The following is a 57017-nucleotide window of genomic DNA, read 5'->3' on the forward strand; positions in this document are numbered from 1 at the left end:
AGCTTCTTCAGGTTCTTCGGGACCTCGTCGAACTCGTCCTGGAACGCCTTCGCCGTCTTCCCCGCCCACCGCAGCAGCGCGTCCTCACCGGCCATGCCCTTGATCTGCCGCAACGCATCCGCCACATCATCGGCGAAGTCATGCAGCTCACGCGCCAACTGCTTCACCCGCTCCGGATCACCCGGCGTCGGGTCATCGTCCAGGTCGAGTACATGCCAGTCCGTCGGACGTGTCCCCACGGCGCCCTCCGCAGATCGTTCCCGGCCGTCCCGGCCACGGCCCCGCCGACCTGCGGCGGCACCGTGCGGCCTGCAGAGAGAGACGACGAAACGCCGCCCGCGGTTCTCCCCCGCCAGGGGAAGACCCGCCCCCGGTCAGCCCGGTGGCTGGAAGAGCGTCGAGCGAGGGCCTGTCAGTCGGCCGTAGAGCGCCGCCACCCGGGCCGGGCCCGCGGGGGCCACGTCGTCGACGAGTTCCGTCAGCCGTCGTTCGGCGGCGGCGAGAAACGCGAGCCAGTCGCCGCCCGCCGCGGTGCGGAGGGCGGCGAGGTCGACGCCGTACAGCCGCACCCTCCTGAGGCCGAACAGCTCGCGTAGCGTGTTCCGCGCCGAGGCGCGTGACCGCCCGAGGCTTCAACCGGCCGTTGATGCAATCGGCATATGCGGGAAACACGCCGGGGAGAGGCTCCTCTCGCACGCCGGTTCCCACCCCCCAGAGCCGGACCGATCCACGAACACGTGGCCGCCGGTTCTCTGGGCGGCCGCGGGCAAGGAGGAGACTTTGGCAGGTTCAGGTTCAGCGACCCGCCGGGACTTCCTGCGCTCCGTCGGTGCCGCCGGCGGCGCCGGAGTGCTGTACTCCACGATGAGCGCGCTCGGCCTGGCCCCCGTCGTCGAGGCGGCCGCGACCGAGTTCCGCCCGCCGCAGCGCGGCGACTTCACCCTCTCCGGCCGGGCCGCGGGCTCGGTCATCGTGCTCGGCGCCGGCATCGCGGGGCTGGTCACCGCGTACGAGCTGGGCAAGGCGGGCTACGACGTGCGGATCCTGGAGGCCGCGAACCGGCCGGGCGGCCGCAACTGGACGGTGCGCGGCGGCACCACCCAGACCGACCTCGACGGACGAACCCAGCACGCGACGTTCTCGAAAGACCAGTACATGAACGCCGGCCCGGCCCGGCTGCCGCAGTCCCACGTCACGCTGGAGTACTGCCGCGAACTGGGCGTGGAGCTCGAGGTCTTCACCAACCAGAACGCGAACGCCTACATCTACCACGAGAACACCGCGGGCTCGCTCGCCGGCAAGCCGGTGCGCTGGCGCACCGCCAAGGCCGACGTCTACGGCTACGTCTCCGAGTTGCTGGCCACCGCCACCGACCAGGGCGCCCTGGACAAGGAGCTGACCGCCGACGACAAGGAGCGGCTCCTGGCGTTCCTGGAGGAGTTCGGCGGGATAGGAGGGCGCGCGGACGGCTGGGCGTACTCCGGCAGCGAACGCCGCGGCTACTCCGTCGAGCCCGGCGCCGGCCTGGAGGCGGGCACCGTTCTCGACCCCGTCCCCTCTCTCTCGGACGTCTTCGCCAGCCGTATCGGCCACCGCTTCACCTTCGAGTTCGGCTACGACCAGGCCATGCTGATGTTCCAGCCCAAGGGCGGCATGGACCGGATACCGTACGCGCTGGCGCGGGCCATCGGCCGCCAGCGGATCGTCTACGGGGCCGAGGCCACCGCCGTCACCGACCGCCCCGACGGCGCGGAGGTCACCTGGCGGGACGCCCGCGGCCGCAACCACACCGAGCGCGCCGACTTCGTCGTCTCCGCAATCCCGCCGATGATCGCCGCCCGGCTCGACCACAACCTGGGCGCCGACGTCACCGCCGCGCTCAGAACTCCCTCTCCCCTCCCCGTGGGCAAGATCGGCCTGGAGTACCGCCGCCGCTGGTGGGAGACAGACGAACACCTCTACGGCGGCATCACCCCGACCGACACCGACCTGGCCACCATCTGGTACCCCTCGTACGGCTACCACGGCCGGCGGGGCACCCTCATCGGCTACTACAACTTCGGAGCGGACGCCGTCGCCTACGGCCGGCTCACGCACGCCGAGCGGGAGGCGCGGGCAGTGAGTCAGGGCGTGCGCATCCACGGCGACAAGTACCGCACCGAACTCGCCGCCTCCTTCAGCGTCGCCTGGCACCGCACCCCCTTCATCGAGGGCGGATGGGTCGGCTGGGAGTCGCAGACCGGCCCCGAGTACCGGCGGCTGCTCGAGCCCGCGGGCCACGTGTACTTCACCGGCGACTGGCTCAGCCACGCGATCGCCTGGCAGCACGGAGCCATCACCTCGGCCCGCAAGGTCGTCACCGAACTGCACGAGAGAGTGATGCTGGGATGAACGCACCGAAGCGACGCGCCGTGATGCTGACCGCCGCCGGCGCCGGGGGCGCACTGCTCACCTCCGCCACCGCCTTCGCGGCCGCACGCGGCTGGCGGCCCGGGCCGCGCCAGGTCAAGGTCATGCTGCCGAGCGGGCAGAGCAACCCGGCCATCGCCACCGGGGTGGCGACCGGTGAGTCCGTCGCTCTCTACGCCAGCAGTGGCCTCGGCCCCGACGCGCTCAACCCGGCCGCTCCCGCGGGTACGCCGGAGCACTGGACGGACCCGTCGATGACCGAGGGCGCCGAGGGCGTCACGGTGACCGAGGCGCAGGCACTGGTGGTGCTGCGCAAGATCTCCGACAACCTCGCCGTGGCCGGACTGGCTCCGGCCGACGTCATCACGATGAAGTGCTATCTGATGAAGCCGCCGCGCGCCGAACTCGCCGACTACGCCGGCTGGAACCGCGCGTACCGGCAGTTCTACGCCAACGTCGACCTGGCCTCGGGCGAAACGGTCCCGGCGCCGATGGGCACCTCGGCGCCGAAGCCGCCGATCCTCGTCAACAGGGCCCGCCCGGCCCGGGCGACCATGGAAGTCGCCTCTCTCGCAGTGCCGGGCTGGCTGGTCGAGGTCGAGGTGACGGCGGCCTACCGCATGAAGTGAGGGCGGCACGGAAGAGGGGCGCGGGGTGGAACCGGCCGCGACCGGCTCCACCCCGTCGTCGGCGGCCTCGGTCAGCCGCTCGGAGGCCGCAGCGCCTTGTCGAGGAGGCCCGCGCCAGGGCCCCAGCCAGCGGTCGAAGCGCAGCAGGAAGGACAGGTGTCCCCGGTCGAGGCCCATGCCGGGGGTCACCAGGAGTTCCATGAACGTGGCCGGCCGAATGACGGGGCTGGCGGGTGTCCCGGTTCCGGACATGGGCCTCGATACGGCTCTCGGTGTCGGGATGGTCCACGCCCCTTGCCGAACCCGCGGTGACCGCCGAACTGTAGACGAGGTGGGCGACGCCGCAGCGCCCGGCGATCTCGGCCACCGCCGCGCCGAAGCGGACCTCGTCCTCGTTGGTCCCGTCGGCCCCGGCCTGGCCGGAGTTCGGCTGGACGCTGAAGACGCCGTGGGCGCCGGAGAAAGCGGCGCGGAGCGACTCCGGATCGCGGAGGTCACCGCGTACGGTTTCCACGCCGGCGGCGGAGAGGGACCGCGCCCGGTCGCCGGACGGATCCCTCACGACCGTGCGCAGAGTTCTTCGACCTGGCGGAGGTGGCCGCGGCGCCGTACCCGGCGGAGATCGCGGCGGAACTGCTGCTGCCTGACCCCTGCGGGCACAAAGGCGCGAGACCGGGCACTCGCGGCTCCGGCGGCGGAGCAGCCGGCTCATGATCTCTACGGCGGCCACATACCCGGCCCGGTCGACGGCTCCACCAACGAAAGCGGCGTCATCACCTGGACCAAAGCAGAGATCTGGAGGTTCCTCGCACAGTTCCAGTGACACGCCGCACCACGGAGTGGAGCCAGGACGACCCTGGCTCCACTCCGTCCGTCCATCACGGGCAGATGCGCGGTACTCAGATGTGTGGAGTCCCGGGCGGGCCCCCGAGTTCCGTGGACGGGCGGTCCCGTCCGCGGGGTTCCGGGCGTCCACCCGGCGGGAGGGCCACCGCAGCCCCGTCGGTGACGCATAGGGCGTCGCCGGTGAGGAGCGCGTGCGGGTCACGGCCGAATTCTCGGGCTTGCACACGGAGGCGGGGATCGCGCACGAACTTACAAGCGCGGGAGGAGTGGCGGGCGGGAGCATGGCTGACTGCGGTTTGCGTGTGGCTGCCGGCCGGAGAAGGAACAGGGATAAGGCAGATGTCCACCGTGGGCGCGGAGTCGTCCGGGCGGGTGCCGCGCGCGGACGCCTTCCCCGGTCTCTTCATCCTCCGGAACGGATGTGGCATGACTAGTTCTGTCGCGTATCAGGTGCTCGGTGTCGTCGAGGTCAGGGCCGGCGCGGGCTGGCTCCGGCTGAACGGCAAACAGCGGTCCCTGGCCGCACTTCTGCTCCTCCGCGCCAACCAGTCGGTCTCCGTGCCCCGGATCATGGACGCGCTCTGGGGGAAAGCCCTGCCGGCGTCACCCGACATGCGCGTACGCACCCTCATATCGGAACTGCGCAAGAAACTCGGCGACACCCCACCCCACACCCTCCTCACCCGCCCCTCCGGCTACACCCTTCGCGTGACACCCGGCGAACTGGATCTCGACCGCTTCACCACACGCGTCGACCAGGCACACCGATTCACGACGGAGCAACAGACCCAACGCGCGATCAGCGAATACGACGCCGCACTGCGCCTGTGGCACGGAACCGCACTCGGCGGAACCAGCGGCGCCCTGCTCGAAGCCGAGACGGCCCGACTCGAAGAACTCCGCCTACGCACTCACGAAGAGTGCAGCGAATTACTGATCGCCGCCGGCCGCCACTCCGAAGCCATCTCCCGGCTCGGCACCCTCGCCGCCGACCACCCCGTGCGCGAACAAACCCACGCCCTGCTCATGCGCGCCTATTACCAAGCCGGACACCGGAGCGAAGCCCTCCACGTCTACCACACCCTCCGCAAGAACCTCATCACCGAACTCGGCCTGGAACCCATGCACTCCCTCAGCATCCTCCAACAACAGATCCTCACCGGCACCCTCGACCAGGTTTGGCCGCACGAGTGACTGACGACATCGAGGTCCCCTCGTCCGCACGCCGTCTCATGGACCGCTTGGGACTCGGTGAACCGGATGGGCGTGATGGTGTGTCTCTCCCGGGGCGGAACGCGAATTTCGCGGTCCTGACCAGCTCGGGTCGCCGTGTCTTCCTCAAGCAGTTGCACGGCAGCCGCCGCGACGCCGTGCGGCGTTTCCGCCGCATGTGCGACTTCGAGCAGATCGCCGTGGCCGGAGGGTGGCCCGATGGCTTGTCCACCCCTGTCTGCCTCGGCTGGGACGAGGATGAGTTGACCATCGCGTTCGAGTGGCTGGAAGGCGCTCGTTCGGGGCATGAACTTGCGGCGACGGAGGAGTTCGGCAACGAACTCGCGAACCAGGCCGGACGGTTGGTGGGCATGGTGCACTCCCTGGACCCGGAGCAGCAGCCGGCGCTGGAGACCGACCCGCCGCGGTTGCCGCCCCTCGACTTCTTCGACTGCCTGCCGCTGGATTACTTCGCCAGGGCCAGCGGAGGCTGTCTGGAGGGATGGCGCATGCTGCAGCCGGACACGGCCCTCGCGGCCGCGCTGTGCGCGCTCCGGGCCGAGGAGGCGCACGCGGAGAGGACGGCGGCGCACTGCGATCTGCGTCTCGACCAGTTCTTCCGGCACGACGGCACCCTCTACCTCTGTGACTGGGAGGAGTTCCGGATGGCCGATCCGGCTCGTGACGTGGGGAGTTTCGCCGGCGAGTGGCTCTATCGGGCCGTGCTGGAAATTCCGTCCAGGGAACTGGATCCCGGTATCGCCGAACCCGGTCACCTGTCGCATCAGGAAGTGGTCGAGCGCGGTGTGCGGGAGCTTGACCGGCTGCGGACTCGGACCGTGGCCTTCTGTGCCGGCTACCGGGAGAGCAGAACCGCCACTGACTCCGGACTCGCCGCCCGTGCGGCCGGATTCGCCGGATGGCACCTGATCGACCGTATGTTCGCCGGAGCGGAGGGCCGTCCCAGGCTGACCGCGGTGGAACGCGCCGCCGCCGGTATCGGACGGTCTGCCGTTCTGGCGCCCGGGAAGTTCGCCTCCGCACTGGGTCTGGAGGTGTGAGGTCCGCGGCGAGCCGGCCTTCCACGCTCCGGGCACATCCGTACGTCGGCAACTCCACAGAAGCGCTGGGGACAGAGGCGGCCGCGATCCGTACATACGCGAGGCATACGTTCTCGCGCGCACCCCTGGTCTCCCATCTCCCGACCGTGGTTCACTGCGAACGTCCGCAAGTGCCTTCCTTTCATGGAACGGTCGCCATGTTTCTCGACGCATTCAGGGAGTGCCATGAACGCCGCAGAGCTGATTGAGGGATACGCTGCCTACGCCACCCCCGAGGATCTGTCCGCCGCGGAGATCACAGATTCAGGAAACGCCGTCCCGATCACCACCATGAACATGGCGCACACCACCCAGATCACCACGTTCGTGGCGGACTGAGAGGGATACCCGCCGCGTCACACCGTCGTTCCCCGGGTTCTGCCGAGTGCGCCTGCGGGCCGGCACGGAATCGGCCCGGCGCTGCTTACCGGCAGCGCCGGGCCTCTCAGTTCCCGGGGCGTTTCAGGGCCCCCGCTGCGGCGGGAAAGGGAGCGCGTCACCGTGGCGCATCAGCAGGGTTCTGAATGCGGCGGCACAGCCATCCGTTGATAGCGAAGCGGCTATCGGCGTGGCTCTTGGACGGGCACAACACGGGTCGCACTTCGTGCAGGGCCGTGGGCCGGAAGAAGACAATGCTGTCGTGTTCCGGGGGCCAGTCCCGGTAGCTGCAGTCCTGCGGCGTCAACGCGCCCCCCGCGTGGACGGGCGCTGCGGCGTCGTAGACGCGCAGCGCTCCTCCGGTGAAGGGCGCCGGCGTGCGGTGCAGGTAGTAGACGAAGGTCAGGATCTTCTCCACGTCGCCGGTCGGCGCCCCGGGGCCGGCGTCCTGGTGAGGACGGTAGAAGTCACCGTCGTTGTGGACATTGAGGCTGTAGCGGGGCTCGGCGTCCCGGCATGAGACGCCCAGAGTCCCCTCCAGACGTTCACACACGGACCCGATGACTCTCATCAGCTCCGGGGCCCCGAAGCGGTGGCGTGTCCGGGAGCGGCGGATCGAGGGTTCGAGTTCGTCGTTGCGAATCCGGGCGGGAGCCAGTTCCTCCCCGGGGACGGCGATGGCACGTTCCAGCAGCGTTTCCGCCAGGTCCTCGCCGAGGAAACGGGTGATGCGACAGACCTGGGGCGGAAGCTGCCAGACGGCCCCGGTGGACGACTCACGCGACATCCTCGACTGCTCCGGCATTGCATCTGCTGCCTGCGTCATGTCGTGCCTCCCTTGCGGCAATACGTTGTTTGCGGCGGGCGCCCCTGAACCCGGTGGCGAAGCCAGGTTAAAGCAAGGGACGGGCGCTGGGCAGTGAACGTGTGCACCGTATGTCCTTCGTATGTCCTTCGTATCCCGCTGGCTACAGTCGTTGCGAGAGCAGGTGTGGGAATGAGTGAATTCTCGGAGGTCCTCGCGATGCGCCTTGGGCGCCTTGTCTCCCCTTACGGTGTGATATCCGAGGTGACCTCGGCGGCACAACTGCGGGGTTTCGGACGGCTGTCACTGGCCGCTGCCCAAGTCGGTGCGGCTCCCGGTATCGACAGGGCGGACGAGTTCAGCGGTTCCGGCCGAGCCGTGGACAGGCCGGAGTTGGCTCGGCTGACCGCCATCGCCGAGGCGGCCGAGCGCTACGCGGGCGCCGACTTTCCCGACGGGCCGGACGTGCTGGCCCGTGCCGCCGAACTCGACGGTCCCGTCATCGACCTGGCCGCGTTACCGGCATGCTCGACTCGTGAGTACGAAAGCGGCCGATGCCCGTTGACCCGGTACCGACCGGAGGCGCTTATCAGATGGCTGCGGGGATTCGAGCTGACCTCCCGTGAGGACAGGTGGGTTCCGGCGGTGATGGCCCGCTACGGAGGTCCCGTACGCGACTCCGAGAACTTCTGGTACCGCATCTCCACCGGGTATGCAGTGCATACGAATCCGGTGGAGGCCGTCTTCCGTGGCTTGTGCGAAGTGGCCGAGCGGGACGCGGCCGCACTCATCTGGCTCCAGCAGCTTCCGCTCCACCCGATACGGTTTCCGGCCCCGGCTGGTGAGTTGGCAGCGGTTCTGGAGATGTGCGACCGGCAGTTCATCGAGACGCACTTCTTCGACGCCACCACCGATGTCGGAGTTCCCACGGTCTGCTGCCTGCAGTTGGCCGAGTACGACGAGCGGTGCGCCCAGAGCATGACGGTGGCCACCGGTCGCAGCCTGGCCGAGGCCGCCGCCAAGTCGCTTCTGGAGGCGGTTACCGGACGGGCCCTGCACCACCGGCCGAACCGGGAGGACCACAGGACGGTCATGGCGGGTGCGGACGAGATGGGGATGCGGGAGCGACGTGCCGCCTTCGGCTTCCTGCTACCGGAGCGGAACGGCGGCCCGGCGCGCCGGCCCCGCCTCCCGGACGCCCGGCCTGCCCTGGCCCCGGACGCGCGGGAAGCCCTGGGGGATCTGGTCGAGGGGTTCACGGCGCGCGGACAGCAGGTCGTCGCGGTGGACCGGACCACCAGCGAGTTGCAGGAGGCGGGGCTCACCGCCGTCTGCGTGATCGTCCCGGCACTGCAGCCGCTGACGTTCCACCGGTACGCCCAGTACCGCGCACACCCGCGGCTGTACGCCGCACCGGAGCCGATGGGGTTCCCGAGCCGTCCGGAGGAGGAGCTGAACGCGTGGCCAGTGCCGTACGTGTGACAGGAGCCGGCGGATTCGGCGAGCGCACCGCCCGCCTGCTCGCCGCAGACCTGCCGGACGCGGAGACCTTCCCCGTCACGGACCTGCCCCGCGGGTTCGAGGGCTCGCCGGATGCGGTGGTCGTGGTGGCGTGGCGCCCGGCGCCGAGCCTGGCCGAACGGGCCGACGAACTGGCCCACCGGAGCGCGACCCCCTGGCTGCCGGTCATCATGGACGGCATCGTGGTGCGGGTCGGCCCTCTCGTCCGCCCGCCGCAGCGGCCGTGCTTCCTGTGCTACCGGGAGCGGCAGCGGCAGCACGACCGGCAGAGGGCGGTGACGGCAGCCCTGCACACGGTCTACGACCAGGACCCCGGCTGCGGCCCCGTCGGCCACCTCCCGCACCACGCCCGGCTGGCCGCCGCGGTCGCGGGCGGTGCACTCGTATCCGGGCGTACGGGGGAGGTCACCACCATCCGGCTCGACGCATGGGGCCTGCGGACGGACCGTGTCGTTCCGACGCACGGATGCCCCCGCTGCGGCGGGTCCGGTGCCCAGGAACGCCAGGAGCGCCTGCGGGCGGCGCTGACCCGCAGCCCCGCATCCGCATCCGTCGCCGGGAAGGCGGAGCAGCCGTGAGCGGCTCCGAGCGGCTTCCGGCGCTGTGCCGCGGCTTGGCGACGGTCGTCGTCCCGGCGGGAGTCGTGATCGAAGGGGGGCCTCATCGCATCCTGCTGAACGGGGAGACGGCCAAGGAGTTCGTACCCCGGTTGCTGCCTCTGCTGGACGGAGTGCGCCGCGTGGACGAGGCGTCCGTGCAGCTTTCCGTCGCGCCGGCGCGTATCCGGCAGGCGGTACGGCTGCTGACCGACTGGGGAGTCGTCGAGGACGCACGCACGGACGGCGACCTGCCCCACGAGAGCGCGGTCTTCTACTCCCGTCTCCTCGCCACCGCGGGCGCGTACCGCGGGACCGGGGAGCTGCTGGACGAACTCGCCGGCGCGCGCGTGCTCCTCACGGCCGGCAGCGACGCGGAGCTGGTACGCCGGTTGCGTGCGGATCTCACCGCGAGCGGCGTGGGGACGGTCGAGACCGCCGGCGATCCGGCCGGCAACTCCCTGGCGGTGGTCCTCGACCCGCCGGGGCGGCCGGAGGCCGTCGGTTCCCTGGTGCGGGCCGCAGCCGCCGAGGGCGTCCCGGTGCTGCGGATCGCCTACGCCCGCGACGCGGTGGAGGCAGGACCGCTGTTCCACCCCGGCGACCCCTCGTGCGCCGCCTGCTTCAGGAAGGATTACGACGCCCTCGGCACGGTCCTCGTGGACGGCGGCCCGGCGGCACGGGGCGTGCTGGCCGGGCTGGTGGCCACGGAGGTGCTGGCGGTGCTGGCGCGTACGACGGCGGTGTGCTCGCTGCGCACCCTGCTGCGGACCTCCCTCTCCGACTATGCCACCGAGCGCTATCTCTTCGCCCCCGACGGTGACTGCGATGAGGAGGCGGGCGGGCCCGCGGTGGTCAAGGCGGGCCCGGCGCACGCGGAGTCCGGCGAGCCGGCACGGCTCGTCGACGGCTACGAGTGGTACCAGGCCCTGCCGCCGCCCGGGCTGAGCGCCGAGTCGCGGTTGCTCGCCCCCGAGCAGGAGCAGCTTCAGGCGCTGCTGCACAAGCGCCCCCGGCGGATGTCGGTTCCGGCCCGTGAGCTGCCGCCCGAACCGGATCTCCCCCCGATGCGCGGCGGCCTGCCGCAGAGCGAGGCGGTGCCCGTGCCGCCCGCGCGGCTCGCCGGGCTGATCACGCGGACCGCCGGACTCGTCGGCGCGGGCACCGGCCGGGCCGGCCCTCGCCGCTGGGCGCCCAGCAGCGGCGGGCGCGGCTCTGTGGAGCTTTACGTGGTAACGGAAGCGGATCCGTTCGGGCTGCCGGGCACGGTCTTCTCCTACGACGACGTCGGCCACCGCATGCTGTCGGTCCGCTCCGACGCGGTGCCGCTGAAGGATGTGCTCGCGGCCACCGGGCTCGACGCGGGCGATGTCACCGCGGCGGTCGTCCTCGTGGCGACCGTCGGGCGGCTGTATCCGAGGTACGGGTACTTCTCGTGGCGGCTGGCGCACCTGGACGCCGGCTTCGCGGCGACGCAACTGGCCGTCGCCGCGCAGGGGGACGGGGTCGCCGTGTCCTTCGCGGCGACGTGGCCGGAGGAACTGCCGCACCTGCTGCAACTGGATCAGGAGTCCGAGTGCGTGGCGGCGGTGGCGGGCCTGGCAGGCGCGACGGGCGCGGCGGGCGCGGCACCGGAGGAGGACTCATGACGCTGCTGCCGATCGCCGACGTGGTGGAGTACGTGGAGGACACCCGCCACCGTGCGCCGACCGCCGGCGCGCGTGCCCAATGGCCCGCTCCGCGCGGCGCCGACCGGCCCGCGCCGCTTTTGCCGGCGCGGATGCTCGACCGGCGCCGTACGATCCGCGACTTCACCACGCAGCCGGTCGCCGAGGACCGGGTGCGGGCACTCCTGGCGACGGCGTTCGCGACACACCGGCGGGCGAGGCCCGCGTCGGCGGACGAGCAGGAGTACGCCGTCATCGTCGTACGCCGGTCGCCGGGGGAACCCCCGCAGGGTGTCTATGCCACGCCGGCGGGGACACGGCCGCTGACCGACGACGCCTGGCTGCCGCTGCTCGCCGACTACTACACCGACGCCGCCGTCCTCTTCCTCGTCTGCGGCACGGCCCGCCGCGCCCGGGCCGACTACCCCCGGCACCTGGTGGGGGCGGGCGCGCTCACCCACGCCCTGTGGTTGGCGGCGCTCTCCGCGGGGCTGGGCGGCTGGGTGTTCGGCCGGAGCTGCCACCGGGCGACCGTCGCGGCGGGACGGCAGCCGGCCGGGACGCGCCATCTGCTGACCCTCGCCGTCGGCCACCCGAAGGAGACACTCACGTGACCCGGCCACCGCGGGTGCGGGAGGCGGGCGCCGGGCGGCGGGCACACCCGGAGCCGGTCTTCGTGCTGGCGCCGCCCCGCTCCTTCTCCACGATCACGCTGGCGCTCCTCTCCGGCCACCCGCAGATCTACGGATTCCCCGAGCTGCTGGTGTTCGCCGGGGCGACCGTGCGTGACCTGATACGCGGCGGCACGGCGAAGGGATACCCGCCGGAGCTGCACCGGGGACGGCTGAGCGGGCTGTACCGGGCCATCGCCGACGTCCACGAGGGCGAACAGACACCGGAGGCGGTCAACCGCGCCGGCGAGTGGCTGGCGCGGCGGGCCGACTGGCCGGCCCCGCGAGTCCTCGCCCACCTCCTCAAGGAGGTCGCGCCGCTCGTCGGCGCGGAGAAGTCGCCGGACACCGTGGCCACGGACGAGATGCTCGCACGCTGCCTGGACCACTACCCGAACGCCAGATATCTCCACCTGACCCGGCACCCGGTGACGACGCAGCGCTCGATGCACGCCCAGGAACCGAAGCTCTACACCCACCGTGCGGTCCGCCTGGTGGGTGCGGCCTCCTCCTGGTACCTGGCGCACAGCCGCATCCGGGACCGGCTCGCCGCCCTGCCCGCGCACCAGTGGATACGAGTGCGCGGCGAGGACCTGTTGCGCAGGCCCGGGACGACGCTGCCGGCCGTTCTCGACTGGCTCGGCCTGGACTCGGGCGACGCCGTGATCGCGCGGATGCTGCAGACGGAGCGGTGGCGGTTCGCCGGCTTCGGCCCGTCGGGCGACCTGTACGGAGGCGACCGCACCTTCCTGACGCACGCACGGCTCAGACCGGTTCCGGACCCGGGTCCGGTGCGCTTCGACCCCGCGTGGGGCTTGCCGGAGGAGATGGTGCGCCGGATGAGCCGTCTCGCCGCCGAGTTGGGCTACGACGTCGCAGAAGCGCGGCGTCGGCAGGTTGTCGATCAGCGGCTCACCCCCGGTGGGAGCTGATCGATTCATGTAGGTGACCGAGAGAGGAGAAGGGATGCCCCCCGAGACGGCAACCGCCGAGTTGACCACCGAGAGTGCCCCGGAAGCCAGTTGGGAGGAGCTGGTCGCCACCGCGCTGAGTGGTGTCGAGGAGAGCCCGGGCTGGACCGACTGCTGGCCCACGAACCCGAGCTGCTGTTCCACCTGCTCGCTGTCCGCGCCGGACGGCACCGAGTGACCTGAGGTCACGAGGTTCCGTATGAGCGGAGCGAGGCGCCGCCTCTCCCGGTGGCGTCTCGCTCCCGTCCGCAGACGAGGGAGGAGGAGTGTTCCGTGATAGTCCTCGGGTACAACGGCTTCACCCGGGCGGCCGGGCTGTTCCGCCGCCACTACGGTGCCACGGGCGTGGACCGGCACCTGCTGATCGGTCACGACGCGGCGGCGGCGCTGGTCGTGGACGGCGAACTGATTGCCGCGGTCGAGGAGGAGCGGCTCAGCCGGACGAAGAAGACCGCCGACTTCCCGGCCCGGGCCATCGCATGGTGCCTCCGGAAAGCGGGGATCTCCCTTGAGCAGGTCGACGTCTTCGCCTTTCCGTGGAGCTTCTCCCGCCCCGTGATGGAGGGGATGATCGAGGAGGTGCTGCGGGCGAGGATGCCGCTGAGCGGGACCTTCGACCACCTGCACCGGCTCGGGGAGCTGTACACCGGCATGCTGAGCGCAGAGGCGATCCACGCGGATTTCGTGGCGCGCACCGGGTATGACGTCGACCCGAACAGGCTGGTCCCGGTGTCACACCACCTCGCCCACGCCATGTGCGGCTACCACGTCTCCGGTGTCAGGCACGCCGCGTTCCTCGTGAGCGACGGGCGTGCCGAGCACGCGTCCGCGATCACGGGCGAGATCCACGACGGCGTGATCCGGCAACGGGACCTGGGCACCGTCGCCATGCGGGACTCCCTGGCCCTGTTCTACGGGAAGGTCACCCGCTACCTGGGGTTCGTGCCCAACTGCGACGAGTACAAGGTGATGGGGCTCGCCGGGTACGGGAGGCCACCGGCTCGGAACGTGCTCCTCGACCGCCTCGTCGAGCTGCACGAGGGCGGGGGCTACTCGATCTCCGCACCGGCGGACACACAGGCTTGCGGAGCCCTGTTCGACATGCTCTTCGACGGCAGCCCGCACGCGCGGGAGGGCTTCGACTACCGGGTGAAGGTGGCATCGACGGTCCAGCACCTGGTGGAGACCGTCACGGCGCATCAGGTGCGCGCGCTGGCGGCGGCAACGGGCCTCGACACGCTCATCGTCGAAGGCGGGCTGGCGCTCAACTGTGTGGCCAACACCAAGATGCTCAACCAGTCGCCGTTCAGGGACATGCACGTCAGCTTCGGCGCGAGCGACCCCGGCGTGGCCATCGGCGCCGCGCTCTGCGTGGCGGGAGCGCGCAGAGGAGGCGAAGCGGTCGCCGAGCACTCCCCGTATCTGGGGCCTTCGTACGACGAGGACGACGTGCTGGCCGCGCTCACCGCCCGTCGTGACGAGGTCTCCTGGCGCGTCGTCCCCGGTGGCGCGGTCGCGGACGAGGCAGCGAAGCTGCTGGTGGAGAAGAACGTCGTCGGGTGGTTCCAGGGCCCGGTCGAGTACGGGCCGCGTGCCCTCGGGAACCGCAGCATCCTGGCCAACCCGCAGCACGCGGATATCAAGGACATCATCAACCTGCGGGTGAAACGACGGGAGCCGTTCCGCCCCTTCGCCCCGGTCGTCCTGGAGGAGGACGCCCCGTCCGTGTTCGAGATGGGGAAGAAGACCCGGTCCCCGTACATGACGTTCGTCTTCCCGGTACGGGAGGAGTGGCGCGAACGGATCCCCGGCGCCTGCCACGTCGACGGCACGGCGCGGATCCAGACGGTGAGTCCGCGGCAGAACGCCGAACTGGCCGGCCTGCTGCGGTCGTTCACTGCACTCACCGGGGTCCCCTGCCTCCTCAACACCTCCTTCAACGTGGCTGGTGAACCGATCGTCGCCTCGCCGGAGGACGCGCTGTCCTGCTTCCTGCGTACGGAGATCGACTACCTGGTCCTCGGCGACGTCATCGTGGAGAAGTCCAGCAGGAGCTGAGGGCCGCCGCCCCGCGCGGCGATGCCGTCACGGCACCGCCGGGCCCGCGGCGGTGCCGTCCTGTGCGCTCTTGCGCAGCACGGCCGTGTATGAGAGCGGGGCGTGCCGTGGGGAGTCGTGCGGGTAGCGGAAGGCGGTGACCTCCGCCATCGTCCAATGGGCGGCCGAGGCGATGGCGGCGAGTTCCGACGGGGTGCAGAACAGGTACGGGAACCAGTCCGTAGCGGTGGTCCGGTAGCGGATACGCATCCGCAGTTCGCCCGGGAGTCTGCCGAGCATCCGGTTGCGTTCCACGTACGCGGCGTTCTCCACGGTGCCGTCGACAGGGCGCCTGCCTTCGGCGAGTATGACCGCGTCGTCGGCCGTGATCGCGTGCAACTGGCGGAGAATCCCGGCCCCCATCGCCTCTGAGCCCAGCAGCCCCACGTTGTTGCCCAGCAAGAGCACGGTCGCGAACGGCGGTGTGCCGCGGAAGAGGGCGGCGACGGACGCGAGTTCGCCGAGCACGATGCGTGCGACGCCTCGCCGCTCGCACAGTCCGAGCGCCAGAGGCGAGTTGTCGAGCGCTGTGACGTCATGGTTCTTTCGGGCCAGATGCACGGCGTGCCTGCCCGCTCCCGCGCCCGCGTCGAGCACGCGGCCGCGGGCCCGGCCCAGCAATGCGCAGACCTCCGGCGGCCAGTCGCCCTCCTCGTCCAGCCACTGCGCCGACCCGGACGGGATGATCAGCCCGTCGGAACGCTCCACGAACGCCGTCACCGGGCGCGCGTGCCGCACGGAATCGGCCAGTTGCATGCCGAAGGCATCCCCGTGGACGGGTCCGTCCGCGGTCTCATCGGTCCTCGCATGCATGGGGACCCTTTCCGTTGCGGTGCGGAGTGCGGGCCGGGGCGACGGAATACCGGATGGGGAGGTACTTGAGCCCGCCGGAGAAGGTGGTCCTGATGAGCTCCGGTTTCCCCGCGAGTTCCACGGACAGGAGCCTGGGAACGAGTTCGGCGAAGAAGGCGCGTATCTCCATGCGTGCCAGCGCGGCGCCCAGGCAGTGGTGAACGCCGTATCCGAAGGACAGGTGTCTGTTGGGCCGCCGCCGGACGTCGAACTCGTCCGGGCGCTCGAAGACCTCCGCGTCGCGGTTGGCCGAGGGGTACGACAGCAGCAGCGATTCACCTCTTCGTATGTGCACGCCCCGCAGTGCGTCGTCCTCAACGGCCGTCCGCATGAACGCCTTGACGGGAGTTACCCAGCGGATGATCTCCTCCACCGCGGTGTCCAGCAGTCCCGGATCGTCACGGAGCAGGCGGAGCTGGCTGGGATTCCCGATGAGTGCGTGCAGGCCGCCCGCGATCGTGGCGCTGGTGGTGTCGTGGCCGGCGGCGATGATGATGACGTACTGGGCGAGGGTCTGGCGTGGGGTGAGCCGCCGACCGGCGACGCCGGCGTTGGCGATGACCGAGGCCAGGTCGTCCGCGGAGTGGCCACGGCGACGTGCCGCCAACTCCGAGAAGTACGTGTGGAAGTCGTCCATCGCCGCCTGCCTGGCCCGGCGGGGCAGCGAACGGCGGGCGGCAGGGGTGAAACGGAAAATCGTCTCGTACTCGCTCTCGGGAATTCCGAGCAGGGAAAGCAGGACGTGGAGGGCGTAGACGTCCGCGACCTGGCCGACGAACTCGCAGGAATTCCCTATCCGCGCCATGTGGTCGACGGTGCGCCGCGCAAGGGTGCGAACGGTGCGGTCGAGGCGCCTGAGCCTTGGGGGCCGGAACCAGTCGGCGGTGACCGACCGCATCGTGCTGTGCTCCGGGCCGTCGAGGTGCACGAGCGGGCGCAGCACCGCATCGTCCTGTTCCCGCCGGCGGTTTATCTCATCCATCGCGCGGCTGACGAGCATGGGCCGGGGTCCGTTGCGGAAGACGGCGCTGCGGCGCTCGACGTCCTGGATGTCGGCGTGCCGCGTCACCCCCCAGAACGGGTTGTATCCGGGCGCTTCGACCCAGTGCACCGGAGATTCCCGACGCAGGAGCGAAAGCGCCGAATACAGCCTGACTTCCTCGGCATAGGCATGGGGGTCGGCGAGAGTGCGTCCCGCCTCTGCGATATCAGTCGGCACGTATACACCCTAGAGCAGACCGCCGCGGCGTTTGCGGCAGTTCTCCGCGGAACGTAGGCAGCGCGTATATCCCGTGTATGTCACGGCAGCAGAATGCACTGCATGATCCGGCCGTGGAATGCGCCCGTACTCGATCTCGGCATCGTCGACGCCTGTCTGGCGAAACTCGGCATGAGCGCGCTCGTGCCGGAATCGGTGGCGGCGCATCCGGGACGTCACGACAAGTGCTCCGGCATGACGTCCGAGGGCCGCGGTGTCTTCGTCAAGCGCGAGACCGTACCGGGCCTGGCGCGGGTACGGGCTCTGGAAAACCTGCACCTTCCGGGTGTACACCGGCCGGCGCTCCTCGGTGTCGACGAAGAGGAACGCCTCGTGGTCCACGAACTGCTGGCACCCGCGGTCTCCGCGGACGAGCTGGTGAGGAAGGGCCGCTTCGGGCCCGCATCCGCCCGGGAGGTGGGCGAGGCCATCGGCGCACTCCACCGGGCCCAGCCGCCCGAGCCGAAGGAGGACGCGTCACTCGACCCCGAGACCTTGGTGCTCCCGCCGACAGAGCAGTTGGAGGCCATCCCGCTGTCCTGGTACACGGGTGCGAGCGGGGCCGAGATCCAGTTGTGGCGGCTGCTGCAGCGGGATGCCGGGCTCTGCGACGCCGTGCGGGCGTTGCGCCGCCGGGAGCGCGAGGTCCGCTGCGTCCCGGCCCACTGCGATGTCCGGTTGGATCAGTTCTTGTTCGTCGACGGCGCGGCATACCTCGTGGACTGGGAGGAGTTCCGCGTCGCAGACGCCGCACGTGACATCGGCGCGCTGCTGGGCGAGTGGCTGTTCGAGGCCATGGCGACCGCGTACCGGCCGGCCCGCGCCGGGGAGCGGCCCGCCGGCGGCCCAGCGCAGGTGGCCGCCGAACTGGGGAGCGTGCAGCCGGTGATGACGGCGTTCTGGCTCGGCTACTGCTCGGTCCGGGCACCGGACGATCCCGGCCTGCCGCAGCGGGCCGCGTCCTTCGCGGGATGGCACCTTCTCGACCGGCTGCTCACCCACGGTGCCGGCATGGTGCGGCTCGGGGCGTTCCACCACGCCGTGTTCGGGCTTGCCCGGACCGCTCTCCTGGCCCCCGCGGACCTCGCCAGGCTCACAAGGACGGAGCGGTTCGATGACGCACGCGGATAATCCGCTGCCCGGAGGTATCAAGGACGCGCTGTGCCGGGTGACCGTCCGCCGTGGCGGACGCTCGGCCCTGGCCTGGGGGGAGGAACTCGTCGCCGAGGGACCGATCCACCTCCGGACGCTGCTGCAACTCGCCGTCTATGAGCGGCTGCACGCGGGGCTCGCACTCGGACCGGAGACCTGGATGTCCGGCGCCCGGCGGGACGCGGCCGTCGAGTCCCGACTGCTGGCCGCCATGCCGCACCGGGACACGGTCGTACGCGCGCGGCCGGCGGAATGGCGGGCAGGAGAACTGCTCGCCGACATCGGGGGCGTGCGTGTCCGGGTGCCGGCCGAACGTGTGCGGGGAGAGGCGGACGAGGGCCGGGTGAGCGTCGCGCTGCCCGCCGCCAGGCCCGCCCTGTCCCCGGGCTACTTCCTGGCCGACGGCAGCCGGGGCGGCCCGCGCGGGACACCCTTGCTGCGGGTGTACGTGCACCTGGACGCCGCCGAAGCCGTGCCCGCCGTGTGGTCGGCGGTGCTTCGCTGTCTGGAGGACCGGGAGGTCCCGTACCGAGCCAAGGTCAGCTCGTCGTCGGCGTTCCTTCCCCGCCGCGACGGCCTGGTGGTCTATCTGGGCCCCGCGGACTGGAGCGCGGCGGTGGACGTGGCGTCGTCGTCCGCGGGCCTGCCGGGCCAGGGTGCGGATGTGTCCGCCTTCGCCGCACAGCTCGCACCCGGCGCTGCCGTCGCCTGGGAACCGCCTGCTGCGGAAGGGGCCGGTCGGCGGCTGAGCTTCGGGGAGCACCGTGCCATGGCCGTCGCCACCGGGCTGATGGAGCACGCACTCGGCGGAGGCGAGGCACCGAAGGCCGACGCGGTTGCGGCGGCCCTGCGCGGAGCCGGCATCGACCCCCGCGCTCCGTACCGGAACCTCGACTCGCCACCGCTGGATTTCCTTGCGGTGGACACCCCGCCCGCACACTGACCGCCTTGCGGCCCGCATACCGGGAGCGAAGCTCACGCTGCGGCAGCGGCAGGTCCAGGCGGTCCCGCGGCTCATCGCAACCGAGCTGAAAGTCGCGCCCCTGCGGATGGCACGGCCGAACCCGTGCTCACGCGGCTGTCGGGCCAGCAAACGATCTCTGCGGCCGTCCGGGACGCGGACGCCGACGGGGATTCAGCAAGTAACCCCTGGTCGAAACGATCCTTCGGGGGAGGATCTGGGTGGGGCGGGTGGGACTCGAACCCACGGCCGACGGATTATGAGTCCGTTGCTCTAACCGGCTGAGCTACCGCCCCGTCCGGCGCGTCACGTACAGATGTGCGCGCCGTCTGCCGCAGCATAGCCGCTCATACGATCTGTCGCCCGGAGACCCCGTCGCCAAGGCGGGGCCGGGCCGCTGCGCATGTCCGGAAGGACGCGGGTGGACCGCTTCCGGTTCCGGGGGGCGGCGGTGGGCCGACAGGGTCGTACGGGCAGAAAGGAGCGAAGGCCCCGTTCGGGGCCTTCGCTTTCCTGCTCCCCCGACTGGACTCGAACCAGTAACCTGCCGGTTAACAGCCGGCTGCTCTGCCGATTGAGCTACGGAGGACTGCTCCGCACGGAGGCCCTTCCGGCTCCCGGGGGGCGCTCCTGTGCTGCTCGCCATACATTAGCGCATGGCTGGGTCCGCTCCGAAATCGGTATTCACCCCTCCCCTCCTCCGGGTACCCGTACCGGTGACAGCAGGGTGGGAACAGCCCAGTGGAGGAAGTCCGAGGGAAGGTGGAGACCATGCGGTACCGGGTGAGCTTCGTTGCGGGGATCGCCGTCGGGTACGTCCTGGGCAGTCGGGCCGGGCGCGAGCGCTACGAGCAGTTGCGGAAGGCGGCGCAGCAGTTCAGCGAGTCCCCCGCGGTGCGCAACGCCGCCGAGGCCGCCGCGCTGACCAGCCGGGACGCCGTGACCAAGGCGGCGAGCACGCTCTCCACGAAGTTCGCGGACGTGGTGCCGGAGAACGTCGCCTCGCGCGTGCACTTCCTCGGGAGCGGGCACGCGAACGGCACGCGCGGCCGGCGCGAGGAGTCCGACGACTGGGGTACGACGAACACCTGATCCCGGGCCCGCCCGCCGGGCGCGCGCCGGTTCGAGCCGGCGCCGCGCCCGGCGGGCCGGATCCCGTCCGTCCCGCCGGTTGAATCCCCGCCGGTGCCCGAGCGGCTCCCCGGATAGGGCATCATCTGCGGCATGGGGATAGTCGCCGGTCTGGACAGCTCGCCTGAAGGCACCAACATCGTCGTCTGCGACGCCGACACCGGCGCGGTACTCAAGCAGGGCTACGCGCCGCACCCGGTGTCCGAGTCCGCGGACGAGACGACGCCGGCGTACGAGGCCGATCCGCAGACGTGGCTCCTCTCGCTCGGCGAGGCCGCCGACGGCGGCGTGCTGGAGGGCGTACAGGCCATCGGGGTCGCCGCCCAGCAGCACGCGGTCATACCGCTGGACGCTGCGGGCGCGCCCGTACGCCACGCGCTCACCGGCAACGACAAGCGGGCCCAGGGCGCCGCCGCCGACCTCGCCGGCGAGCTGGGCGGCCGGGCGGCGTGGGCGGAGGCCGTCGGTGCCGTGCCGGACGCGAAGCTGCCCGTCACCAAGCTGCGCCGGTTCGCCGCCACCGAGCCCGACCACGCCAAGCGCACCGCGCAGCTCATGACCCCGCACGACTGGCTGGTCTGGCAGTTGCTCGGCAGGCCCGCCCGCCGCACCACCGACCGCGGCTCCGCCTCCACCACCGGCTACTGGTCCGCGCACGCCGGCGAGTGGCGCCGCGACCTCGTCGAGCTGGCCCTGGGCCACGAGGCCGGGCTGCCGGAGGTGCTCGGCCCCGCCGAGGCGGCCGGGCGCACCCCCGAGGGGCTGCTGATCTCCGCAGGTACCGGGGAGACCATGGCCGCCGTCTTCGGTCTCGGCCTCGGCACCGGCGACGCGGTCGTCACCCTCGGCGCCTCCGGCGCGGTCTACGCCGTCCACGACGCGGCGCTGCCCGACGCCGGCGGCACCATCACCGCGCTCGCCGACGCCACCGGCATGCACCTGCCGGTCGTCCACACCCTCAACGCCGTCCGGGCCCTGCGCGGCGCCGCCGAGCTGCTGGGCCTGGCGCCGACCGACCTGGAGCGGCTCTCCGAGCTGGCGCTCACCTCCACGCCCGGCGCCCACGGGCTCGTGCTCCTGCCGTACCTCGACGGCGAGCGGACCCCGAGCCTGCCCCAGACCGCGGGCTCCCTGCACGGCCTGCGCCGCGAGAGCATGCGCCCCGAGCACCTGGCGCGCGCGGCCTTCGAGGGCATGCTGTGCGGCCTCGCGGACGCGCTGGAGGTGCTGCGCACCCGGGGCGTGCGCGTGCGCCGCGTCTTCCTCCTCGGCGCCGCGGCGGGCCTCCCGGCGGTGCAGGCGCTGGCGCCGGCGATCTTCCAGGCGCAGGTCGTGGTCCCGGCGTCCGCGGACTACGCGGCCCTCGGCGCGGCCCGGCAGGCGGCCTGGGCGCTGGGGGTGGCGGAGGGCCGGCTCGGCGCGGATGCTCCTCCGGTGTGGGAGACGGGGCCGCACGAGACGTTCGAGGCGGACGAGGAGGAGGCCCTGGGCCAGGCGGTACGGCAGCAGTACGCGGCCGTACGGGAGTCGGTGTACCCCGGTGCGCTCGGGCTTGCGGCCGGCACGGGGGGGCTTGCAGCCGGCACGGCGGGTGCGGTGGCGGCCGGGGACACGGCCGGCGGCGAGCCGGGGCCCGGGCAGCCCGGGTCGGAGGACCAGGAGCAGCGGGCGGAGCAGGAAGTGCCGCAGAGCTGAGCCAGGTTGGCCTGCGGGACGTCAGGCCAGGACGCGCACCCCGAGGGCCGGGCGGGCTCGTGCGCCGAGGGGACGCCCAGAGGCGGCCGGCGGCTTCGGCGTCGTCCCTTCAGGCGCGCCAGGGTCAGGCCCGGTCGCCGCAGAGGAGGGTCAGGGGGGTCTCGTCCGGCGCGCCGGGGGTGAAGCCGACGGTGGGGCCCGGGGTCCAGGTGCCGGCCTCGTAGCGGACCGTGCGGAGCGCCAGCGCGTGGTCGCCGCCCTCGCGGGCGACGAACACCTCGTTGTACCCGTTGCGCTCGTCCGACTCCCGGCTGCCGAGCGCCGGGGCGCCCGCGATGCGGGTGGTCCAGGGGCGGGCGGTGCCCAGCAGCCGCTCGGCCGCGGTGAAGCCGAGGTGGGTGTGGCCGTGGAGGACCAGGGACGTGGCGGCCTCCGCCATGGTCCACTTCGCCTGGCCCGCGTTGACCACCCCCGAGTACGGGGCGATCTCCACCGCGGGCACCGGCGACAGCGGGTGGTGCAGGGCCGCCAGGGTGACGTAGCCCGGTTCGCGCGTCAGCCGGTCGAGTACGCCCCGGGCGATGACGCCGGGGTCGTGGCGCTCGAATTCCAGTACGACGCGGCGTACGGCGTCCTCGTCCGCCGCGTCCGCCGCCGCCACGTACGTCTCGCGGAACCGCTCCAGCCGCTCGCGGTCCCGGTCGTGCGCCGGCTCGCCGCCGGACTCGGCGGTGCCGAGGAGCGCCACCCGCAGTCCTGCGTCCGGGTAGGTGACGTAGACGCGGCGGGCCGCGGTGTCGGGCTCGTGCAGGTCGGGGTGCGGATAGGCCGCGAAGATCCGGGCGAACCAGCGGTGCCGCGCCTGCGGGTCGTCGTCCAGGCACAGCTCCCAGGACACGTCGTGGTTGCCGCCGGTGAGGAGCACCCGCGGGTCGCCGGGGCGCAGGTCCGGGTGGCCGGCGAGCAGGTCCTCCAGTGCGCGCAGCCAGGCGAGGGCCGTCTCGCCGTCGGCGTCGACTGGCCGGTTGACGAGGTCGCCGGTGGCGATGACCAGGTGCGGCGCCCGGCCCTGGTCCGCGAGTTGGCGCACGTGGTCCAGGTACGCGTCCAGCGGCGAGCCCGCGCCCGCCAGTTCGGCGAGCCGCTGCCCGGCCTGCGAGGTGTCCTTGGCGTCCACGTTGGCGCGCAACCCGCCGCCGTGGTGGAGGTCGGTGACGTGGTGGATGCGGAGCACGTCGGGCAGGTGCCGGGCGAGGACGGGGTCGTCGGCGGGCGGCGTGTGCGCGGCCCGTACGGCGATCTCCACGCCCGCGTCGTGCCACCGCCGCGCCCGCAGCGCCGCCCGGTGCTCGGCGGCGAGGCCGTCGTGGAACCACTGCGGTACGTACTGGTGCCGGCCGCACGCCTCCTCGTACGCGGCCGTCGCCAGCCGCGCCGCGTCGGTGCGGAGCGCGGGGTGCTCCTCGGCGGTCTGCAGGGCGAGTTCGAGGAGGAACGGGGTCTGCAGCCAGGCGGGCTCCGCCGCCCGCAGCAGCTCGACGACCACGGGCGCCCACTCCGGGGCGCGCCCGGCCATGCGCGCGCACTCGCCGTCGGCCAGCCGCGGCGGCCGGAGCACGTCCTTGGGCGCGTCGGCGCCGAGGTGCGGGGCGAGCAGCAACTGCTCTGCGGGGGTGGCGAAGACGACGGGCACCGCGCCCGCCTCCCGTACCTGTTCGAGACCCGCCGCCAGCGCCGCGGGGTCGACGCCGCCCCCCGCGGGGCGGGTGGGGGCGCCCGGCGCGGCCGGGGCGTTCCGCGTACGGGCCCGGGCGCCGTCCTCCGCGCCCCGCGCCACCGCCGGTTCGTCGACCAGCACCACGCACCCCGGCGCCACCCGCGGCGCCTGCTTGCCGCCCGTCAGGCATCCGAGCCCGCTGCGCCGCACCGCCCCGGCCGTCGAGCGCAGGTCGACCCGGAGCGACAACCGCTCCGCCCTGGCCCGTTCGACCGCGTGCGCCAGCCACGTCTTGCCCGCCCGCCGGGGCAGCTCCACCAGCCACGCGGCGGAGTTGGGCAGTTGGCCCTCGACCAGCGGACGCGCCCAGCCGGGCACGTGGTCGCCGGGGAACCGGACGTCCAGCTCGGGCTGGTAGGCCCGGCTCGGCCGGAAGCGGCTCATGGGGCTTGCTCCTCATCGGTTCGGGGGCCCTCGGCCCGTGGCTCTTCTCCCGGCGGCACGCGCCGGCCCCGGCCGCGTAACGACTCGTCCCGCAGCGATACCTGGCTCAGCGCGATCCAGTCGAAGAACGGCCGGTCCGCCAGCCACACGTCGCCCGGCCGGAGCAGCCCCACGTCGCGCAGCTCCATGCGCTGCGCGGGCGCCGGCTCCGGCGGGGGCGCGCCGGGCGTGTGCAGCAGCGCGGCACGGCCCGCGGGGCCGATCTCCGCCCAGCGGGACTGGAACTGCTCGCTGCGCCCGATCAGCAGCTCCTGCCTGCACAGCTCTTCGAGCGCGGGACCGCTCGTCAGCGGGCGGCGGTCGTCCGCCTGCACGGCCCGTACGACCGCGTCGCCCATCACCTGGAGGTAGAACGGCCAGGTGCCGACCAGCGCGAGGATCCGCGCGCCCGCGCGGTCGGGGGCGATGTCGACGCCGAGGTTCGCGGCGGTGCCGGTGAGGAAGGCCAGCGCATGCGGCTCGCCGAGAGGGCCGAGGATGCGCTTGTCGACGTCGTTGCCGAAGCTGGAGCCGGGGGCGGTGAGCGCGGAGCGGACGACGGTCTGCCAGTCCTTCTCGGTGCCGGTGTAGACGAGCCACGCGCCGGCCTGGCCGAGGTCGCGCAGCCAGGAGACGGCCGCGGGGTGGTACTCGGCGAGCCGGCCGACCTCGTCGAGGAGGAACGCCTCCCGGTCGGCGCGCGCCGCGCGGTCGGCGGCCCGGTTGAGCAGTGCCTCGGCGGGGCTGGTCGCGCCGCGCACGGCGGGGTCGAGGAGGGCGGCGAGCTGGTCGGGGCTGTCGACGGGGCTGGCGCGGTGCGGGACGGTGAGCTTGCGGACCTGTCCTGCGCCGTCCGCGACGAGGCGCCGCTCCAGCTCGCCGAGCACCCACGTCTTGCCCGCCCGGCGCGGGCCGAGCAGTGCGACGGAGGTGCCGGTGGCGTACCGGTCGCGCAGCCAGTACAGCTCCGCGTCGCGGCCGACGGGACGGCCGGTACCGCCGCCGACGTGGAACCGGTCGGCGGCCAGGTCCAGCGCGTCGACCCGGAACGGCCGCCGCGTGGGCGGCACTCCGGCGTCCCGCTGCCGCGCCGCGGCGCCGATCCGCGCCAGCGCCTCGGCCTGGCCGCGGCCGGTCTCGGCGCCCCCCGGCAGGAGGGCGATCTGCACGACGGTACGGTCCCTGCCCTCGGCGTACAGCGCGCGCCCCGGCGGCATGCGGCCGGGCACGAGCCGGGGGCGGATGCCCGCGTCCACGTAGTCCGTCTCATCGGCCTGCCGCAGCACGAGCACGTCCGCCGCCGCCGCCCTGATCCGGCCGTGGAGCACCTGCGGCCCGCCCACGACGACCGGGCAGACCCCCACCCGCGGGCCCTCCCTGCAGAGCCGCAGGAAGTCCTCGACGGGCCTGCCGTAGTCGACGTCCTGCATCGCGTCGACGAAGCCCTCCCAGCCGTCCACGAACACCAGCAGGTACGGCAGCCGCCGGTGCGCCGCCACCGCCTGCCGCTGCGCGGCGGCGTCGGCGAACGCCTCCGCGGCCAGCTGCGACTGCCGGACCCGCACGGTGGTGGTGAGCCGGTCCAGCAGCCGGGTGAGCCGGTCGCGTTCGTTGCGGGAGACGACGGCGCCGCAGTGCGGGAGTTCGGTGAGCGCCTGGAGGGCGCCGGTGCCGCAGTCGATGCCGTAGAGGTGCACGTCGGCGCTGCTGTGCTGGCGGGCGACGGAGCCGGCGACGGTGCGCAGGAGCTGCGAGCGCCCGCTGCGCGGGCCGCCCGCGGCGAGCAGCGGCAGCTTGTCGGCGAGGTCGAGCACGGCGACGGTACGGAACTGGTCCTCCGGCACGTCCGCGAGGCCGATGGGGACGGGCACGAGGTCGCGCCCGCGCTCGGGCAGGTCCGTCTCGGCCAGCGGTGCGTCGAGCTGGATCACGTCGGCGAGCGGCGGCGGCAGGAACGCGGGCGGCCGGGGGATGCCGAGGACGGCGGCGGCGGCGGCGAGTTGGTGGACCAGGCTGGTGAGGTCCGTCATGCCGGTGGGCTCGGACTCCACGCGCAGCGAGCCGCTGTCCTCCGGATCGCCGTGCGCGTCGCGTACCCGCACGTCCGACCAGTGCTCGGGGACGGGCGCGTGGCGGACGCCGACGCGCGCGGTGCGCAGGCGCACGAGGGTCTCCGCCCCGGTGCGCACGTACGCGGCCCCCGGCTCCGACTTGCCGAGCCAGGCCGCGTCCGGCTCGTCGATCACGTCCGTGCTCTCGTTCCGGTCCACGAGGCGCAGCGCGATCCGCAGGTTGGTGTTGGCCCGGATGTCGGGGGTCACCACGCCGCCGGGGCGCTGGGTGGCGAGCACGAGGTGCACGCCCAGGGAGCGGCCGCGCCGGGCGATCTCCACGAGGCCGCTGACGAAGTCGGGGAACTCCCGGGTGAGCGAGGCGAACTCGTCCACGACGAGCACCATCCGCGGCAGCGGCTCCGCCGCCCGCATGTCGCCGGCGCGGAACAGGTCGGTGTACTGGCCGATGTCGTGCACCCCGGTCCGCAGCAGCAGTTCCTCGCGCCTGCGCAGCTCGGCGGCGAGTCCGGTGAGGGTGCGTTCGACGAGGTACGCGTCGAAGTCGACGATGACGTCGACGGTGTGCGGCAACCGGGCGCAGTCGGCGAAGGCGCTGCCGCCCTTGTAGTCCACCAGCACGAACGACACGGCGTCGGGCGGGTGGCAGGCGGCCATCGAGGCGATCCAGGTGCGCAGGAACTCCGTCTTGCCGGAACCGGTCGTGCCGGCGACGAGGGCGTGCGGCCCGTCGCGTACGAGGTCGATGGCCACCGGCACGCCCTGGGACTCGCCGATCGGGGCGGAGAGCCCGTGGGAGGGGCGCGCCCAGCGCTGCCGCTGCGCGTCCATGTCGAACAGCGGCAGGTCGAGCAGGCCGAGCAGCCGGGGGCTGTCCGGCTGCTCGGAGGCGGGATCGCGCAGCGGCGCGAGGATACGGCCGACGCGGTCGGTCCCTGCAGGGCGCGCCCGGTGTGCGTACCAGTCGGCGTTGACGAGTTCCCCCTCCCGCCACAGCCGGGCGGACCCGTCGGTCTCGGCCACCGTGCGGCACTCGGCGGGCAGCAGTTGCACCTCGTTCTCCAGGCAGATCGAGAACACCCCGTACCGGGGTCCGCTCCTGAGGAGTTCCTTCACCCCCGGCAGCGCGCCCAGCCTGCGGGCACCGTCCAGGACCAGCACGGCCGCGGCCGGCTGCGTACCCCCGCGGTGGGCTGAGCGGCGGCCGAGCAGGTCGCCGAGGTGCCGGGCCGCCGCCCCGGCGTCGTGGGTGATCCGCGGGCCGGAGGAGGACGTGCCGGGAAGAAAGCGGAGGAAGTCCCAGGCGGCGTCGTCCCGGCCGGTGCTCAGCACGCGCACGTCGACATCGGCGGGGCTGTGCGTGGCCACGATCTGGGCGACGAGCCACGCGCCGACCTCACCTGCCGCGTGCCGCCCCGCAAGGCCGAGGACCCCGGTGCGGGGCAGGTCCACCGTGATCGGCGGCAGGCCCTCCTCGCGGGGGTTGATCGTGTAGCCCAGCGCAAGACGAAGGAACTCCACGCTGTCCGCGGCACGATGCCACAGCTCAGCCGGGCTACTCAGCAACAGGCGAGGGTTCACGAGCCACGGCTCGTAGCCCGGACGACGCCGCTCGCGCGTCAGCAGGCGGCGCCAGCCGCCGCGCCCGGGCTCCGCTGCCCCGCGTCGGCGGTGGGAGACGAGGAGCGTGCCGCCGTCGCGCGGTTCCGCGATGCCTTTCCTGAGGAGTTCGCCGTGCATCGCCTCGGGCGTGCCGAGGCTCCACCGCGGGTCGGCGGGCGGTTCGCCGAGCCAGAGCCTGCTTCCGGGGCGAACGGGCACGTCCGCGAGGGCGACGCCGGGCGGCAGTTCCGTGGCGTCGGCGAGGAACAGCCGCTCCGGGCCCGGGCGTCCGCCGCACCAGACGCCGAGCGCCTGCGCCACCACCGACACCCGCGCGCTGTCCGGCGCTCCCAGCACCACGTCCCGCTCCGCGCCGCCCGGCAGGACGACCGTCACCATCCGTTCCGTGGTCACCCCCGGCTCACCCCCGCTCGCCCGGCGGCAGTCCCGCGTTGTCCTGCAACTGCTGGGCCGTGGCGCGGAACTCGTTCAGCCACTCCGCCGTCTCCGACTCCACCTGCCGCCGTACGGCCTCCACCAGCGACGTCAGCAGCGCGAGCCGGCGTTCCAGCGCCGCCGGGTCGAGGGTGTCACCCGATGCGGCCCCGTCCGCCGCGCGGAGCCCTTCGGCCGCCCAGGCCATCCGGAAGTCGTTCAGCTCCGCGCGCAGCGCCTGCGCCGCGGTGATGTCGCGCATCCAGCCGGACGACAGCCCGAAGAAGTGGTCGAACCCCTTGCAGCCCGCCGCCAGCGCCAGCAGGACGTAGCCCCAGCCCTGCGGTGGGCCGCCGGAGACGACGCTCGCCAGCGGGATCAGCGTGCCGGCGACGGCGAGGAGGATCGTGAGCGCGCTGATGACGCGGGAGCCGCGGCGCTTGAGGCGCTTGTCGTTCAGATACCACTCGATGGCGTCCTCGGCCTCGTGCTCGGCCCAGGTGCGCAGTTCCCGCAGGATCTCGGCCTGCCCGCCCGCCTGTTCGAGCGCTGCGCCCGGGAAGGGGCGGCTCCGCAGGTCGCGGCGTATCCCCCGGCCGCCCCCGGCACCCGGCCTCCCCGTCTCCCGACCCGGCATCAACTGCCTCCGCACTCGCCCCGATCCAGCTCACCGAGGCTATCGGCAACCGGCGGCCCGGGGCGCGGCGGACGTGAGGAACCGCCACCCGGAAGGGCGTGCACCCGGCACGTACGGCACGGGCGTTCCCCGCTCCGTACGCACCGGGTGCTCCCCCGGTCCGTATCGCTCAGGACTCGCCGGCCGACCACCACGCCGTGGTGTCCGCCGGCAGCTCCACCTCGCCGCCGCCGGGGCTGCCCGGCTCACCGCCGGCCTGCTCCGCGCTCGCCAGCAGCAGCCGCCCCGCCGGGACCGTGATCCGTACCGGCGCGCCCGTGGTGTTCGCCGCGCAGACGAACGCGGCGTCCCCCGACGTGCGCCGGAACAGCAGCACCCCGTCCGGTGCCGGCAGCCACTCCACCGCGTCCCCCGCGCCCAGCGCCGGGTGCGCCCGGCGTACCGCCAGCGCCGTGCGGTACAGCTCCAGCGTCGAGCCCGGCGTGCCGGTCTGCGCCTCGACGCTCAGCTCGCCCCACCCGGCCGGCTGGGGCAGCCAACTGCCGCCGTCCCCGAAGCCGTACGAGCTCCCCGTCACCGTCCACGGGATCGGCACCCGGCATCCGTCGCGGAACCCGTCCTGCCCCGCTCCGCGGGCGAACGCCGGGTCCTGCCGCACCTCGTCGGGCAGGTCGGTGACGTCCGGCAGGCCCAGCTCCTCGCCCTGGTAGAGGTACGCGGAGCCGGGCAGCGCGAGCATCAGCAGCGTCGCGGCGCGGGCGCGGCGCAGGCCGCGGACGGGGTCGCCGGCGGAGCGCAACTGGGTGCCCAGGCCGGCCGGGTTGGCGAAGCGGGTGGTGTGCCGGGTGACGTCGTGGTTGGACAGCACCCAGGTCGCGGGCGCGCCTACGGGGCGCATGGCGGCAAGCGAGGCGTCGATGACGGGGCGCAGCTCGGCGGCGTCCCAGTAGGTGCCGAGGTACTGGAAGTTGAACGCCTGGTGCAGCTCGTCGGGGCGGACGTAGTTGGCCGTGCGCTCGACGGTCGGCGTCCACGCCTCGGCCACGGCGATGCGCCGGCCGGGGTACTCCTCCAGGACGCGCCGCCAGCTCCGGTAGATGTCGTGCACGCCGTCCTGGTCGAAGAACGGCATGGCGGCGTTGCCGAGCAGCCCGAGCTGTCCCGTTCCGCCGACGTCGGGCAGCCCGGCGGCCTTGACCAGGCCGTGGGCGACGTCGACGCGGAAGCCGTCGACGCCCATGTCGAGCCAGAAGCGCAGGATGGAGCGGAACTCGTCGGCGACCGCCGGGTGCTCCCAGTCGAAGTCGGGCTGCTCGGGAGCGAAGAGGTGCAGGTACCACTCGCCGTCCGGGACCCGGGTCCAGGCGGGGCCGCCGAAGATGGACTCCCAGTCGTTGGGGGGCAGTTCGCCGTTCGCGCCCTTGCCGGGGCGGAAGTGGTAGCGGGCGCGCAGCGGGGATCCGGGGCCCTCGCTCAGCGCGCGGCGGAACCACTCGTGGCGGTCGGAGGAGTGGTTGGGCACGACGTCCACGATGATCCGCAGGCCCAGCTCGTGGGCGTCGCGGATGAGGGCGTCGGCGTCGTGGAGGGTGCCGTAGACGGGGTCGATGGCGCGGTAGTCGGCGACGTCGTAGCCGCCGTCCGCCTGCGGGGAGGCGTAGAACGGGCTGAGCCACACCGCGTCGACGCCGAGCTTCGCGAGGTACGGCAGCCGGGCGCGGATGCCGGGCAGGTCGCCGGTGCCGTCGCCGTCGCCGTCGGCGAAGCTGCGCGGGTAGACCTGGTAGATCACGGCGTCGCGCCACCAGTCGAGGTCGGCGGCGGAGTCGGTGGCCGTACGGGCGGCCAGGTGCTGGGTCATGTCTTCCCCGGGTCGTCGGTGGGCGGGCGGCGTGCGGGCCGCGTCCAGTGGCTTGCGGGAGGAGGGGCGGTGCGGAGGGGGCGGAGGGGGCGGAGCGCTTACGACTTGGCGGCGCCGGCCGTCAGGCCGGTCACCAGGTGGCGCTGGACGAGGTAGAAGAACGCCGCCGCCGGGAGCCCGATGAGCACGCCGGTGGCGGCCATCAGGTTCCACTGCTGGTCGTGTTCGCTGACGAAGGTCGCCAGGCCGATCGGCAGCGTGTACTTGTCGGAGCTGAGGAGGAACACCGACGCGAAGGCGAACTCCGCCCACGCGGTGATGAAGGTGTAGAACGCCGCCACCGCCATGCCCGGCCGGGCGAGCGGCAGCACCAGCCGCCAGAAGGTGCCGAAGGGCGTGAGCCCGTCGACGCGGCCCGCCTCGTCGATCTCGTGCGGGATGGTGTCGAAGTAGCCCTTGAGCAGCCAGGCGCAGTACGGCACGGCCTGGGTGAGGTTCACCGCGATCAGCGCCCAGTACGTGTCCAGCAGGTCCAGCCCGGCGAGGATGTTGTACAGCGGCACGATGAGGATCGCGAACGGGAACATCTGCGTGACCAGGAAGGTCCACATGAGCTGCCGGTGGCCGGGGAAGCGCATGCGCGAGACGGCGTACGCGGCACTGGCGGAGACGAAGACGCCGATCACGCACGTGCCGAGGCTGACGATCAGCGAGTTGCCGACCCAGTGCAGGAAGTCGGTGTCGGACAGCACGGTGGTGTAGTTCGACAGGCTGACCTTCCCGGCTATCTCGCCGGCGTGCAGGAAGTCGGTCTTGTCGGGGCCGAGCGAGATCCACGCGAGCCAGGCGACCGGGAAGAGCGCCACGAAGCTCGCCAGGAGCAGCGTGCCGTGCAGCGCGACGGAGGCGGCCGTGCTGCGCTCGCCGCGGCGGCGCGGGCGGGAGGCGGCAGGGCGGGGAGGACGCGAGGCGGCGGAGCGGGTCGGGCGGGAGGTGGTTGCTTGGCTCATCGGACGGCCGCCTCCTCGTTGCGGTTCAGCCAGCGGCGGTAGACCGACACCAGCACGACGAGCATGGACAGGATGATCACGCCGTACGCGGCGGAGCCCGCGTAGTCCCGGGGCGTCTGGCCGAAGCCGAGCCGGTAGGCCCAGGTGACCAGGATCTCGGTGTCGGGCGCGGTGGAGCCGAAGAGCAGGAAAATGACGATGAACTGGTTGAACGTCCAGATGACGCCCAGCATGATCACCGTGCTGCTGACGGCGCGCAGTCCGGGCAGCGTCACGTAGCGGAAGCGCTGCCAGGGCGTGGCGCCGTCCGTCTCGGCGGCCTCGTACAGCTCGTTCGGGATCGACTGGAGCCCGCCGAGGAGCGAGACCATCATGAACGGCACGCCGCACCAGGTGTTGACGACGATCGCCGCCGTCCGCTGCCAGAACGGCTCGCTGAGCCAGGCCGGTTCCGGCATGCCGACGGAGGCGAACACGGAGTTCAGCACGCCTCCGTCGGCGAGGATCATCCGCCAGGAGAAGACGGTGACGAACGTCGGCACCGCCCACGGCAGGATCAGCGCGAGCCGGTAGAGGGTGCGCCCGCGCATCCTGCGGTTGAGCAGGACGGCGAGGCCCAGGCCGATGCCGTAGTGGAGGGCGACGCAGGCGGCGGTCCAGAAGAGCGTCCAGGCGAACTGCTTCCAGAAGGTGTCGGCGGCGCTGCCGGTGAGGATCTCGACGTAGTGGTCGAAGCCGACGAAGGAGAAGCTGTCCGGGATCTCGTTGACCCCGATGGTGCGGCCGACGTTGTCGCTCGTGGCGTCGGTGAGCGACAGGTAGACGCCGCGGCCCAGCGGGTAGGCCACGAGCACGCCGAGGACGGCGACGACCGGGGCCACCATGGCGTAGGCGTACCAGTGGCGGCTGTACGACTGCTTCAGGCTGCTGATCATTCGGTGCCCTTCAGGACCGCTGCCGCGCTACGAGAAGTCGGGGACCAGCTCACCGAACTTCTCGGCGGTGGCGTCGAGTCCGGCCTTGACGCCGGTGTCGCCCTTGAGGACGGCGGCGAGGTTCTGCGCGAAGTCGTCGCCGAGCAGGGTGCTGTACTCGGGCAGCGCGGGGCGCGGCTGAGCGGTGTCGGCGAGCACCTGCTGGTAGTCGGCGACGCCGGGGGCGGCCTTGACCTCGGCGGTGTAGGCGGACGCGCGGGTGGGCAGGGTGCCGTTCTCCACCGCGATCTTCGCCTGGGTGTCGGCGGAGGTCATCCAGCCGGTGAACTCGATCGCGGCTTCCTTGTGGGCCTCGTCGGAGCCGTTGTAGACGGAGAGGTTGTGGCCGCCGGTGGGGGCGCCGGCCTTGCCGGTGGAGCCGGCCGGGACGGGGGCGATGCCGAGGTCGGCCTTGTCCTTGAAGGCGGATCCGGCGTAGACGTTCGTCAGCTCCCACGGACCCTGGATGATCATGGCGACCTTGCCGTTGACGAAGGCGTCCTGCATATGGGCGTAGGCGTCGGCGGTGACGTCGAGGTCGGCGGTGCCGGGTGCGTCGACGATCTCCTTGGCCTTCTCCACGCCGGTGACGGCCCCGGGCGAGTTGACGGTGATCTTCTGCGCCTCGGCGTCGACCATGTCGGTGCCCTCGCCGAAGAGGAACGGCAGCGTGTAGTACGGGTCCTTGTGGAGCCAGAAGCCGTCGGCGCCGGTCTTCTTCTCGACGTCGGCGGCGACGTCCATGAGCTGGTCCCAGTCGGCGGGCGGCGCGTCGTGGCCGGCCTTCTTCAGCAGGTCCTTGTTCCACAACAGCGCGAGCGTGTCGGTGACGATCGGGGCGCCGTAGGTCGTGCCCTCGTACTGCGCCTGCTTCAGCAGCGACGGCGTGAAGTCGTCCTGCTTCCCGAGTGCGGCGGTGCCGTCGAGCGGGGCGAGGAACTGCGACTTGGCCCAGGAGGCGGTCCAGCCGACCTCGGTGCGGATGACGTCGGGGGCCCCCTTGGTGCCCGCGGCGGTGGTGAACTTGTTCTGCGCCTGGTCGAAGGGGACGTTGACGTACTCGACCTTGATGTCCGGGTGCGCCTTCTCGAACTCCTTGATCAACGCCTTGTACGTCGGTGCCTCGTTGGTGGCATTGGAGGTGTCCCACCAGGTGATCGTCACCTGGCCGCCGGCGCTCCCGCCGTCGCCGCCGTCGTCGCCGCAGGCCGTCGCCACCAGCGCAAGTGATGCGGCCAGGGCGGTGGCGGCTATGCCACGTCGCATAGTGAACTCTCCTTCAGGCAGGGAACCGCGACCGCACAGCGCGGCGCCGGACGCCGAGGAAGCTAACAGGATTGACATGCGATCGAAAGACCTTGCAAGTAATTTCTGCAAGGAGTTACGGTCTCAGCGAGAACAAGGGAGGCACGACGTGCGCCAGGAACAGTCAGGTCCCGCGACCGCGCGGCTCGCCGACATCGCGGCCCAGGCCGGGGTGAGCGAGGCGACGGTCAGCCGGGTGCTGAACGGCAGGCCGGGCGTGGCGGACACCACCCGGCAGGCCGTGCTGGCCGCGCTCGACGTGCTCGGCTACGAGCGGCCGGTGAAGCTGCGCCGGCGCAGCGCGGGCCTGATCGGGCTCCTCATCCCGGAGCTGGACAACCCGATCTTCCCCGGCTTCGCCCAGGTCATCGGCCAGGCGCTGACCCGGCAGGGCTACACCCCGGTGCTGGCCGCGCAGACGCCGGGCGGCTCGACGGAGGACGAGCTGACCGAGATGCTGGTGGAGCGCGGCGTGGACGGCATCGTCTTCGTCTCCGGGCTGCACGCCGACACCACCGCCGACATGGAGCGCTACACGCGACTGCGCGGCAAGGGCGTGCCGTTCGTGATGATCAACGGCTACTCGGAGAAGTTCCAGGGCACGTTCATCTCCCCCGACGACCGGGACGCGATGCGGCTGTCGGTGACCCACCTCGCCTCCCTGGGCCACCGCCGCATCGGGCTCGCGCTCGGGCCCGGCCGCTTCGTGCCCGTACAGCGGAAGGTCGAGGGGTTCCTCGACTCGATGCGCGAGGTGCTGTCCGTGCCGGTGGCGGACGCGCGGGCGGACATCGAGCACTCGCTGTACTCGCTGGAGGGCGGGCAGGCCGCGGCGGCGGCGCTGCTCGACCGCGGCTGCACGGCGATCGTGTGCGCGAGCGACATGATGGCGCTGGGCGCGATCCGCGCGGCCCGGCAGCGCGGGCTCGCGGTACCGCGGCAGGTGTCGGTCGTCGGCTACGACGACTCCCCGCTGATCGCCTTCACCGACCCGCCGCTGACGACGGTCCGCCAGCCGGTGACGGCGATGGGCCAGGCCGCGGTCCGGGCCCTGCTGGAGGAGATCGGCGGCACCCCGGCCCCGCACAGCGAGTTCGTCTTCCACCCGGAGCTGGTGGTCCGCGGCTCGACGGCCTCGGCGTCCGCGGAGCGTGCCTGACCGCGGGCGCCGGGCCGGATCGCCGGGCGTTGCTCCTACGGGTGGAAGGCGACCGCGCCCCTGGCCGGCAGGTCGAGCGTGACCCTGCCGCCGGCGACGGTGACCTTGCCGGCGCAGTCGTCGAGCACGTTGCAGTACACGCCGTCCGGGACCGCCGTGCCGAACTCCTGGGTCACCGGCTCTCCGGTGTTGTTGAGCGCGGCGAACCCGCGGTCCCCGCGGCCGAAGCCGACGACGTTGCCGCGCGGCGACTGCCAGTCGGTGACCTCCGCGTCCCCGGCCGCGTTCCGCCAGCCGACCATCCCCGTGATCCGCGGGTCGCGGTCGAGGCAGGACCAGCCGGCGGCGCAGTCGGTGCCCGTGACGAAGCCGTCCGCGTCGGCGGGCGGCGAGTCGTCGTTGCCGGCGAACGCGAAGCCCGCGTAGACGGTGGGCGGCGCCTCCGTCCAGCCGAGCTGGAAGACGTTGGCCAGCACGGCGGTGTCGCCGTCCTTGTACGTCAGGTGGCGGCCGTTGCGCTCGGTGTCGTGGTTGGTGACGAACGACACCGAGTTCCCCGCGGGCAGCAGCCCCTGGCCGGGGCCGAGGTTCTCCAGTTGCGCGATGTCGCTCTGGAACGCGGCCTTCACCCGGTCACCGAAGGCGAAGTCCAGCACCCGGCCGCTGCCGTAGTACTCGTCCGGCGCGGGGGTGCTGCCGGGGAAGACCTCGTGGAAGACGAACGGCCGCGAGCCGTCCGCGGTGTCGTCCAGCCGGCCGGCGATCGCCTCCAGGTCGGCGGCGGGGATGTGCTTGGCGGCGTCCACACGGAAGCCGGAGACGCCGCGCGCGATCTGGGAGTTCAGATATCCGGCGATCTTGTCCCGGACGGAGTCGCTGCCGGTCTTCAGGTCCGGCAGTCCGAGCAGTTCGCAGTTCTGGACCTCCCACTTGTCGTCCCAGTTGCTGATCTCGCGGTTGCAGACGTCGACGTTGTAGTCCGCCCGGGAGTACATGGGCGGCGCGTACTTGTCGCCGAGCGCGGTACCGGCGTAGCCGGTGCCGGTCTGCGCGGCGGTGTGGTTGACGACGGCGTCGGTGTAGACCGCGACGCCCGCGCCGTTGCAGGCGGCGGTCATGGCGGTGAAGTCGGCCTCGGTGCCGAAGCGGCCGCTCAGGCCGTAGCTGTACGGCTGGTAGACGTCCCACCAGTGGTGCCGGGGGTGGGACAGCGACTCCGCGGGCGGCGCCACCCACACGGCGCCGTACCCGGCGGGCCCGAGGACGTCGGTGCACTCGGCGGCGACCGACTTCCAGTTCCACGACCACAGGTTGGCGATCACGTCGTTCCCCGCGGCCGTGTCCCTCGCCACCGCCTCGGTGTTCGCGTGCGCCGTGGCGGCGGGCAGCAGCCCGAGCACGAGAGCGGCGAGCGCCGTCCCGGGCAGCAGGCGCGAGCCGCGCCGCCGCCTCCGTACCGATTGAGCCATGTGTACCCTCCTGGTCTCGGAGAGCTGACGCGCCACAGCCACATCGGTCTGCGGAACCGAGGATCGCAAGATTTTGCAGAACGATCCGGGATCCGCGTTCCCGGATGACGGTAGGGGGCGCAACAGAGCACGGTCAACCCGTTGGAAAGACCCTTGCAAAGTCTTTCAACACCGCCCCGGCGATGCTAACTTCACCCAGGCGTTCCCCCGACCCCGGTCCGGCCGGGCGGGGGTCCTTCGCAGGCCCCACGCGCCCGCTCGGCCGGACCGGTTCCATCCATGCGGAAGCGGGCTCCGGCGCCTCACGGCCGGAGCCCGTGCCGGTGCCGTACCGCGGATCAGTCCAGGTAGCCGCGGAGCTGGTCGGCGAAGGCGTGATCGCGCAGCTTGTTGAGGGTCTTGGACTCGATCTGCCGGATCCGTTCGCGGGTCACCCCGAAGATGCGGCCTATCTCCTCCAGCGTCCGCGGCCGGCCGTCGATCAGCCCGTACCGCAACTGGACGACCTTGCGCTCCCGTTCGCCGAGCGTGGACAGCACCGCCTCCAGGTGCTCGCGCAGCAGCAGGAACGCCGCCGACTCCACGGGCGAGGCGGCGTCGCCGTCCTCGATGAGGTCGCCGAGCGCGACGTCCTCCTCCTCGCCGACCGGCGCGTGCAGCGACACGGGCTCCTGCGCCAGCCGCAGCACCTCGCTCACCCGCTCCTCGGGCAGCCCGAGATGGGCGCCGACCTCCTCGGGCGTCGGCTCGTAGCCGCGCTCCTGGAGCATGCGGCGCTGGACGCGCACGACCCGGTTGATCAGCTCGACGACGTGCACCGGGACCCTGATCGTCCGGGCCTGGTCGGCGAGGGCGCGGGACATGGCCTGGCGGATCCACCAGGTCGCGTACGTGGAGAACTTGTAGCCGCGGGCGTAGTCGAACTTCTCCACCGCGCGGATCAGCCCGAGGTTGCCCTCCTGCACCAGGTCGAGCATCGTCAGCCCGCGGCCCACGTACCGCTTGGCGACGGAGACGACGAGCCGCAGGTTCGCCTCGATCAGCCGGCGCTTGGCCATCCGGCCCAGCACGACGAGCTTGTCCAGGTCCAGCGCGAGCGGCGTGACCAGGTCCGGCTCTGCGGCCAGCTTCTCCTCGGCGAAGAGCCCGGCCTCGACCCGCCGGGCCAGCTCCACCTCCTCGGCGGCGCTGAGGAGCGGAATGCGGCCGATCTCGCGCAGATACTGCCGGAAGAGGTCGGACGTGGGCCCGCCCCGATCGGGCCGCACGGCGGATGCCGGGGGCGGCGGCGCGGGCGCGGCGCCGGGCTCGTCGAGCCCCGCCGGAGCCCCGTTCGGCAGGGTCAGGACGTCGGGCGCGCCCTCGCGCCCGGCCCGTACGGAAGTCTTGAGGGTCTGGGTCTGCACGGGGGCGACCTCCAGGGTGGTCACTGCCGGTTCGGGGACGTGGGGCAGCGGAACGGCAGCGGCGGACTCGCCGCCTTCCGTCCCGATCGTGGATAGCGGATCCCTGGCGGCTTGTCGCCCGTTCCGGACAACCCCGCCACGCTCCGAGGACTCAGGCACCGCCCCCAGTGTGGGGTACGACACACGCCCGGCAGTAGGGTCGTGCGACCACATTTTGTGTCCGGCTCGTGACCGGACGGTTACGCAACGGACGAATGTGCACGCTTGGGGCAGCGCATCCCCTCGCACAGCGTGACGCTATGGTCACACTGGTGATTTGACCACCATGCGTCCGCCGGTCAGACTTGTGCCCTCAGCACGAGAGGAATCGCTGCTCATGGGCGAAATCGACGAACTTCGTCGACGCTTGGACGCGTTGGAGGCACAGGTGCACGAGCTGACCGAACAGCAGGCGGCCACACGGCACCTGGCGGTCAACTCGGACCGCGACGTGGCGGCGCTGCAGGAGCAGCGGCGCGCCGACATACAGCTCCTTCAGTCGCTGCGGCAGACCCAGCTTGAGCAGGGCAAGATCCTTGAGGCGCACAGCAAGGCCCTTGAGGCACACGGCAAGACCCTCTTGGAGCACAGCCAGGTGCTCGGTGTGCTGGTGTCCGGGCAGGTGGCCATCATGGAGCATCTCGGCATCAACCCGCCGGAGGCGGCCGCCGGAGGCGGCTGACCGGCGCCGCCCGTCCGTGTTCGCGTCAGAGCGCGGCCGCGCCGCGGGCGCGGAGGGATTCGCGGTACTGCTGGAGTGTCCACAACTCGCGCTGGGCCGACTCGAACTGGTCCGGCGGGCCCTGGGCGCCCAGGCGGTGGACCGTGCTGCGGACGTCGTCGATGCGGCGGTCGACCGCGGCCAGGCGGACGCCCGCGAGCTGTTCGCCCGCGTAGATCGCGTCCGGGTCGCGGCGGCTGCGCGGGGGTTCCACCGCCAGCTCCGTGATGAGCGAGCGCACGCCGTCGTCCGGCGCGGCGTCGCGGACCCGGGCCAGGTACGCGGCGCTGTCGTCTGCGGCGGCGACGCCGCCGGCCGCCTCGATGGCGGCGCGGACGGTCGCGTACGGGGCGGCCGTGAACTCGTCGGCGAGGTAGGCGTCGAAGGCCGGGGCGACCAGCTTGGGGTGCTGGAGCGCCAGCTTCAGCAGCTCGCGCTCGCGGTGCAGCGCCGGGGTCCGCATGTACAGCGCCGGGCCGCCGGAAGCGCCGGCCGCGGGCGCCGCGGCTCCCGGCCCTGCGGGCGGCGCGCCCGCGCCGGGCCCCTGACCGGGGCCGCGGCCCTGGCCCTGCGCCTGGCCCTGGCCGCCCCTGCCCCGGCCACCGCCGCCCTGCGCCGCGTACCGCGCGAGCCGGCGTACGCGGTCCACCACGAACCGTTCGTCCAGGATCCCCAGCATCCCCGCGAGCTGGACCGCGTACTCGTGCCGGATCGCGACGTCCTTGATCCGCGCCACCACCGGCGCCGCCTGCTCCAGCGCCGCCGAACGGCCCTCCGCCGTGTCCAGGTTGTGCTGCGTGACGAACGAGCGGATCGCGAAGCCGAACAGCGGCGAGCGCTCCTCGATGAGCTGCCGCACCGCCTCGTCGCCCTTGGCAAGACGCAGGTCGCAGGGGTCCATGCCGCCCGGGCTCACCGCGATCGACGTACGGGCCGCGAACTTCTGGTCGTCCTCGAACGCGCGCAGCGCCGCCTTCTGCCCCGCCGCGTCGCCGTCGAAGGTGAAGACCACCTCGGAGCGTGAGTTGTCCGTCAGCACCCGGCGCAGGATCTTGACGTGCTCGCCGCCGAACGCCGTGCCGCACGTCGCGATGGCCGTCGTCACCCCGGACAGGTGGCAGGCCATCACGTCGGTGTAGCCCTCGACGACGACCGCCCGGCCCTGCTTGCCGATGTCCCGCTTGGCCAGGTCGATCCCGTACAGCACCTGGGACTTGCGGAAGATCGGGGTCTCCGGCGTGTTCAGGTACTTCGGCCCGTTGTCGTCCTCGCGCAGCCGGCGGGCGCCGAAGCCGACGACCTCGCCCGTGATGTCCCGGATCGGCCACATCAGCCGCCCCCGGAACCGGTCGATGGGCCCGCGGCGGCCGTCCTGGGAGAGCCCGGAGAGCGTCAGCTCCTTGTCGGTGAAGCCCCGGCCGCGGAGGAAGCGGGTGAGGTGGTCCCAGCCCGCCGGCGCGTACCCCACGCCGAAGCGCTCCGCCGCCGCCTGGTCGAAGCCGCGGTCGGCGAGGAACCCGCGCCCGATCTCGGCCTCCGCGGAGCCGAGCTGCTCGGCGTAGTACTGCGCGGCGACCTTGTGCGCCTCCAGCAGCCGGGTGCGCTCGCCCTGCTGGCGGCCGGGGGTGTAGCCCCCCTCCTCGTACCGCAGGGTGATGCCGGCCTGGGCGGCGAGGCGCTCGATCGTCTCGGAGAAGGACAGGTGCTCGACCTTCATGACGAAGTCGACCGTGTCCCCGCCTTCCTGGCAGCCGAAGCAGTGGTACAGGCCCTTGGCCGGACTCACATGGAAGGAAGGGGACTTCTCATCATGAAAGGGGCAGAGCCCCTTGAGGTTGCCCCCGCCGCCGGGACGGAGCTGCAGGTACTCGGAGACGACGGCGTCGATCGGAACCGCGTTCCTGACCGTCCGCACGTCGTCGTCGTTGATCCTGCCTGCCACGAGTGCAGTCTACGGCCGGGCGCCGACAGCCCCGCGCCCCGCCGCCGCGGCGGCCCGGGGAAACGGCGGCTTCAGGAGGAGGTGTCGTCGTACGCGCTGAGGAAGAAGTCGACGACCGACTCCACGAACCCGCCGTCGAAGGTCCGCTCGGCCACCAGCCGGCGGAACATCAGCGGGCCGGAGAGCTGGTCGACGGCCAGGTCGGTGTCGAGCCCCGCGGGCAGTTCGCCGCGCTCCCTGGCGGTGTCGACGATGGCGCACAGCCCCTCGGAGGCCGCGGTGTAGAGGGAGGTCTTCAGCTCGCCGTACGCCGGATCGACGCTGACCCGCTCGATGACGGCCCGCAGCGCGCGCTCCGCGGTGGGGTCGTGCAGCCAGCGGCGGACCACGTTCAGCTCGCCCAGCAGGTCGCGCCGCAGCTCCCCGGTGCGGCGGACGTGCGCGATCGTCAGGCCCTCGGTGATGGCGTCGCGGATCATCTCCGCGGGGTCGGGCCAGTGGCGGTAGAGGGTGGTGCGGCCGACGCCGCTGCGGGCGGCCACCGACACGTGCGTGACGGCGGCCCAGCCCTGCTCGACCAGCAGGGCGCGCGCGGCGTCGAGGGCGGCGGCCCGGCTGCGTACGGCTCTCGGATCGGGTCCGCGCTCCAGGCCCGAAGATCTCGTGCCGGTTTGAGGCGACAACAGGACTCCATCCCGCGTGACCCCGAGGCCCGGGGCTGGCTGACGATCACGTACGGTCTCACTCGGAGGTGTCCGTACACCTTGTCCCAAAGTCGGTGCTGTATCGCCGACCTTGTTTTGTTGAAGGGGCCCGCCGCGGACCCGCCGGAATCAGACGGCGACGGTGTCGAGGGGTGCGAGGATCGCCGCGAGCAGGCGCTCGGCAGCGCGTGTGAAGGGGACCTCCGACGCTCCGTCGGCCAGGCCCTGTTCGGCCAGCAGCCGGCCCGTGCGGGCGGCGACGAGGGCGAAGCGGAAGCCGGCGAACACCTCGTGCCAGGGCAACTGTCCGGCGATCGGCCGGCCCAGCCACTCCTCGTAGCGGTCGATCGTAGCCTGCCGTCCCGGCAGGCCCGCGAGCCGGGGCCCGTCGCCCGCGAGGTGGCGGCCGACGTGCAGGAACCAGGCGAGATCCGCCTCCGGCGGGCCGAGGAGGGCCGTCTCCCAGCCGAGTACGGCCGCGGGGCGGGCGCCGCGGAAGACGATGTTGCCGAGCCGGGCGTCGCCCCAGAGCAGCCGGGGCGGGCCCGCGGGCTCCGGGAGGTTCTCGCGCAGCCAGTCGAGCGCCGCGAGGACGACGCCGGAGCGGTCGGCGGCGAAGTGGTCCAAGTGCCGTTCGTAGAAGTCGAGCTGGCCGCCGAGGCTGCTCGGGGCGCCGGTGGCGTGCGCCAGGAAGGCGACGTTGAGCCGGTCCGCGTCCAGGCCGTGCAGCGTCCGGAGCACGCCGAGGCCCGCCCACCACAGCTCCGCCCGTCCCGCCTCGTCGCGGTCGGCGAGCGCGCCGCCCGCGCGGTACGGGGACCGCTCCGCGGGCGTCCATCCGCGGACGCGCTCGGTGACGTAGAACGGCGCCCCGAGCACGGCGGGATCGGCCTCGTAGCCCAGTACGGCGGGCACCGGCACCGGCGTGGGCGCCAGCGCCCGCAGCACCCGGTACTCGTCGACGAGCCGGGACTCGGGCAGCACCTGATACCGCGTGGACGCCACCCGTACGGCGAAGTCCCGCCGCGTCCCGGTCCGCTGCCACGCGGCGACGGCCCACAGGGTCTCGGGACCGAAGCCCCGTCCGCGCGGCGCCTCCACCCCGACCTCGGGGGTCCCGGCCTCCGGCAGCCGGCCGGCGAGCCACCGCGCGAGGCTGCGGCGGGTGGTCTCGATGTCTCGTTGCGGCGGTTCGGGCACGTGACCTCCTGCGGACGACGGACGTACGCGTCCCCGATGGTCCACCCCCGGCCTGGTGCCGCGATGGTGAGTGGAGGCAGCCTCCGTCGAGCCACCAGCAAGAGACGATCGAATCCTCACTGCCGCTCTTCACGATCGAAGCCACGGCACGTCAGGCGGAGAAGGGGACGATCCACCATGGCGCATTCCCACCATGTCAGGCACACCGGCACCGTCGCGGCGCCCCCGATCGTCGTGTACGGGCTCCTCTCCGACGCGCCGGGCTGGTCCCGGCTCTTCCCCGCCGTCGTGCACGCGGAACGGGACCCGGCGGAGGGCGGCGAGGACGTGCTGCGGCTCTGGACGACCGCGGACGGCGGGGTCGGCGACGTGCGCGTACGCCTCACGCCCGACCCGGACGCGCTCACCCTCGGCTTCCGGTACGAAGGACCGCGCCCCCCGGCCGCCGGCCGGAGCGGCACCTGGCGGATCCGCCCGGCGGCGGGCGGCTGCGAGGTGGTGCTCGACCAGGCGTACGCGGCGGCCGGCGACGACCCCGAGCGACTGGCCCGGCTCCGCGCGGCGGCCGAGGCGGACGCCGAGTCGGGGCTGGAGAGCCTGAAGCAGGCCGCCGAACACGCCGACCGCATCGGCGACGTGCTGCTCACCTTCGCCGACGAGCTGGAGATCGCGGCCGCGCCGGCGGCCGTCCATGACTTCCTCTGGCGCGCCGGCGCCTGGGCGGAGCTGGTCCCCCACGTCGCCCGGGCGGCGCTCACCGAGGTCTCGCCGCGGGCGCAGTTCCTGGAGCTGGACACGGTGCTCCCCGACGGGAGCACGCACACCACGGAGTCGGTGCGGGTACGCCCCGGCCCCGGGCGGATCCTCTCCAAGCGGCTGCGGCTGCCGGCGCTGCTGGCCGCGCACCTCACCGAGTGGTCGTTCACCGAGACGGCCGGCGGCGTACGGGCCGTGCACCGGCATACCGCCGTGCTGCGGCCGGAGGCGATGCCGGACTTCCCGGGGGCGGGAGCGACGCTCGCCGAGGCCCGCGCGCACGTGCGCAAGGCGCTGGGGACGGCCAGCCGGGAGACGCTGCGCTGCGCGATGGCGGCGGTAGAGCGGTAGAGCCGTAGAAGCCGCTCCTACCCCGGGGGACTGTCACCCCGGGGGCGTTCCGTGCAGGCAACAACTTGTCCGTGGCCGCCCCCGGAATCGCTCCCTACGCTGGCCCGTATGGCGCTCACCCACTCCGAAGCTGCGGCCCCACCTGTGCCGTTCTTCTCCCAGGCACGGAGCTTCACCGAGCTGTGGCCGCAGATCAGTGACCACGTCAACGCCGTCTTCGACCGGGGCAAGTACTCCCACGGCCGCCAGGTCGGGCAGTTGGAGCGCGCCGTCGCCGAGTACACCGGCGCCCGGCACGCCCTCGGCGTGAACAGCGGCACCGATGCCCTCGTCCTGCTGCTCAGGGCCGCCGGCATCGGCCCCGGGGACGAGGTGATCGTGCCCGCGTTCACCTTCTTCGCGACGGCGTCGTCCGTCACGATGGCCGGCGCCCGTCCCGTCTTCGCCGACATCACGGCGGACGGCGACTACGCGCTGGACGCGGACTCCGCCGAGGCGCTCGTCACCGAGCGCACCAAGGCCGTGATGCCCGTGCACCTCTTCCACCAGCTCGCGGCGATGGACCGGCTCACGGAGCTGGCGCGGCGCCACGACCTGAAGCTGCTGGAGGACAGTGCCGAGGGCATCGGCATGCGCTGGGACGGCGTGCACGCCGGGCTGCTCGGCGCCGGCGGCGTGCTCAGCTTCTTCCCCACCAAGACCCTCGGTGCCCTGGGCGACGCCGGGATGATCCTGACGGACGACGACGACATCGCCCAGCAGGCCGCGATCCTGCGCCACCACGGGCGGATGGGCAAGACGCTGGACCACATCGCCGGCATCTCCAACCTCTCCGGCGTCTCCGGCACCAACAGCAAGATGGACGACGTCCAGGCCGCGGTGCTGCTGGCCAAGCTCACCCGGCTGGACGCCGACATCGCCCGGCGCCGGGAGCTGGCGGCCGCGTACGACGAGCGGCTGCGCGGGCAGGAGGGCATCCACTCCCTGCCCCGGCTGGTGCCCCGTCCGGCGCAGGCGGACCCGGTGTTCTACGTCTACCTCATCGAGGTCGAGAAGCGGGACGAGCTGGTCGAGTTCCTCACGGCCCGCGGCATCGGCACCGAGACGTACTACCCCCGCCCGCTCCACCTGCAGCCCTGCTACGCCGGGCCCGAGCACCCCGAGGGCTCGCTGCCGGTCGCGGAGCGGACCTGCAAGCGCACGCTGGCCCTGCCCTTCTACCCGGACCTCACCGAGGACCAGGTGGACATCGTCTGCGGGGCCGTCGCCGACTTCTACGCCGGAGGTGCCGACCGGTGACCATCCCGTTCTTCCCCGACGACCTCTTCGAGCAGGACCGGCAGGCGTTCCTCGACCTGCTCTACGAGGTCGGCACGGACGACGAGCAGAAGTTCATCCTCGGCCGACGCACCGCGGAACTCGAACGCGCGACCGCCGCCGCGACCGGCGTCGAGCACGCCGTCGCCTGCTCCAGCGGGACCGGCGGGCTCAACCTCGCCGTCCAGGCGGTGGGCGTGGGCCCCGGCGACGAAGTGATCGTCCCGGCGTTCTGCTGCCAGCCGGTGGCCAGTTCGGTGGCGAACCTCGGCGCGACCCCGGTCTTCGCCGACGTCGACCCGCACACGATGGTGATGGACCCGGCGAGCACCGAGGAGCTGATCACCGAGCGCACCCGGGCCCTGATGCCCGCACACGTCTTCTCGATCATGGCCGACATGCCGGCCATGAACAAGATCGGCCGGGCGCACGGGCTGACGGTGATCGAGGACGCCGCGGTCGCGCAGGGAGCGGTGCTCGACGGCACCCCGTCCGGCGCCTGGGGCGACCTCGGGGTGTTCTCCTACTTCCAGGTCAAGGCGTTCGGCACGGCCGGCGAGGGCGGCATGGTCGTCACGGACGACGAGGGCCTGGCCCGCAGGGTGCGGATGCTCCGCAACCACGGCCAGGACGGCATCACCCGGTTCCTGCACCACGAGATCGGCCAGAACAGCCGCTTCGACGAGATCCTGGCCGCCTTCCAGCTGCACAGGATCGGCGGCTTCGCCGACCGGCTGGAGCGCCGGGCCCGGATCGCCGACTACTACACGGAGCGCTTCGCCCCGCTCGCCGACCGCGGCCTCGTCGCCCCGCCCGCCGGCCGCAACGGCCGCTGCTACTACGTGTACTCGCTCCTGGTCGAGCGGCGCGAGGATCTGCGCGCCTGGCTCACCGAGAAGCAGATCGGCACGCACATCTACTACCCGGTGCCGCTGCCGCTCCAGCCCGCGTTCGCGAAGTACGCCCCCGAGGGGGCCGACTGGCCGCGGGCCCGGCAGGTCAGCGCCCGCAACCTGGCCATCCCGATCTGGCCCCACCTGACGGACTTCCAGGTGGAGTTCATCGCGGACTCGGTGTGCGAATTCTTCGATTAGGGGGTACGGGCATGGGCGAGAAGGTCGTCGTCATGGGGCAGGGCTACGTGGGCCTGCCGCTGGCCGTCGCCGCCGCGGAGCGCGGGTACGAGGTCGTCGGCTTCGAGGTCGACGAGGACCGGGTGAAGAAGCTCGCGGTGGGCGAGTCGTACGTCGGCGACGTGGACTCGGCGCACCTCGCCGCGCTGCTGGACAGCGGGGCGTACCGGCCCACGATGGAGCCGGACGACCTCGCCGGCTTCGACCTCGCGGTGATCACCGTGCCCACCCCGATGCGCGACGGCCTGCCCGACCTGTCGTACATCGAGGCCGCCGGCACCACCCTCGCCCGCTGGCTGCGGCCGGGGGCGGCGGTCTCACTGGAGTCGACCAGCTACCCCGGCACCACGGGCGACGTCCTCGCCCCGCTGCTGGAGCGGCTGTCCGGGCTGGCCGCGGGCACGGACTTCCACCTCGGCTACAGCCCGGAGCGCATCGACCCGGGCAACACCCGCTGGACGTTCACCACCACGCCGAAGGTCGTGGCCGGGGTCGACGAGCGCTCCCGCCGCCGGCTGGCGGACTTCTACGGCTCGATCGTCGACACGGTCGTGCCGGCGCCCACGGTCCGGGTGGCCGAGATGGCGAAGGTGCTGGAGAACACGTTCAGGCACGTCAACATCGCCCTGGTGAACGAGCTGGCCATGCACGCGGAGGCGCTCGGCGTCGACGTGTGGGACGCGCTGGACATCGCCGCCACCAAGCCGTTCGGCTTCATGCGCTTCACCCCGGGCCCCGGGGTCGGCGGCCACTGCCTCCCGGTCGACCCGCTGTATCTGTCGTGGAAGGTCGAGCAGGATCTCAGCAGGCCGTTCCGGATGGTCGCGCTGGCCGACGAGCTGAACACCCAGATGCCCGAGTACGTGGTCCGCCGGGTCACCCGGGGCCTCGGCAGGCGCGGCCAGACGCTCCACGGCGCCCGGGTGCTGATGCTGGGGCTGGCGTACAAGCCGAACACCGGCGACGTACGGGAGTCGCCCGCGGTCCGCCTCGCGGAGCAGCTCCTCGCGGAGGGCGCCCAGGTGCGGGTCGCGGACCCCGTGGTCTCGGAGGACCCGGGGGTCGCGGGGCTGGTGCGGGTGGAGCTGTCGGACGAGGAGGTCCAGGCGGCGCACGTCGTGCTGGTCGCCACGGACCACGACGCCTTCGACTACGCGCATCTCGTGGCGACGGCCGGCTATATCTTCGACTGCCGGCACCGGGTGCCGGCCGCGGACCATGTGGAATCCCTCTGAGCCGCGGGGTGGATGTCAGGACATGTATACCGCAGTTCCGACATACGTCCCGCCGAGTTCATTTGGACAGGGAAAAAGCACCCTCGGCGCGAACGCCGAAGGTGCTTTTCCGGAGGACACGGAATCCGGGCCCCGCTATCCGTCCCTACCGAAAGCGGCGGACGCCAGCGCGTGCTGCTCCACCCGGCCGGGCGCCACGAGGTCGAATGGGCCGGCGTGGACGGCCTTCGTCAGGTCGGGACCGCGCAGGAGATCGTCCAATTCGGGGTCGCAGGTCAGCACCGCCTGTTGCAGATTCCGGATCATCGGTGAGGGCTCCAGGCCCAGTTCCTCACGGAGCGTCGTACGCAGCCGGTGGACGACCTCCAGGGCCTGGCTGCGCCGTCCCGACCGGTACATCGCCAGGATGAGCCGGGCGTGCAGGCTCTCCCGGGTGGGCAGCTTGGTGGTGAGCGAACTCAGTTCGCCGAGCACCTCGCGGTGCCGGCCGAGCCGCAGGTCGGCGTCGATGCGCTGCTCCTGGACGCTCATGCGGTCCTCTTCGAGTCCGACCGCGTACGCCCTGACCACCGGCCCGACCTGGACGTCCGCCAGCACCGACCCCTGCCATAAGGCCAGTGCCCGGCCCAGGAGTTCGGTCGCCGCGACGTCGTCGGTGTACAGCTTGGACCGGCCGCTGGCCACGAGCGTGGCGAAGGTGTTCGTGTCCAGCTCGTCCCCGCGCACCGTGAGCAGATAGCCGCCGTCCCGTGTCTCCAGTATCCGCCGGGCCGCCTCGAGACTGCCCACCCGCGGCACCCGGCGCAGGATGCGCCGCAACTGCAGGATGTAGGACTGGACCGTCGAGAGCGCGGTGTTGGGCGGAGTGTTCTCCCAGAGTTCCTCTATGCATGTGCGCGTGGAGACAACCTGGTTGGCGTTGAGCAGGAGCAACGAGAGAAGCTGTCGTTGTTTGGGCGCCGTCGGAGTATAAGAGCACCCCTGTTCGTGCATGCGCAGTGGACCGAGTAGGGAAAATTCCATCGCGCTCTCGAACCCTTCCGATAACTCGTGCACGTAAACGGAGGCTCGATCGGTGATCACTCCCCCGTGATATCCCCCAGAGACCTCACGGGAGCGTAACCGACCGCCTGGTTCGGCACAAGCAGTGTCACAGGCGGCCGGGTTGCCGGTCCCCGCTGACCAGGGGTGGCGGGCCCCGTCGACAACTCGGCGCCAAGTCGGCCGCAATTGGTTCCCAAGCACCGCGCAAGGTGTCCTTCAGCGCGTGGATCATTGCGGGCCGCCGCTCGGCGGTGAATGGAAGAGGGCCCGGATCACGGCTGCGGGCCGATGGACACCTTCATGTCGGGCGTCAGGCCGAGTTCCCGGCCGGTGACGGTCGCGTCGACCGCGATGAGGATGTTGTAGTGGTTGGGGAAGTGGCAGGAGTCGAAGCCGAGTACGGAGCCGACCCGCTTGCCGTCGATCACCACCGGGTCGCCGCGGTCGACGACACCGGCCTCGGAGATCTCCACGAAGCCGAGGAACCCGACCCGGTCGACCCGCGCGCCCGTCGTGGTGTCGTGCTGGTCGGTGGTGACGAGTTCGTGCACCTCGCCGCTGCGGACGCAGCGGCTGGCCCACTCGTCCACGGACATCCCGCGGTCCTCGCGGCGGTGGACGAGGATCTTCACCAGCCGTCCCGTCACCGTCAGCTTGTCGCCGTCCTCCTGCGGGTTCACCGCGCTGCTCCCGTCGTCGTCGGCTCGCCGGCCGTGCTTTCCCTGCGGTAGATCTCCGCGACCAGCTCCAGCGCCGCGAGCCCGCCCTCGGCGCGGTCCTCCCCGGCGCGTACGGCCTGCGCGAAGTCGGTCACGATGCCCCGGTACTCGTGCCACAGCGACTGCTTGAACTCCGGGTAGCCTTCGAGCATGTCGGCACTGTGCAGCGAGCCGTCGGTGAGCCGGACCGTGACGTCCTTGCGCTCGCCCTCGTACGACCAGTCCAGCTCCACCCGGCCGCGGGCGCCGGAGGCGGCGGTCAGCGACACCTTCGCCTGCCGGTCGGTGCCGGCCTCGTCGCGCACCACCTCGGCCGACTCCAGCTCGACCGGGCCGAGGAACTGGCGCACGGTGTCGAAGGCGTTGGGCCCGTTGTCCGCCACGCAGCCGCCGCCGCAGCGGTCGGCGTCGAGGTACCAGGCGTCGGCGCCGGCGTGCTCCTCGATCTTCTCCAGGTAGCGCACGACCATCCACTCGATGCCCACGCCGGGCGGGATGGCCTCCAGCAGCGCGAGCGCGTTGCCGTTGTAGCGCCGGTGGAAGGCGGTGAACAGCACGACGTCGCGGTCGCGGGCCGCGCGTACCAGCGCACGGCCGTCCGAAAGCCTGGTGGCCAGCGGCTTCTCCACGCACACCGGCAGCCCGGCGGCGATCAGGTCGCCGCACACCGTCGCGTGCGCGTCGTTGGGCACGTTGACGACGGCCGCGTCCAGGCCGCCGGCCTCGAGCAGGTCCGCGTGGCTCGTGAAGCAGGGGACGCGGTCGCGGTACGGGGCCAGCGCCTCGTCCCGCAGGTCGCACACCGCGGCGAGTTCGACCCCCGGCACCTCCTCCAGCGCCGCGGCGTAGAAGCGGGAGATCACGCCCAGGCCGATCAGCCCGATGCGCAGCGGGCGGGTGGTGTCGTCACCGGTCATTGCGGTCTCCCTCCGGGAGCTTCAGCCCCAGGTCGTCGGCGACGGAGCGCAGTTCGCCGAGGAGTGCGTCCGCCACGGGCACGCCTTCGGCCAGCGCCGCGGCCTTCAGGTCCGCCTCCCGGCAGCCCGGGTAGACGACCTTGTCGGTCCCCGGCAGCGTCGGGCTGCCGGTGAGGGCGGCGAAGAGCCCGGCCGCCTGGCGGGTGAAGTCCTCCTCGGGGCGGAGGGCGGCGGGCGCGACGGCCAGGACGAAGAAGCCGATGTCGTCGTCGCGGCCGCTCGGGCCGCCGGTGCCGGAGTACGCCTCGGAGTCGGGGCCGAGCCCGGCGCCGGGCACCAGCGCGGCCAGCACCTCGACCAGCAGCGCGAGGCCGTAGCCCTTGTAGCCGCCGGTCTCCGGCTGGCCGCCGAGGAAGAGCGGGAAGCCCTCGCCGCGGTCGAGCGCGTGCGGGTCCGTCACCCAGCGGCCCTCGGCGTCCTGCAGCCAGCCCTCGGGTATGGACCGGCCGGCCCGCGCCGCCTCGCGCACCTTGCCGGTGGGGGCGACGGTGGTGCTCATGTCCAGCACGAACGGCGCCTGCCCGGGGCCCGCGGGGGCGGCGGCGGCGAGCGGGTTGGTGCCGAGCATGGCGACCCGGCCGCCCGGCGGGCGGGCGATGCGCTGCCGCCCGCAGTTGGAGGCGACCAGCCCGATCATGCCGTTCTCGACGGCGCGGGCGGCGTGGAAGCCGGCGCAGCCGAGGTGCGTCGCGTCGCGTACGGACACCATGCCGATGCCGTACTGCCCGGCCCGCTCGGCGGCGAGGTCCATGGCCTCCGCGGCGGCCCACAGGCCCAGGCCCTTGCGGGAGTCGAGCAGCACGGTGGCGCCGCGGTCGGCGAGCACCTCGGGCTCGGCGGCGGGCGCGACCCGGCCGGACGTGAAGAGCGGCAGGTAGAGGCGGGTGAGGTTGGCGAGGCCGTGGGAGCGCATGCCCACGAGGTCGCCGTAGACGAGGGCTTCCGCGGCGGTACGCGCCCGGTCCTCGGGCACGCCGTGGGCCTGGAAGACCTCGGTGGTGAAGTCGGTGAGCTGGTGGTACGGCAGCAGGGTCATGACGATCCGTTCGTAGCGGAGGCGAAGGCGGCCACCATGGAGGCGATGCCGTCGGCGTAGCGCTCCAGGTCGGAGGCGTCGACGTACTCGTCCGCGGCGTGGGCGCCGTTGGCGTCGAGGTCTCCGGGGCCGTAGACGACCGTGTGCGCGTGCGGCAGGGCGTGGGCCCAGATGGCGTCGCAGGTGCAGGCGGGGGCGTCCGGCGGGGCGTACTCGAGACCGGCCCCGGTCAGCACCTGCTCCGCCCAGGCGTCGCGGTTGTCGAGCGCGGGCAGGCCGCGCTTGAGCCACGCCAGCCGGGTGATCCGGCGGGCGTCCCGTGCGGTGCGGGCGAAGTCCGGCAGCCCGCCGAAGACCGCGGCGAACTCGTCGATTCCGGCGGACAGCTCGCGCTCCAGCGCCTCCTCCTGCGCCCGGCCGGCCGCGGCGGTGCGGTACGCCAGGTTCAGCAGCAGGGCGCCGGTGCCGTAGACCTTGTTGTGCGCGGCGCCGGTGTGCAGCCCGGCGACGCAGACCCGGCCCTCGGCCACCGCGCCGGGCAGCGTGCGGGCGAGCCGCTGGGCGAGGAAGCCGAGGAGCACGGAGGCGTTGTGGCCGGCGTCGGGGTGGTCGTCGATGGAGTCGGCGCCGGCGACGGCGATCCGGGCGGTGGCCGCCGCGGTGGCGCGGGGCACGAGCAGGCCGCGGGTCGGCTCGCAGAACACGTTGATGCGTCCCGTCCAGCCCTGCTCCACCAGCGGCCGGGTGCCGAAGACGCCCATGGCGCCGCCCTCTTCGCCGGAGACCGCCTGGATGAGCACGCCCACGTCGGTGCCGAGCGCCGGCACCCGGGTGATCGCGGCCCGCAGCCCGGCGAGCAGCGCGACCGCGGGCCCCTTGGCATCGACGGCGCCGCGGCCGTGGAAGCGGTCGCCGGCCAGGTGCGGCGGCTTGCCGCCGGCGACCGTGTCGAGGTGCACGTTGAACATCAGGGTGCGCGCCCGGGGCAGCGCGCCGCCGAGCCGCAGCACCAGGCTCGGCTGGCTGTCGAGGAACCCGTCGACCCGCCGCGCCATGTCGCGCACCTGCGCGGGCACGTCGGGCCGGTCCAGCCACTCGGGGCCCGGCGCGGCGTGGTACGCCACCTCGAAGCCCACTTCGGCCGCGGCCCTGGCGTAGCGCATCTGCGCCTCGCGCAGCCGCGGCGGCTCCGCGTCCGGGCCGGTCTCCATCGGCCCGGCGGTCGGTAACCCGACCAGATCGAGCAACAGGTCGCGGTCCGCCCGCGACAGCCGTACCTGCGCCGTGGTCATACGGTCACCTTGCCGATCCGGGCGAGCAGTTCCTCCAGCGCCCGGCCGCAGGCGACGAAGGCCGCGCGGGTCTCGTCGTCGCCCGCGGTCGCGGACTCGTGCGGGCGCACCTTGACGTGCGGCTCGATCGACAGCGCGCCGGTGTAGCCGCGGTCGATCAGGTGCCGCAGGCAGTCCAGGACCCGGCACTCGCCGTGTCCCGGCAGCGTGTAGCGGATCTCGTCGCCCTCGACGACGGCGTCCTTGATCTGGACGTGCTCGATCCACGGCGTGAGCTGGGGCAGCAGGTCGTACGCCCGGTAGCCGTAGGCGGGCCCGTTGCCGGTGTCGAAGACCAGGCGCAGCGCGGGGCTGTCGACGTACCGCAGGAGCTGGAGCATGCGGTCGGCGCTGGCGCCGGCCCAGCCGGCGCAGTTCTCGTGCAGCAGCACCAGCCCGGCGCGCTCGGCGCGCTCGGTGAGGATCGCCATGCGCCGCAGGACGACGGCCCGCCAGGCGCCGGGACTCAGCCCGTCGTTGGGATACGACATGACGCGTACGTACCGGGTGCCGAGCGTGGCGCAGCGTTCGGCGAGGATGTCCAGCTCGTGCAGGTCCTCGTCGAAGTCGCCGGTGACGGGGCGGGCCCAGTTGGCGATCCGGGAGTCGACGCAGTGCACGCCGAGACCGGCGGCGCGCACCGAGCCGGCCAGCTCGGCGAAGGCGGTGTCGTCGAGGTCGGCGAGCGCGACGCCGTCGACGGACCGCAGTTCGATCAGCGGCCAGCCGAGTTCGTTCAGGGCGCCGGTCTGGACCGCCGCCGGGGCGCCCGCCTCGTCGCCGATTCCGCAGAGCGGGAGGGTGTCAGCCGGCATCACGTGCCTCCGTCCTGGAGCCGGACATGTGCTTGGCCGCGTCGAGCAGCCGGACGACCTGCATCTGGCGCCGCACCCGTGCGTCCAGCACGGCCTCGTCGGGGTCGTCGCCGGCGAGGTGCCGGTAGGCGTCGAGCAGGCAGGCGTCGAGGGCGAGGTCCGGGAAGACGGACTCCGCCGGAGGGCCGTCCACGGGGCTCGCGGTCAGGTGCGCGTAGTGGTCCTCGCTGCCGACGGGGTAGTGGCCGACGACCCGGCCGGACGCGAAGTCCAGTTCGATCCGGCGCTCGCGGCGGGGCGATGTGAGGTCGCACTCCAGCCGGCTCACCACGCCCGAGTGGTGGCGCAGCGTCAGCTCGGCCCCGCCCATGCCCGGCACCCGCCGGCCGCCGACGTCCACGTCGGTGAGGGCGGCGCCGGTGACGTCGGCGTCGCCGGCCAGCCGCAGCGCGACGCCGACCGCGTGCGGCGGCTCCACGTCGAAGGCCGTCCGGTGCCCGGCGCTGTTGAGGGTGCGGTGGATACGGGGCTTGTGCTGCCGTATCCCGATGTGCCGCAGCGGGCCGAAGCGCCCGCTCTCGACGAGGTCGGCGAGCCGCTCGGTGAGCGTGCTGTGCAGCCACGGCGCGACCACGGCCATCCGCAGCCCGTACTTCTCCCGGACCGCCGCCAGTTCGGCCAGCGCCTCGGCGGTGTCCGCGAGCGGCTTCTCCACCAGGACGTTGACGAACCCCAGCTCGCCGAGAGCGGCGAGCACGCCGGCCCGCTCGCCGGGCGGGGTGCACACGTGCACCAGCGTCGCCGCCGGGTCGAGCCGCAGCCGGGCCGCGGCCAGCGAGCCGACGGTCTCGATCTCCGCGTCGTCGTCCGGGCCGCCGGCCGGCCCCGTGTCGTACCCGAGCGGCGGCGAGGCGGAGAAGAGATCGGGAAACCGGCGCCGCAGGCGCAGCAGGACCGGCAGATGGAGCTCGCGGCCGGAGCGTCCCAAACCGACGATGAAAGTACGCAACACGCATTCCTTACGGTCGTCCGTCCGGTACGAAAGCGAGGTACCTCAGCAGGCTACGGCGGGAGGCGGAGCCGGGGCGGTGGCAGATATCTGCCGTCCCGTCCGGCCCGGGGACACGGAATTGCCATGGCCGTCCGGCAATTCCGGCTCCTACGCTCCCAACGCGAAAGCCGGATTATCTCTGGGGGCGTGTGTGTCCAACTCAGAACAGCCCGCGAAGCGTTATGTCTTCGATCCACTGTGGGACCAGGAGACCGAACGGCTGCTGACGAACGAGGCGATCTGGGACCCCGGTACCAGTGAGCGGCTGGACCGGCTCGGCGTCGCCGCCGGCTGGTCCGTGCTGGAGGTGGGCGCCGGCTACGGCGGCACCGCGGAGCGGCTCGCCGAACTCGTGGGCCCCACCGGCCGGGTCACCGCCGCCGACCTGGAGACCGGCCGGCTGGCGCGGCTGAAGGACAAGGGCATCGAGGTGCTCCAGGTCGACATCACCACCGACGAGCTGCCGGCCGGGCAGTTCGACCTGGTGCACTCCCGCATGCTCGTCCAGCACCTGCCCGACCGCCCCGCCGCGGTCCGCAAGATGGTCGCCGCGCTCAAGCCGGGCGGCTGGCTCTTCCTGGAGGACACCGACTCGCTGCCGCTCTTCCGCAGCGTGGTCTCCGAGGACTTCCTCCAGGACGTCCGCGCGGCCGGCTACGGGCTGATGCGCGAGTCCGGGCACGAGCCCCGCGGCGGCCACTTCGACCTCCAGGCGGTGCTGGAGTGCGGTCTGGAGGACGTGTCCGCGGAGGGCCGGACGGTGATGATGCAGGGCGGCTCGCCGCAGGCGCGGCACTACCAGCTCTGGCTGGAGTTCATGCGCCCGCGGATCACCGGCGCCGGGCTCCTCGACGACGCGCGGATCGACGCCGCGCTGGAGGAGATGGCCGACCCGGCGAACCGCTGGCTGAGCCAGATCCTCATCTCCACGTACGGCCGCCGGCCGCGCTGAGCGGCGGCTACCGTGGCCGTGGCCGCACGGCCGCGCCCGGACCCGCCGGGGGCGTGCCGGTGCCGGCCGGCCCCGGCCCGCTCGCCGCACCCGCCTGACCGGAGCGCCCCTTGACCCCTGACGCGGCACCCGCGGCCAAGCGTCGGCCGGCCCTCACCGTCTCGACGGTGGTGGCCGGCGTCGTCGTGGTGGTGGTCTCGTACACGGGTCCGGTCGCCGTGGTGCTCCACGCCGCGCGCGCCGGGGACCTCACCGCCGGCCAACTGGAGTCGTGGCTCTGGGCGCTGTCGCTGGGCAGCGGCGTGACGTGCGTGCTGCTGAGCCTGGCGTACCGCGCCCCGGTGCTCACCGCCTGGTCGACGCCGGGGGCGGCGCTGCTGGTCACGGCGCTGACCACGCACTCCTTCGCCGAGGCGACCGGCGCGTACGTGATCGCCGCGGTGCTCACCGTGCTGCTCGGCCTCAGCCGGCTCTTCGGCGCGCTGATGCGGCTGCTGCCGCCGGAGGTCGCGGCGGCCACGCTCGCCGGGATCCTGCTGGAGTTCGGGCTGCGGCTGTTCCGTACCGCCGAGGGCGACCTGACGCTGGTCGTCCTCATGCTCGGCGCGTATCTCGCCGGACGCCGCTTCGCCGCCTCCTGGGCGACCGCCTGCGCGCTGCTCACCGGCTGCGCCTGGACCGCCGCCACCGGCGACTTCGGCACCTGGTCGGGCGAGGTGGGCGTGGCCGTGCCGGCGTTCACGGCACCGGAGTTCACCCTGGACGCCGCGGTGGGCATCGCGCTGCCGCTCTTCCTGGTCACCATGGCGTCGCAGAACGCCCCCGGGCTCGCCGTGCTCAACGCCGCGGGCTACCGCCCGGACGCGGACCGCCTGGTCACCTCGACCGGCGCCGCCTGGCTGGTGCTGGCGCCGTTCGGGGCGCACGGGATCAACCTCGCCGCGATCACCGCGGCGATCTGCAGCGGTCCTTCGGCCCATCCGGACCCGGAGCGGCGGTACGGGGCCGGGGTGGCGGCCGGCGTCGGCTACGTCGTCGTCGGGGTCTTCGGCTCGGCGTTCCTCGGCCTCTTCGCGGTCCTCCCGGCCGCGCTGGTGGCGGCCATCGCCGGCATCGCGCTGCTGGGCGCGACCGGCGGCGCGCTGGCCGCGGCGACACGCGACGCGAGCCGGCTCGACAGCGCGCTCGTCGCGTTCCTCGTCACCGCCTCGGGCATCGAACTCCTCGGCGTCGGGGCGGCGTTCTGGGGGCTGCTGGCCGGGGTGCTGACGCACCTGGCGCTGCACCGGCGGGCGGAGTGACCGCGCGCGCCTTCCTCGGTAAGCGGCCGGGCAGCGTACGACCGCGGCCCGGCGGGCGACATGGCAATGGCGCCGCCATTCCGCCCCGCGGGCTAGCAAGAATCAGCCGCTGTCCCGCACCCGTCCGCGCGTTCAGGATGGCTGGGGTTTGACCCGCGACGCTCCGACCCCGCGCACCGGGGGTGAACTCCCCGGAGAGGGAGATCCTTTGATGAGCGAGAAGTCACTCGTGGTGGGAGTCGTCGGCGCCGGGCCGCGCGGCCTTTCGGTGGTCGAGCGCCTCGCCGCGCACGCCGCGGGGCGCGCGGTGAC

The 57017-nt window shown here is 72.7% G+C and carries 50 protein-coding genes and 2 tRNA genes (1 of these 52 running past the window's edge); 25 read left to right on the plus strand and 27 right to left on the minus strand.

Features of this window, described 5'->3' with window-relative positions:
• A partial coding sequence (locus tag FB457_RS12015; protein ID WP_145781829.1) for a WXG100 family type VII secretion target occupies positions 1-239 on the minus strand: 239 nt, incomplete at its 3' end.
• A gap of 135 nt (positions 240-374) precedes the next feature.
• Positions 375-569, minus strand: a complete 195-nt coding sequence (locus tag FB457_RS12020; protein WP_047015643.1) for a hypothetical protein — start codon at positions 567-569, stop codon at positions 375-377.
• Between the two features lie 295 nt (positions 570-864).
• Between FB457_RS12020 and FB457_RS12025 the strand changes: the two genes are divergently transcribed.
• Together FB457_RS12025 and FB457_RS12030 are read left to right on the plus strand one after the other, a co-directional pair.
• Positions 865-2391 carry a flavin monoamine oxidase family protein gene (locus FB457_RS12025; RefSeq protein ID WP_164492631.1) on the plus strand — a complete coding sequence of 509 codons (1527 nt, stop codon included), beginning with the start codon at positions 865-867 and terminating at the stop codon, positions 2389-2391.
• Positions 2388-3038: a Rid family hydrolase gene (locus FB457_RS12030; protein ID WP_047015645.1), complete on the plus strand. Its 651-nt coding sequence runs from the start codon at positions 2388-2390 to the stop codon at positions 3036-3038. The genes FB457_RS12025 and FB457_RS12030 overlap by 4 nt, the downstream gene beginning before the upstream one ends.
• Here FB457_RS12030 and FB457_RS35660 read toward each other — a convergent pair.
• The gene (locus FB457_RS35660) at positions 2935-3750 is read right to left on the minus strand and encodes an NmrA family NAD(P)-binding protein (RefSeq protein ID WP_486589022.1); all 816 of its coding nucleotides are present in this window, start codon (positions 3748-3750) and stop codon (positions 2935-2937) included. The genes FB457_RS12030 and FB457_RS35660 overlap by 104 nt on opposite strands.
• A 560-nt stretch (positions 3751-4310) precedes the next feature.
• Between FB457_RS35660 and FB457_RS12040 the strand changes: the two genes are divergently transcribed.
• The 3 genes from FB457_RS12040 (at position 4311) to FB457_RS35205 (ending at position 6535) form a co-directional block, all read left to right on the plus strand.
• Entirely contained in the window at positions 4311-5078 is a 768-nt protein-coding gene (locus FB457_RS12040) for an AfsR/SARP family transcriptional regulator (protein WP_186461965.1), read from the plus strand.
• On the plus strand, positions 5075-6157 hold the full coding sequence (lxmK, locus tag FB457_RS12045; protein WP_145781833.1) for a class V lanthionine synthetase subunit LxmK: 1083 nt from the start codon (positions 5075-5077) through the stop codon (positions 6155-6157). Before FB457_RS12040 ends, lxmK (FB457_RS12045) begins: the two co-directional genes overlap by 4 nt.
• A 225-nt stretch (positions 6158-6382) precedes the next feature.
• A complete protein-coding gene (locus FB457_RS35205) occupies positions 6383-6535 on the plus strand; it encodes a hypothetical protein (RefSeq protein WP_164492521.1) in 153 nt (50 codons plus the stop codon).
• A 157-nt stretch (positions 6536-6692) separates the two neighbouring features.
• On the opposite strand, the gene FB457_RS12050 is transcribed toward FB457_RS35205, so the two are convergent.
• The gene (locus tag FB457_RS12050) at positions 6693-7400 is read right to left on the minus strand and encodes a 2OG-Fe(II) oxygenase (protein WP_486589003.1); all 708 of its coding nucleotides are present in this window, start codon (positions 7398-7400) and stop codon (positions 6693-6695) included.
• 372 nt (positions 7401-7772) lie between these two features.
• Between FB457_RS12050 and FB457_RS12055 the strand changes: the two genes are divergently transcribed.
• The 7 genes from FB457_RS12055 to FB457_RS12085 all read left to right on the plus strand — a co-directional run bounded on the left by FB457_RS12055 (position 7773) and on the right by FB457_RS12085 (position 14863).
• Positions 7773-8861: a YcaO-like family protein gene (locus FB457_RS12055; RefSeq protein ID WP_186461966.1), complete on the plus strand. Its 1089-nt coding sequence runs from the start codon at positions 7773-7775 to the stop codon at positions 8859-8861.
• Positions 8840-9478 carry a TOMM precursor leader peptide-binding protein gene (locus tag FB457_RS12060; RefSeq protein WP_145781836.1) on the plus strand — a complete coding sequence of 213 codons (639 nt, stop codon included), beginning with the start codon at positions 8840-8842 and terminating at the stop codon, positions 9476-9478. Before FB457_RS12055 ends, FB457_RS12060 begins: the two co-directional genes overlap by 22 nt.
• The gene (locus FB457_RS12065) at positions 9475-11145 is read left to right on the plus strand and encodes a hypothetical protein (protein WP_145781838.1); all 1671 of its coding nucleotides are present in this window, start codon (positions 9475-9477) and stop codon (positions 11143-11145) included. The genes FB457_RS12060 and FB457_RS12065 overlap by 4 nt, the downstream gene beginning before the upstream one ends.
• Complete coding sequence (locus tag FB457_RS12070; RefSeq protein WP_145781840.1) at positions 11142-11777, plus strand: nitroreductase family protein; 636 nt, start codon at positions 11142-11144, stop codon at positions 11775-11777. Before FB457_RS12065 ends, FB457_RS12070 begins: the two co-directional genes overlap by 4 nt.
• Positions 11774-12766 (plus strand): sulfotransferase, encoded by a 993-nt coding sequence (locus tag FB457_RS12075; protein ID WP_186461967.1) that lies wholly within the window; start codon positions 11774-11776, stop codon positions 12764-12766. Before FB457_RS12070 ends, FB457_RS12075 begins: the two co-directional genes overlap by 4 nt.
• Before the next feature lie 34 nt (positions 12767-12800).
• A complete protein-coding gene (locus FB457_RS12080; RefSeq protein ID WP_027772583.1) occupies positions 12801-12983 on the plus strand; it encodes a hypothetical protein in 183 nt (60 codons plus the stop codon).
• A gap of 95 nt (positions 12984-13078) precedes the next feature.
• Positions 13079-14863: a carbamoyltransferase family protein gene (locus FB457_RS12085; RefSeq protein ID WP_047015650.1), complete on the plus strand. Its 1785-nt coding sequence runs from the start codon at positions 13079-13081 to the stop codon at positions 14861-14863.
• A 27-nt stretch (positions 14864-14890) separates the two neighbouring features.
• Here FB457_RS12085 and FB457_RS12090 read toward each other — a convergent pair whose 3' ends face one another.
• The gene (locus FB457_RS12090; protein ID WP_052770276.1) at positions 14891-15715 is read right to left on the minus strand and encodes a class I SAM-dependent methyltransferase; all 825 of its coding nucleotides are present in this window, start codon (positions 15713-15715) and stop codon (positions 14891-14893) included.
• Positions 15696-16865 carry a cytochrome P450 gene (locus FB457_RS12095; RefSeq protein WP_253911196.1) on the minus strand — a complete coding sequence of 390 codons (1170 nt, stop codon included), beginning with the start codon at positions 16863-16865 and terminating at the stop codon, positions 15696-15698. The genes FB457_RS12090 and FB457_RS12095 overlap by 20 nt, the downstream gene beginning before the upstream one ends.
• A gap of 210 nt (positions 16866-17075) precedes the next feature.
• Here FB457_RS12095 and lxmK (FB457_RS12100) point away from each other — a divergent pair, with 210 nt between their 5' ends.
• Together lxmK (FB457_RS12100) and FB457_RS12105 are read left to right on the plus strand one after the other, a co-directional pair.
• Entirely contained in the window at positions 17076-18143 is a 1068-nt protein-coding gene (gene lxmK / locus FB457_RS12100) for a class V lanthionine synthetase subunit LxmK (protein ID WP_052770277.1), read from the plus strand.
• Entirely contained in the window at positions 18127-19107 is a 981-nt protein-coding gene (locus FB457_RS12105) for a T3SS effector HopA1 family protein (RefSeq protein ID WP_145781843.1), read from the plus strand. Before lxmK (FB457_RS12100) ends, FB457_RS12105 begins: the two co-directional genes overlap by 17 nt.
• 240 nt (positions 19108-19347) lie before the next feature.
• On the opposite strand, the gene FB457_RS12110 is transcribed toward FB457_RS12105, so the two are convergent.
• Positions 19348-19421, minus strand: a tRNA-Ile gene (locus FB457_RS12110).
• A gap of 220 nt (positions 19422-19641) precedes the next feature.
• Positions 19642-19714: transfer RNA gene (locus FB457_RS12115), tRNA-Asn, on the minus strand.
• Between the two features lie 182 nt (positions 19715-19896).
• Here FB457_RS12115 and FB457_RS12120 point away from each other — a divergent pair.
• Together FB457_RS12120 and FB457_RS12125 are read left to right on the plus strand one after the other, a co-directional pair.
• Positions 19897-20217 carry a hypothetical protein gene (locus FB457_RS12120; RefSeq protein ID WP_047019881.1) on the plus strand — a complete coding sequence of 107 codons (321 nt, stop codon included), beginning with the start codon at positions 19897-19899 and terminating at the stop codon, positions 20215-20217.
• A 132-nt stretch (positions 20218-20349) separates the two neighbouring features.
• Positions 20350-21951, plus strand: a complete 1602-nt coding sequence (locus FB457_RS12125; protein ID WP_047015653.1) for an FGGY family carbohydrate kinase — start codon at positions 20350-20352, stop codon at positions 21949-21951.
• Positions 21952-22075: 124 nt separating this feature from the next.
• On the opposite strand, the gene FB457_RS12130 is transcribed toward FB457_RS12125, so the two are convergent.
• From FB457_RS12130 to FB457_RS12160, 7 genes are all read right to left on the minus strand, one after another.
• Positions 22076-24112, minus strand: a complete 2037-nt coding sequence (locus FB457_RS12130) for a metallophosphoesterase family protein (protein ID WP_047015654.1) — start codon at positions 24110-24112, stop codon at positions 22076-22078.
• Positions 24109-28239, minus strand: a complete 4131-nt coding sequence (locus FB457_RS12135) for an FtsK/SpoIIIE domain-containing protein (RefSeq protein ID WP_347613941.1) — start codon at positions 28237-28239, stop codon at positions 24109-24111. Before FB457_RS12135 ends, FB457_RS12130 begins: the two co-directional genes overlap by 4 nt.
• A gap of 7 nt (positions 28240-28246) precedes the next feature.
• Positions 28247-28897: an SLATT domain-containing protein gene (locus FB457_RS12140; protein ID WP_145781845.1), complete on the minus strand. Its 651-nt coding sequence runs from the start codon at positions 28895-28897 to the stop codon at positions 28247-28249.
• A 169-nt stretch (positions 28898-29066) separates the two neighbouring features.
• Entirely contained in the window at positions 29067-30758 is a 1692-nt protein-coding gene (locus tag FB457_RS12145; RefSeq protein ID WP_047015656.1) for a glycoside hydrolase family 13 protein, read from the minus strand.
• Between the two features lie 98 nt (positions 30759-30856).
• Positions 30857-31768, minus strand: coding sequence for a sugar ABC transporter permease (locus FB457_RS12150; RefSeq protein ID WP_047015657.1), 912 nt, complete (start codon positions 31766-31768; stop codon positions 30857-30859).
• The gene (locus FB457_RS12155; protein ID WP_125934717.1) at positions 31765-32703 is read right to left on the minus strand and encodes a carbohydrate ABC transporter permease; all 939 of its coding nucleotides are present in this window, start codon (positions 32701-32703) and stop codon (positions 31765-31767) included. The genes FB457_RS12150 and FB457_RS12155 overlap by 4 nt, the downstream gene beginning before the upstream one ends.
• A 27-nt stretch (positions 32704-32730) precedes the next feature.
• Complete coding sequence (locus FB457_RS12160; RefSeq protein WP_145781847.1) at positions 32731-34008, minus strand: extracellular solute-binding protein; 1278 nt, start codon at positions 34006-34008, stop codon at positions 32731-32733.
• Between the two features lie 148 nt (positions 34009-34156).
• Between FB457_RS12160 and FB457_RS12165 the strand changes: the two genes are divergently transcribed.
• The gene (locus tag FB457_RS12165; RefSeq protein WP_145781849.1) at positions 34157-35206 is read left to right on the plus strand and encodes a LacI family DNA-binding transcriptional regulator; all 1050 of its coding nucleotides are present in this window, start codon (positions 34157-34159) and stop codon (positions 35204-35206) included.
• Positions 35207-35241: 35 nt separating this feature from the next.
• Here FB457_RS12165 and FB457_RS12170 read toward each other — a convergent pair whose 3' ends face one another.
• Both FB457_RS12170 and FB457_RS12175 read right to left on the minus strand, forming a co-directional pair.
• Positions 35242-36675, minus strand: coding sequence for an alpha-amylase family glycosyl hydrolase (locus FB457_RS12170; RefSeq protein ID WP_145781850.1), 1434 nt, complete (start codon positions 36673-36675; stop codon positions 35242-35244).
• 338 nt (positions 36676-37013) lie between these two features.
• A complete protein-coding gene (locus FB457_RS12175) occupies positions 37014-38105 on the minus strand; it encodes an RNA polymerase sigma factor (protein WP_047015662.1) in 1092 nt (363 codons plus the stop codon).
• 352 nt (positions 38106-38457) lie between these two features.
• On the opposite strand from FB457_RS12175, the gene FB457_RS12180 reads away from it, so the two are divergent.
• Positions 38458-38802 carry a hypothetical protein gene (locus tag FB457_RS12180; RefSeq protein ID WP_047015663.1) on the plus strand — a complete coding sequence of 115 codons (345 nt, stop codon included), beginning with the start codon at positions 38458-38460 and terminating at the stop codon, positions 38800-38802.
• Between the two features lie 25 nt (positions 38803-38827).
• Here FB457_RS12180 and dnaG read toward each other — a convergent pair whose 3' ends face one another.
• The 3 genes from dnaG to FB457_RS12195 all read right to left on the minus strand — a co-directional run bounded on the left by dnaG (position 38828) and on the right by FB457_RS12195 (position 42687).
• Positions 38828-40783 (minus strand): DNA primase, encoded by a 1956-nt coding sequence (dnaG, locus tag FB457_RS12185; RefSeq protein WP_078898211.1) that lies wholly within the window; start codon positions 40781-40783, stop codon positions 38828-38830.
• A gap of 71 nt (positions 40784-40854) precedes the next feature.
• Complete coding sequence (locus tag FB457_RS12190) at positions 40855-41466, minus strand: TetR/AcrR family transcriptional regulator (protein ID WP_486589004.1); 612 nt, start codon at positions 41464-41466, stop codon at positions 40855-40857.
• 150 nt (positions 41467-41616) lie between these two features.
• A complete protein-coding gene (locus FB457_RS12195) occupies positions 41617-42687 on the minus strand; it encodes a phosphotransferase family protein (RefSeq protein ID WP_186461968.1) in 1071 nt (356 codons plus the stop codon).
• Between the two features lie 177 nt (positions 42688-42864).
• Here FB457_RS12195 and FB457_RS12200 point away from each other — a divergent pair, with 177 nt between their 5' ends.
• From FB457_RS12200 to FB457_RS12215, 4 genes are all read left to right on the plus strand, one after another.
• Positions 42865-43794, plus strand: a complete 930-nt coding sequence (locus tag FB457_RS12200) for an SRPBCC family protein (protein WP_186461969.1) — start codon at positions 42865-42867, stop codon at positions 43792-43794.
• Positions 43795-43902: 108 nt separating this feature from the next.
• Positions 43903-45093 carry an aminotransferase class I/II-fold pyridoxal phosphate-dependent enzyme gene (locus FB457_RS12205; RefSeq protein ID WP_145781856.1) on the plus strand — a complete coding sequence of 397 codons (1191 nt, stop codon included), beginning with the start codon at positions 43903-43905 and terminating at the stop codon, positions 45091-45093.
• Positions 45090-46205, plus strand: coding sequence for a DegT/DnrJ/EryC1/StrS family aminotransferase (locus FB457_RS12210; protein WP_047015667.1), 1116 nt, complete (start codon positions 45090-45092; stop codon positions 46203-46205). Before FB457_RS12205 ends, FB457_RS12210 begins: the two co-directional genes overlap by 4 nt.
• An 11-nt stretch (positions 46206-46216) precedes the next feature.
• Positions 46217-47479, plus strand: a complete 1263-nt coding sequence (locus FB457_RS12215) for a nucleotide sugar dehydrogenase (RefSeq protein ID WP_047015668.1) — start codon at positions 46217-46219, stop codon at positions 47477-47479.
• Positions 47480-47614: 135 nt separating this feature from the next.
• Here FB457_RS12215 and FB457_RS12220 read toward each other — a convergent pair whose 3' ends face one another.
• The 7 genes from FB457_RS12220 to FB457_RS36080 form a co-directional block, all read right to left on the minus strand.
• Complete coding sequence (locus FB457_RS12220; protein ID WP_078898634.1) at positions 47615-48502, minus strand: AfsR/SARP family transcriptional regulator; 888 nt, start codon at positions 48500-48502, stop codon at positions 47615-47617.
• 293 nt (positions 48503-48795) lie between these two features.
• Positions 48796-49203, minus strand: a complete 408-nt coding sequence (locus tag FB457_RS12225; RefSeq protein WP_047015669.1) for a DUF6917 domain-containing protein — start codon at positions 49201-49203, stop codon at positions 48796-48798.
• Positions 49200-50159 (minus strand): Gfo/Idh/MocA family protein, encoded by a 960-nt coding sequence (locus tag FB457_RS12230; RefSeq protein WP_047015670.1) that lies wholly within the window; start codon positions 50157-50159, stop codon positions 49200-49202. The genes FB457_RS12225 and FB457_RS12230 overlap by 4 nt, the downstream gene beginning before the upstream one ends.
• The gene (locus tag FB457_RS12235) at positions 50149-51255 is read right to left on the minus strand and encodes an Ldh family oxidoreductase (protein ID WP_145781858.1); all 1107 of its coding nucleotides are present in this window, start codon (positions 51253-51255) and stop codon (positions 50149-50151) included. The genes FB457_RS12230 and FB457_RS12235 overlap by 11 nt, the downstream gene beginning before the upstream one ends.
• A complete protein-coding gene (locus FB457_RS12240) occupies positions 51252-52547 on the minus strand; it encodes a M20/M25/M40 family metallo-hydrolase (protein WP_145781860.1) in 1296 nt (431 codons plus the stop codon). Before FB457_RS12240 ends, FB457_RS12235 begins: the two co-directional genes overlap by 4 nt.
• Positions 52544-53401, minus strand: coding sequence for a TIM barrel protein (locus tag FB457_RS12245; protein ID WP_145781861.1), 858 nt, complete (start codon positions 53399-53401; stop codon positions 52544-52546). The genes FB457_RS12240 and FB457_RS12245 overlap by 4 nt, the downstream gene beginning before the upstream one ends.
• Entirely contained in the window at positions 53391-54413 is a 1023-nt protein-coding gene (locus FB457_RS36080) for a Gfo/Idh/MocA family oxidoreductase (protein WP_047015674.1), read from the minus strand. Before FB457_RS36080 ends, FB457_RS12245 begins: the two co-directional genes overlap by 11 nt.
• Positions 54414-54603: 190 nt before the next feature.
• Here FB457_RS36080 and FB457_RS12255 point away from each other — a divergent pair, with 190 nt between their 5' ends.
• The 3 genes from FB457_RS12255 to FB457_RS12265 all read left to right on the plus strand — a co-directional run.
• Positions 54604-55404: a class I SAM-dependent methyltransferase gene (locus tag FB457_RS12255; RefSeq protein ID WP_052770279.1), complete on the plus strand. Its 801-nt coding sequence runs from the start codon at positions 54604-54606 to the stop codon at positions 55402-55404.
• Positions 55405-55514: 110 nt separating this feature from the next.
• Positions 55515-56705, plus strand: coding sequence for a benzoate/H(+) symporter BenE family transporter (locus FB457_RS12260; RefSeq protein WP_145781863.1), 1191 nt, complete (start codon positions 55515-55517; stop codon positions 56703-56705).
• Positions 56706-56916: 211 nt separating this feature from the next.
• Positions 56917-57017, plus strand: the start of a protein-coding gene (locus tag FB457_RS12265; protein ID WP_486589005.1) for an FAD/NAD(P)-binding protein. The gene runs 1672 nt beyond the window's last position; only the first 101 of its 1773 coding nucleotides appear in the window; it begins with the start codon at positions 56917-56919; its stop codon lies beyond the right edge, outside the window.

The organism is Streptomyces sp. CNZ287 (genome assembly GCF_007827615.1).

Bases quoted from the DNA above. Each gene is read 5' to 3' on its own strand.
- FB457_RS12160 (WP_145781847.1), bottom strand. From the start codon at position 34,008: ATGCGACGTGGCATAGCCGCCACCGCCCTGGCCGCATCACTTGCGCTG.
- FB457_RS12180 (WP_047015663.1), top strand. From the start codon at position 38,458: ATGGGCGAAATCGACGAACTTCGTCGACGCTTGGACGCGTTGGAGGCA.
- FB457_RS12150 (WP_047015657.1), bottom strand. From the start codon at position 31,768: ATGAGCCAAGCAACCACCTCCCGCCCGACCCGCTCCGCCGCCTCGCGT.
- FB457_RS12025 (WP_164492631.1), top strand. From the start codon at position 865: ATGAGCGCGCTCGGCCTGGCCCCCGTCGTCGAGGCGGCCGCGACCGAG.
- FB457_RS12230 (WP_047015670.1), bottom strand. From the start codon at position 50,159: ATGACCGGTGACGACACCACCCGCCCGCTGCGCATCGGGCTGATCGGC.
- lxmK (WP_052770277.1), top strand. From the start codon at position 17,076: ATGATCCGGCCGTGGAATGCGCCCGTACTCGATCTCGGCATCGTCGAC.
- FB457_RS12235 (WP_145781858.1), bottom strand. From the start codon at position 51,255: ATGACCCTGCTGCCGTACCACCAGCTCACCGACTTCACCACCGAGGTC.
- FB457_RS12130 (WP_047015654.1), bottom strand. From the start codon at position 24,112: ATGAGCCGCTTCCGGCCGAGCCGGGCCTACCAGCCCGAGCTGGACGTC.
- FB457_RS12245 (WP_145781861.1), bottom strand. From the start codon at position 53,401: ATGCCGGCTGACACCCTCCCGCTCTGCGGAATCGGCGACGAGGCGGGC.
- FB457_RS12140 (WP_145781845.1), bottom strand. From the start codon at position 28,897: ATGCCGGGTCGGGAGACGGGGAGGCCGGGTGCCGGGGGCGGCCGGGGG.
- FB457_RS12070 (WP_145781840.1), top strand. From the start codon at position 11,142: ATGACGCTGCTGCCGATCGCCGACGTGGTGGAGTACGTGGAGGACACC.
- FB457_RS12120 (WP_047019881.1), top strand. From the start codon at position 19,897: ATGCGGTACCGGGTGAGCTTCGTTGCGGGGATCGCCGTCGGGTACGTC.
- FB457_RS12105 (WP_145781843.1), top strand. From the start codon at position 18,127: ATGACGCACGCGGATAATCCGCTGCCCGGAGGTATCAAGGACGCGCTG.
- FB457_RS12090 (WP_052770276.1), bottom strand. From the start codon at position 15,715: ATGCATGCGAGGACCGATGAGACCGCGGACGGACCCGTCCACGGGGAT.
- FB457_RS12030 (WP_047015645.1), top strand. From the start codon at position 2,388: ATGAACGCACCGAAGCGACGCGCCGTGATGCTGACCGCCGCCGGCGCC.
- FB457_RS35660 (WP_486589022.1), bottom strand. From the start codon at position 3,750: ATGAGCCGGCTGCTCCGCCGCCGGAGCCGCGAGTGCCCGGTCTCGCGC.
- FB457_RS12155 (WP_125934717.1), bottom strand. From the start codon at position 32,703: ATGATCAGCAGCCTGAAGCAGTCGTACAGCCGCCACTGGTACGCCTAC.
- FB457_RS12205 (WP_145781856.1), top strand. From the start codon at position 43,903: ATGGCGCTCACCCACTCCGAAGCTGCGGCCCCACCTGTGCCGTTCTTC.
- FB457_RS12050 (WP_486589003.1), bottom strand. From the start codon at position 7,400: ATGACGCAGGCAGCAGATGCAATGCCGGAGCAGTCGAGGATGTCGCGT.
- FB457_RS35205 (WP_164492521.1), top strand. From the start codon at position 6,383: ATGAACGCCGCAGAGCTGATTGAGGGATACGCTGCCTACGCCACCCCC.
- FB457_RS12040 (WP_186461965.1), top strand. From the start codon at position 4,311: ATGACTAGTTCTGTCGCGTATCAGGTGCTCGGTGTCGTCGAGGTCAGG.
- FB457_RS12200 (WP_186461969.1), top strand. From the start codon at position 42,865: ATGGCGCATTCCCACCATGTCAGGCACACCGGCACCGTCGCGGCGCCC.
- FB457_RS12125 (WP_047015653.1), top strand. From the start codon at position 20,350: ATGGGGATAGTCGCCGGTCTGGACAGCTCGCCTGAAGGCACCAACATC.
- FB457_RS12145 (WP_047015656.1), bottom strand. From the start codon at position 30,758: ATGACCCAGCACCTGGCCGCCCGTACGGCCACCGACTCCGCCGCCGAC.
- FB457_RS12220 (WP_078898634.1), bottom strand. From the start codon at position 48,502: ATGGAATTTTCCCTACTCGGTCCACTGCGCATGCACGAACAGGGGTGC.
- FB457_RS12080 (WP_027772583.1), top strand. From the start codon at position 12,801: ATGCCCCCCGAGACGGCAACCGCCGAGTTGACCACCGAGAGTGCCCCG.
- FB457_RS12170 (WP_145781850.1), bottom strand. From the start codon at position 36,675: ATGGCTCAATCGGTACGGAGGCGGCGGCGCGGCTCGCGCCTGCTGCCC.
- FB457_RS12215 (WP_047015668.1), top strand. From the start codon at position 46,217: ATGGGCGAGAAGGTCGTCGTCATGGGGCAGGGCTACGTGGGCCTGCCG.
- FB457_RS12240 (WP_145781860.1), bottom strand. From the start codon at position 52,547: ATGACCACGGCGCAGGTACGGCTGTCGCGGGCGGACCGCGACCTGTTG.